General features: G+C 41.8%; 40 protein-coding genes and 2 riboswitches. Of the genes, 30 read left to right on the top strand and 10 right to left on the bottom strand.

Going from position 1 to position 47268, the window contains the following annotated elements:
• Both Q0X72_RS01380 and Q0X72_RS01385 read right to left on the bottom strand, forming a co-directional pair.
• A partial coding sequence (locus Q0X72_RS01380; RefSeq protein WP_297760946.1) for an alpha/beta fold hydrolase occupies positions 1 to 671 on the bottom strand: 671 nt, incomplete at its 3' end.
• Positions 671 to 1384, bottom strand: a complete 714-nt coding sequence (locus Q0X72_RS01385; protein WP_297760949.1) for a pyridoxine 5'-phosphate synthase — start codon at positions 1382 to 1384, stop codon at positions 671 to 673. The genes Q0X72_RS01385 and Q0X72_RS01380, both read right to left, overlap by 1 nt.
• A 93-nt stretch (positions 1385 to 1477) precedes the next feature.
• Between Q0X72_RS01385 and Q0X72_RS01390 the strand changes: the two genes are divergently transcribed.
• The 8 genes from Q0X72_RS01390 (at position 1478) to murI (ending at position 9533) form a co-directional block, all read left to right on the top strand.
• Complete coding sequence (locus tag Q0X72_RS01390) at positions 1478 to 2134, top strand: CBS domain-containing protein (protein WP_297760951.1); 657 nt, start codon at positions 1478 to 1480, stop codon at positions 2132 to 2134.
• Positions 2131 to 3012 (top strand): NAD kinase, encoded by an 882-nt coding sequence (locus tag Q0X72_RS01395; RefSeq protein WP_297760954.1) that lies wholly within the window; start codon positions 2131 to 2133, stop codon positions 3010 to 3012. Before Q0X72_RS01390 ends, Q0X72_RS01395 begins: the two co-directional genes overlap by 4 nt.
• 110 nt (positions 3013 to 3122) lie before the next feature.
• Complete coding sequence (locus Q0X72_RS01400) at positions 3123 to 3809, top strand: DUF6089 family protein (RefSeq protein WP_297760956.1); 687 nt, start codon at positions 3123 to 3125, stop codon at positions 3807 to 3809.
• An 8-nt stretch (positions 3810 to 3817) separates the two neighbouring features.
• Positions 3818 to 4558, top strand: coding sequence for an isoprenyl transferase (locus Q0X72_RS01405; protein ID WP_297760960.1), 741 nt, complete (start codon positions 3818 to 3820; stop codon positions 4556 to 4558).
• A 4-nt stretch (positions 4559 to 4562) separates the two neighbouring features.
• Positions 4563 to 7184 (top strand): outer membrane protein assembly factor BamA, encoded by a 2622-nt coding sequence (gene bamA, locus Q0X72_RS01410; RefSeq protein WP_297760963.1) that lies wholly within the window; start codon positions 4563 to 4565, stop codon positions 7182 to 7184.
• 96 nt (positions 7185 to 7280) lie between these two features.
• On the top strand, positions 7281 to 8117 hold the full coding sequence (locus Q0X72_RS01415) for an OmpH family outer membrane protein (protein ID WP_297760966.1): 837 nt from the start codon (positions 7281 to 7283) through the stop codon (positions 8115 to 8117).
• 37 nt (positions 8118 to 8154) lie between these two features.
• Complete coding sequence (locus Q0X72_RS01420) at positions 8155 to 8664, top strand: OmpH family outer membrane protein (protein ID WP_297760969.1); 510 nt, start codon at positions 8155 to 8157, stop codon at positions 8662 to 8664.
• A gap of 80 nt (positions 8665 to 8744) precedes the next feature.
• The gene (murI, locus tag Q0X72_RS01425) at positions 8745 to 9533 is read left to right on the top strand and encodes a glutamate racemase (protein WP_297760972.1); all 789 of its coding nucleotides are present in this window, start codon (positions 8745 to 8747) and stop codon (positions 9531 to 9533) included.
• Here murI and Q0X72_RS01430 read toward each other — a convergent pair.
• Positions 9530 to 10024, bottom strand: coding sequence for a dihydrofolate reductase (locus Q0X72_RS01430; RefSeq protein WP_297760975.1), 495 nt, complete (start codon positions 10022 to 10024; stop codon positions 9530 to 9532). The two genes, murI and Q0X72_RS01430, sit on opposite strands and share 4 nt — an antisense overlap.
• Entirely contained in the window at positions 10021 to 10410 is a 390-nt protein-coding gene (locus Q0X72_RS01435) for a 2TM domain-containing protein (RefSeq protein ID WP_297760978.1), read from the bottom strand. Before Q0X72_RS01435 ends, Q0X72_RS01430 begins: the two co-directional genes overlap by 4 nt.
• A gap of 141 nt (positions 10411 to 10551) precedes the next feature.
• Between Q0X72_RS01435 and Q0X72_RS01440 the strand changes: the two genes are divergently transcribed.
• A complete protein-coding gene (locus Q0X72_RS01440; protein ID WP_297760981.1) occupies positions 10552 to 11664 on the top strand; it encodes an aminotransferase class V-fold PLP-dependent enzyme in 1113 nt (370 codons plus the stop codon).
• A gap of 129 nt (positions 11665 to 11793) precedes the next feature.
• Positions 11794 to 12090: an isoamylase early set domain-containing protein gene (locus Q0X72_RS01445; protein ID WP_297760984.1), complete on the top strand. Its 297-nt coding sequence runs from the start codon at positions 11794 to 11796 to the stop codon at positions 12088 to 12090.
• Between the two features lie 58 nt (positions 12091 to 12148).
• Here Q0X72_RS01445 and Q0X72_RS01450 read toward each other — a convergent pair whose 3' ends face one another.
• From Q0X72_RS01450 to Q0X72_RS01470, 5 genes are all read right to left on the bottom strand, one after another.
• Positions 12149 to 12973 carry a thymidylate synthase gene (locus tag Q0X72_RS01450; RefSeq protein WP_297760987.1) on the bottom strand — a complete coding sequence of 275 codons (825 nt, stop codon included), beginning with the start codon at positions 12971 to 12973 and terminating at the stop codon, positions 12149 to 12151.
• A gap of 136 nt (positions 12974 to 13109) precedes the next feature.
• The gene (locus Q0X72_RS01455) at positions 13110 to 14585 is read right to left on the bottom strand and encodes a nucleoside transporter C-terminal domain-containing protein (protein ID WP_297760990.1); all 1476 of its coding nucleotides are present in this window, start codon (positions 14583 to 14585) and stop codon (positions 13110 to 13112) included.
• Between the two features lie 16 nt (positions 14586 to 14601).
• A complete protein-coding gene (locus Q0X72_RS01460; protein ID WP_297760993.1) occupies positions 14602 to 15231 on the bottom strand; it encodes a bifunctional nuclease family protein in 630 nt (209 codons plus the stop codon).
• 87 nt (positions 15232 to 15318) lie between these two features.
• A complete protein-coding gene (locus Q0X72_RS01465) occupies positions 15319 to 16287 on the bottom strand; it encodes an electron transfer flavoprotein subunit alpha/FixB family protein (protein WP_297760996.1) in 969 nt (322 codons plus the stop codon).
• A gap of 36 nt (positions 16288 to 16323) precedes the next feature.
• Positions 16324 to 17070 (bottom strand): electron transfer flavoprotein subunit beta/FixA family protein, encoded by a 747-nt coding sequence (locus tag Q0X72_RS01470; RefSeq protein WP_297760999.1) that lies wholly within the window; start codon positions 17068 to 17070, stop codon positions 16324 to 16326.
• Between the two features lie 151 nt (positions 17071 to 17221).
• Between Q0X72_RS01470 and Q0X72_RS01475 the strand changes: the two genes are divergently transcribed.
• The 3 genes from Q0X72_RS01475 (at position 17222) to Q0X72_RS01485 (ending at position 23413) form a co-directional block, all read left to right on the top strand.
• Positions 17222 to 18229: a pyruvate dehydrogenase complex E1 component subunit beta gene (locus Q0X72_RS01475; RefSeq protein WP_297761056.1), complete on the top strand. Its 1008-nt coding sequence runs from the start codon at positions 17222 to 17224 to the stop codon at positions 18227 to 18229.
• A gap of 162 nt (positions 18230 to 18391) precedes the next feature.
• A complete protein-coding gene (locus Q0X72_RS01480; protein WP_297761002.1) occupies positions 18392 to 20887 on the top strand; it encodes a DUF5686 and carboxypeptidase-like regulatory domain-containing protein in 2496 nt (831 codons plus the stop codon).
• 117 nt (positions 20888 to 21004) lie between these two features.
• On the top strand, positions 21005 to 23413 hold the full coding sequence (locus tag Q0X72_RS01485; RefSeq protein WP_297761005.1) for a sodium-translocating pyrophosphatase: 2409 nt from the start codon (positions 21005 to 21007) through the stop codon (positions 23411 to 23413).
• Positions 23414 to 23486: 73 nt separating this feature from the next.
• Here Q0X72_RS01485 and Q0X72_RS01490 read toward each other — a convergent pair whose 3' ends face one another.
• Positions 23487 to 24101, bottom strand: a complete 615-nt coding sequence (locus tag Q0X72_RS01490; protein WP_297761008.1) for a deoxynucleoside kinase — start codon at positions 24099 to 24101, stop codon at positions 23487 to 23489.
• A gap of 285 nt (positions 24102 to 24386) precedes the next feature.
• On the opposite strand from Q0X72_RS01490, the gene metK reads away from it, so the two are divergent.
• The 17 genes from metK (at position 24387) to Q0X72_RS01575 (ending at position 46858) form a co-directional block, all read left to right on the top strand.
• Positions 24387 to 25643 carry a methionine adenosyltransferase gene (gene metK / locus Q0X72_RS01495; RefSeq protein ID WP_297761011.1) on the top strand — a complete coding sequence of 419 codons (1257 nt, stop codon included), beginning with the start codon at positions 24387 to 24389 and terminating at the stop codon, positions 25641 to 25643.
• A gap of 75 nt (positions 25644 to 25718) precedes the next feature.
• A riboswitch (SAM riboswitch) is annotated at positions 25719 to 25829 on the top strand.
• Positions 25830 to 25950: 121 nt separating this feature from the next.
• Positions 25951 to 27243, top strand: coding sequence for an O-acetylhomoserine aminocarboxypropyltransferase/cysteine synthase family protein (locus tag Q0X72_RS01500; protein ID WP_297761014.1), 1293 nt, complete (start codon positions 25951 to 25953; stop codon positions 27241 to 27243).
• A 64-nt stretch (positions 27244 to 27307) separates the two neighbouring features.
• Positions 27308 to 30712 (top strand): bifunctional aspartate kinase/homoserine dehydrogenase I, encoded by a 3405-nt coding sequence (gene thrA, locus Q0X72_RS01505; protein WP_297761017.1) that lies wholly within the window; start codon positions 27308 to 27310, stop codon positions 30710 to 30712.
• Positions 30713 to 30734: 22 nt separating this feature from the next.
• Positions 30735 to 31916, top strand: coding sequence for an aminotransferase class I/II-fold pyridoxal phosphate-dependent enzyme (locus Q0X72_RS01510; RefSeq protein ID WP_297761019.1), 1182 nt, complete (start codon positions 30735 to 30737; stop codon positions 31914 to 31916).
• 35 nt (positions 31917 to 31951) lie between these two features.
• Positions 31952 to 32362, top strand: a complete 411-nt coding sequence (locus Q0X72_RS01515) for an Rrf2 family transcriptional regulator (protein ID WP_297761022.1) — start codon at positions 31952 to 31954, stop codon at positions 32360 to 32362.
• Between the two features lie 206 nt (positions 32363 to 32568).
• On the top strand, positions 32569 to 33192 hold the full coding sequence (locus Q0X72_RS01520; protein WP_297761025.1) for a phosphoadenosine phosphosulfate reductase family protein: 624 nt from the start codon (positions 32569 to 32571) through the stop codon (positions 33190 to 33192).
• A gap of 77 nt (positions 33193 to 33269) precedes the next feature.
• Entirely contained in the window at positions 33270 to 35354 is a 2085-nt protein-coding gene (locus Q0X72_RS01525; RefSeq protein ID WP_297761028.1) for a nitrite/sulfite reductase, read from the top strand.
• Complete coding sequence (cobA, locus tag Q0X72_RS01530) at positions 35347 to 36111, top strand: uroporphyrinogen-III C-methyltransferase (protein WP_297761031.1); 765 nt, start codon at positions 35347 to 35349, stop codon at positions 36109 to 36111. The genes Q0X72_RS01525 and cobA overlap by 8 nt, the downstream gene beginning before the upstream one ends.
• The gene (locus tag Q0X72_RS01535) at positions 36111 to 36692 is read left to right on the top strand and encodes a bifunctional precorrin-2 dehydrogenase/sirohydrochlorin ferrochelatase (protein WP_297761033.1); all 582 of its coding nucleotides are present in this window, start codon (positions 36111 to 36113) and stop codon (positions 36690 to 36692) included. Before cobA ends, Q0X72_RS01535 begins: the two co-directional genes overlap by 1 nt.
• Before the next feature lie 122 nt (positions 36693 to 36814).
• Positions 36815 to 36922, top strand: a riboswitch (SAM riboswitch).
• A 117-nt stretch (positions 36923 to 37039) separates the two neighbouring features.
• A complete protein-coding gene (locus tag Q0X72_RS01540; protein ID WP_297761057.1) occupies positions 37040 to 38041 on the top strand; it encodes a homocysteine S-methyltransferase family protein in 1002 nt (333 codons plus the stop codon).
• Entirely contained in the window at positions 38038 to 40779 is a 2742-nt protein-coding gene (gene metH / locus Q0X72_RS01545) for a methionine synthase (protein ID WP_297761036.1), read from the top strand. The genes Q0X72_RS01540 and metH overlap by 4 nt, the downstream gene beginning before the upstream one ends.
• 15 nt (positions 40780 to 40794) lie before the next feature.
• Positions 40795 to 41748, top strand: a complete 954-nt coding sequence (gene metF, locus Q0X72_RS01550) for a methylenetetrahydrofolate reductase [NAD(P)H] (RefSeq protein ID WP_297761038.1) — start codon at positions 40795 to 40797, stop codon at positions 41746 to 41748.
• A gap of 62 nt (positions 41749 to 41810) precedes the next feature.
• Positions 41811 to 42911, top strand: coding sequence for an acyloxyacyl hydrolase (locus tag Q0X72_RS01555; RefSeq protein ID WP_297761041.1), 1101 nt, complete (start codon positions 41811 to 41813; stop codon positions 42909 to 42911).
• 20 nt (positions 42912 to 42931) lie between these two features.
• Positions 42932 to 43696, top strand: a complete 765-nt coding sequence (locus Q0X72_RS01560; protein ID WP_297761044.1) for a head GIN domain-containing protein — start codon at positions 42932 to 42934, stop codon at positions 43694 to 43696.
• 7 nt (positions 43697 to 43703) lie between these two features.
• On the top strand, positions 43704 to 44783 hold the full coding sequence (locus Q0X72_RS01565) for a serine hydrolase (RefSeq protein WP_297761047.1): 1080 nt from the start codon (positions 43704 to 43706) through the stop codon (positions 44781 to 44783).
• A 115-nt stretch (positions 44784 to 44898) separates the two neighbouring features.
• The gene (locus tag Q0X72_RS01570) at positions 44899 to 46236 is read left to right on the top strand and encodes a Gfo/Idh/MocA family oxidoreductase (protein ID WP_297761050.1); all 1338 of its coding nucleotides are present in this window, start codon (positions 44899 to 44901) and stop codon (positions 46234 to 46236) included.
• 244 nt (positions 46237 to 46480) lie between these two features.
• Positions 46481 to 46858, top strand: coding sequence for a hypothetical protein (locus tag Q0X72_RS01575; protein WP_297761053.1), 378 nt, complete (start codon positions 46481 to 46483; stop codon positions 46856 to 46858).
• Positions 46859 to 47268: the final 410 nt, after the last annotated feature.

A 47268-nucleotide genomic window follows, 5' to 3' on the forward strand; every position in this document is an offset into this window, starting at 1 on the left:
GGAAAGTGCCTTTTTATCTCAGTCAGATCCTCATTAGTAATATATTCCGATCTGCTTCCGCGAAGAAAAAGTGTGGGTCCCACATACGTATCTGAACTGCCTATAGATTCACCAATTTCTTCCATTCTTTCTGATAATACTTTCAGATTAAAACGAAATGCCAGGCGTCCTTTCTCTACCCAATGCAGATTTTTTAATAGAAATTGCCGTATTCCCCAATCGTGCAAATGTTCTGCTAGAAGGAAATCGGCCTGACTTCTGGAAGTTATTTCATCCATTGGAAGCGCCGTTAGCGCCTCACTTATATACTGATGATGTGGCGGATAAAATTTTGGGGCGATATCTGCTACCATTAATTGCGTAAGACGTTCCGGAAATGTGCAGGCAAAGGTCATAGCTGTTTTTCCTCCCATAGAATGTCCAAGAATACTTACCCGGGGTAGCGCATGATGCTCCAAATACCTTTTTAGATCTTCAGCTAAAATACTATAGTTAAAGTCATCGGACCAAAAGCTTCTTCCATGATTCCGCTGGTCTACAAGATGCACCTTGTAGCCATTTTTAGCATATTGGGTTCCCAGTGTTTTCCAATTGTCGGACATTCCAAGAAAACCGTGCAAAATAATTAACGGATCGCCTTCTCCCAGGATGGTTGAATGTAATATGTTCATCACCTTAATCTGTGTATATACATGTTGATCACGTTTTCTAACCCGAGGTAGAGCGACTCACAAATAAGGGCATGGCCTATGGATACCTCCAAAAGTTGGGGAATTCCTTGATTAAAATAAGCGATGTTTTCCAAACTTAGATCGTGTCCCGCATTGATCCCTAAGCCCAGGGAATAAGCTACTTTGGCAGCTTCTGCATAGGGTTGAATCGCCTTTTCCGGAGATTTCGAATACATTTCCGCATATTGCTCTGTATAGAGTTCAATGCGATCTGTCCCTGTTTCGGCAGCACCTTCTATCATTTTTGGATCTGGGTCCACAAAAATGGAGGTACGGATGCCTTTGGCTTTAAAGGTACTGATCATTTCCTTCAACAGTTCCTTATGTGTTACTGTATCCCAACCGGCATTGGAAGTGATAGCATCTACTGCATCGGGCACCAGGGTTACCTGGGTGGGTTGCACCTCCAGAACCATTGTAGTGAAAGCGTCATTGGGATTTCCTTCTATATTAAATTCCGTTTTTAGAATTTTTTTTAGGTCGTAGACGTCAGCATACCTGATATGTCGTTCATCGGGCCTGGGATGTACCGTTATTCCATGGGCTCCAAAATCTTCAATATCTGCGGCTACATTAAGAAGGTTAGGGACATTTCCACCTCTGGCATTCCTTAAGGTGGCTATTTTGTTGATATTTACGCTAAGTTTCGTCATTAGGACAGTATCATCGTTAAACAGCGGCAAAAATACAAATTAGGCATGCCTTTTGATATTTTAAATTACTAATTTGCATTAATTTAAAACGCTATGCTGATAGAATCTCATATTATCCATACCATTCCGGTCTTCGATATCAAGGACAATCTGGAAGAGCCTATTCATTTTTTTAAGAATAGTATCTACTCCCACGTGGCCATTACCGAAGATCAGAAACTCCTGGGATTGCTTTCCGAAAATGACCTGGAGGCCTTCGAGAAAGAGAAAAGCATAGAAACTTTTAAAAGCAATCTGGAGTCTTTCTTTGCACATAAAACAACCTCCTGGCTCGATGTGTTGGAGATCTTCTCCCGTTACGAGGCAAATCTTGTGCCTGTTTTGGATGAAGAGGCCCATGTACTTGGATATTACGACCTGAACGATATCGTTGGTGTGTTTATTGACACTCCCTTTTTTAAAGAACCAGGAGCTATAATAGTAGTGGCCAAAGGGATCAAGGACTATTCCTTTAGTGAGATCGCTCAGATAGTGGAAAGTAATAATACAAAACTGATAGGCGCTTTTATAACAGATTCAAGAAGCGAGGTAATACAGATCACTCTTAAGATCGGGATCGACAATTTTAATGATGTGGTCAATACTTTTCGCCGCTATAACTATACCATCCTTTTTGGGAATAAGGATGATCAGTTCCTTGAGGATCTCAAAGAACGTTCAGATTATTTGGACAAATTTCTCAACGTATGAAGATCGCCATTTATGGACAGTCTTACCAGGACAACGCGCTCAAGTATGTCTTTGAGCTACTGGAAGAACTTGCCAAAATGGAAGCTACGGTCGTTATTGAAGAGGAATTTTATGGGCTTATTTCTGCAAAAAGACCTAATCCTACATACTTAACTTTTGATCATAATACCGGGCTAGATGCTAACTTTGATCTCTTTGTTAGCTTCGGCGGTGATGGTACCATTTTACGCGCTGTGACCTTTGTGGGGGATCTGGGTATACCAATAGTTGGTATCAATACAGGCCGTTTGGGCTTTCTTTCAACCTATAAGAAAGAAGAAGTGCGGAATATGATGCAAGCCTTTATTTCGGGAGACTATACCGTGGTTGAACGAAGCCTGGTCTCTATTCTTGCAAGCCCTGAGATCGAAGAATTTAAAGGACAGAATTTTGCCCTGAACGAAGTAACGGTGAGCCGAAAGGATACTACTTCCATGATCACCGTTGAAACACATTTAAATGACGAATACCTTACCTCTTATTGGGCAGACGGACTGATCATTTCAACGCCCACGGGTTCTACAGGGTATTCTTTGAGTTGCGGTGGTCCTGTGATAACACCAACTGCACAATCTCTGGTCATTACTCCAATTGCACCACATAATCTTAATGCCAGACCACTCGTAATTTCAGATGATACAGTGATTCGGATCAAGGTTTCGGGAAGGGAAGATAAGCATATGGTTTCCCTGGACTCACGCCTGGCCAGTATTGCTAACGGAAAGGAGCTGGTTGTACAAAAGGCCGACTTCACTATTAAAATGATTGAGTACGCTTCAGAAAGTTTTTTGAAGACCATCCGGAACAAATTATTATGGGGGCAAGACAAACGCAATTGATGCCTGAAACAATAAATGCCATAAAAGCTTGTTAATCAAGAAAACGAAAGATCTTGAGTTTACATCCCCTAAAAGTCATAAAGGAGTATATTTGCACACTTTTTAAGTCCATGAAAACTGTAGTACTAATACTCTTAACCCTTATTGTTACGGAGACCTGGGGCCAAACCTATGAGGTTGGTCTTATGGCCGGGGGTATTAATAATATTGGTGATGTAGGCAGCATGAACTTTATTTCTCCAACAGGGCCGGCATTTGGCGGGGTTTTTAAATGGAATAAAAGCAAACGTTATGCCTGGCGGGCAAGTGTTTTGTACGGCAATTTTACGGCAGACGATGCAAAGTCGGGTATTGCTTCAAGACAGCAAAGAGGGTATACACTAGATCATACCATCTTTGAAACCTCAGCAGGGCTTGAGTTTAATTTTGTGGAATACAATTTACATTCTCTTTCACAGGCCTTCACACCCTATCTATATACGGGAATTACGTATTTTCGTTATGATTTTAATTATTTTGATGCTGGTGCATTGCAAGAAACAGGTCAGAAGGAAGGCGCATTTGCTATCCCAATGACTATTGGCGCCAAACTTAGGATCAATCGGTTCTTTATCGTGGGTGCAGAAATAGGAGCGCGGTACACCTTTACAGATAACCTGGATGCTAGTAATCCTGAGGGATCAAATTTTGAACAATTTCGTTTTGGCAATATATTAAGTGACGATTGGTACGTATTTTCAGGCATAACCTTTACCTATACCTTTGGAAGGATAGTCTGCTCCGATTGTTTTGAGTAAGTTATAGAATGGACACTATAGAATCACTAAAATCGGGTTCATTACCCAGACATCTGGCTATCATTATGGATGGCAATGGCAGATGGGCCAAACAACGTGGGAAACTCAGGATTTTTGGACATGAAAATGGGGTTAAGGCGGTAAGGGAAACTGTAGAGAACTCCGCAAAATTAGGTATAGAATTCCTGACCTTGTACGCCTTTTCTACTGAGAATTGGAAACGACCTAAGATAGAAGTAGATACCCTTATGAAATTATTGGTCTCTTCTTTAAAAAAGGAACTCAAGACGCTACACAAGAATAATATTAAGCTCAATGCCATTGGGAACATAGATTCTTTGCCTTCTAAGGCCTATACCGAATTAAAAGAGGTGATCGAAAAGACTTCGAAGAATAATGGAATGGTTCTTACCCTTGCTTTGAGTTATGGAGCTCGTGAAGAAATAAAGCACGCGATTCAGGAAATAAGTCTCAAAGTTAAAAATAATATAATTTCGCCCGAGAATATTGATGATACCATTATAAATAGCCATCTTTACACGCATAATTTGCCAGACGTAGACTTGCTTGTTCGAACCAGTGGTGAACATCGAATAAGCAATTTTTTACTTTGGCAGATAGCCTATGCCGAATTGTATTTTATGGATGTCTTTTGGCCCGATTTCCGGGAGCAGCATCTGGCAGAAGCAATAAAGAATTACCAGAACAGAGAACGACGATTTGGAAAAACAAGCGAACAACTTAACTAGCAGTATGAATCGATTCATATTGCTTAACCTCCTTGCAACCCTCCTTTTATTTATAAGTACCAGTACTGCCTTATCACAGGAAATTCCCTATGATAATGGAAAAAGGTATATCCTAAAGAAATTGGAGGTTTCGGGTTTGCAGAGTTATAATGAACAAACCGTAAAGACCTATACAGGGTTACGTGAAGGACAGGTTATTACCGTTCCTGGCGATCAGATCAGCGATGTTCTTAAGAAATTATGGGGACTGGAATTGTTTAGCGATATCTCCTTTTACATTACCAACATAGAAGGGGAAGACATTTATCTGGAGCTCAACATTAAAGAAAGACCCACCTTATCTAAAGTGACCATCTACGGTGTAAAAAAACGTAAAGTAGATGAGATCATCAAGGATACTGATCTAAAGAAGGGAAAGAAGATAACTGAAAGTCTTATTTCCAATACTAAAAACTACCTCCAGAATAAATACAAGAAGCAAGGCTATCTCAATGCCAAAGCTACGATAGCCACAGCCAGGGATACTTCAGAGACCAATGCAGAAAGCATTGTCATCAACGTAAGTAAAGGCAACAAGGTTAAAATAGATGATATTGTCTTTGATGGAAACACGGAGTTATCGAACTCACAGTTACGAAAGTCCTTAAAAAATACCAAGCGTAAAAAGCTGGGTAGGTTTTGGAAGAAATCAAAATACATTCCGGAAGATTACAAGGAGGATCTAGCTTCTTTGATAGACAAATACGCTGAGAATGGATTTCGTGATGCCCGTGTTCTTTCGGATACTATTACCAAGGTGAATGATGAAAACATCAAGATCACCATTAAAGTTGAGGAAGGCAATAAATACTATTTCGGGGATATCAACTTTGTGGGGAACTCTGTCTATACAGACAGACAGCTTTCGCAGGTCTTAGGGATTAAGAAGGGCGCCACCTACAATGGGGTACTCCTAAGGGAGCGTATTGCTGATAATAGCAAACCAGATGCAGACGATCTAACTAATTTGTATCAGAACAATGGGTATTTGTTTTCACAGATAAATCCGGTTGAGGTCTCAGCAGAGAATGATACGATTAATTTTGAGATCCGCATCATTGAAGGAAAAGAGACCTTTTTAAACCATGTAACAGTTACAGGGAACGATAAGACCAATGATCATGTGATCTTTAGGGAGATCAGAACACGACCCGGCCAAAAATACAGCAAAGAGAATATTATTAGAAGTGTACGAGAACTTGGGCAATTGGGCTTTTTTGATGCAGAACAAATAGCACCGGACATTCAGAACCCGGATCCGAATTCGGGGACCGTAGATCTCGCATACAGCCTGGTTGAATCGGGGTCTAGCCAGATAGAATTGCAGGGAGGTTATGGCGGTGGCGGATTTATTGGTACCCTGGGGCTATCTTTTAGCAATTTCTCTATTCAGAACTTATTTAATGGGAAGGCGTATAAACCGGTTCCCATGGGAGACGGTCAAACCTTTGCCCTCAGGCTACAGGCAAGTAGGACGTTCCGGGTATACAGTTTAAACTTTTCAGAGCCCTGGTTGGGAGGGAAAAAACCGGTGCGGTTTAATCTATCACTATCAAGAACACAACAATTCCTTGCTTCTTTCGGGAGTAATGGAAGGGTAGAAGTAGATAAGAATCAGCAATTTGCTATTACCGGCGTTTCTTTAGGTTTGGCAAAGCGAGTACAATGGCCAGATGATTTCTTTACAATCTCTCACTCCCTGAGTTATCAATTATACGATTTTAAGAATTATAGAACCGGCTTGTTCAATTTTGGAAATGGGCAATCTAATTCTCTTGCATACACTTTTGGGATCTCAAGATCATCGGCCGGACCCGGACGTATATATCCGATCACGGGCTCTATTTTTGAAATAACGGCCAAATTCACTCCTCCGTATTCCTTATTTAGTGATAAGGACTTTGCCTCTTTAAAAGATCGAAGTGAAGAACTCACTGAATTACAAACAGAGAGACGTAGTGCTGGTAGTACCTTAACCACCTCAGAACTCAATGAGCTTGAAAATGTGGATCAGGAACGATTCCGATGGCTGGAGTATTACAAGATTAAATTTAAGGGAGACTGGTATACTAGATTGGTAGAGAAGCTGGTTCTCCGTACCAATGTAGAATTCGGGTTCCTCGGGAATTACAACAGTGATGTAGGGGAAGTTCCTTTTGAGCGATTTTTCTTAGGGGGCGATGGCCTGGGTAGAAACTTTACCCTGGATGGTAGGGAAACCATACAGTTAAGAGGATACGAGAATAATTCACTTACCCCTGTAGACCCAATAACCTTTGCACAAGAAGGGGGAATTGTATACAATAAGTTTTCCCTGGAACTTAGGTATCCGCTTACATTAAAACCATCGGCTTCCATTTATGGACTTACTTTTTTAGAGGCTGGAAACTCTTTTAACAATTTTAATGAGTTTAATCCGTTTCAACTAAAAAGATCGGCCGGAGTGGGCTTGCGCATTTTTATGCCTGCCTTTGGTTTGTTGGGGATAGATTTTGGCTACGGATTTGATGAGGATCTAAGACCGCAATCTGCGGGGAATGGTCCAAGTGGTTGGCAAACACATTTTATCATAGGACAGCAATTCTAGAGACTATAGACTTCCCAAACAAAAAAGGTAAATCGCTCATACTAAAAGTTTTAGTAATTTTGGCACGATATTTTCTATGTACTAAATCGAAGTAGGATGAAAACAAACGTTCTTTTAATTATCATGGCATTTCTGACCACTTTCGCAACTTTTTCACAAAGGGGCGTTCGTATAGGATATGTGGACATGGAATATATCCTGGAAAATGTAGAGGAATACAGAGAGGCCAATGAACAGCTGGAGATTAAAGTACAGCGATGGAAATTGGAAATAGAGGAAAAACAGGGAGTGGTAGATCAGATGAAGAAAGACCTGATGGCTGAAAAAGTATTGCTTACAGACGAATTGATCGCCGAGCGTACTGAAGAGATCCAGATCCTTGAAAAGGAGATGCTAGAATACCAGCAAGACCGGTTTGGTCCCAACGGTGATCTGGTCCTACAAAAGAGAAGGTTGATACAACCAATCCAGGACCAGGTATTCAATGAAGTACAGGCCATTGGAGCGAATAAAAAGTACGATTTTATTTTTGATAAATCGGCGGATGTCGTAATGTTGTACTCCGAAAAAAGGCACGATATCAGTGAATTAGTATTGAGAGGTATTGCCAGGACCCGGAGAGTTAGTAAGCCTTCCAAGGCGGCAGAGAAAGCCAGATTAACGGCCTTTGAAAATGAGGCTGAGGCAGAAGAAGCGGAGATGACGGACGCCTTAAAAGAGCGTTTAGAGAAAGCCCAGGAAGCGGAAGATACGAGACAAAAGACAGTAGAAGAGAAAAGGGCCGAAACATTAAAATTGCGAGAAGAACGCAAGCAGGCTTACGAAGCACGAAGGAAAAAATTACTGGAAGAAAGAGAAGCAAAACGCAAAGAGAAAGAAGACGAAAGAAAAAAGCAAACCGAAAAGAAAAAAGATTCGGTAGATCAAAAATAAAATTCAATAATAACACTCAAATAGTAAATTTAACATCATGAAACACTTGAAGAAAGTAGCAGTAGCTATCGTATTGTTTGTTGCAGCTACAGGGTTTGTAAACGCACAAAGTACACTTGCACACATCAATGTAACAGATCTTTTGTCCGAAATGCCTGAGATGAAATCAGCACAAGCGGAACTTAAGAAATTACAGGAAACTTATAAGGCCGATATTGAAAGCTCTATGACAGAGTTGCGTAATAAGTATACACAATATCAAAGTGAAGCTTCCGCAAAGACAAAAGAGGAAAATGAAAAAAGAGCAGTAGAACTTCAGGGTTTTGAAAGAAATATTGGAGAAGCTCAGCAAGTAGCCCAACAAGAATTGGCTAAGAAACAAGCAGAGCTATTTCAACCTATTTCAGAAAAGGCCATGGCAGCCATTGAAAAGGTTGCAGCTGCACAAGGAATAGCTTACGTGATGGATTCTACCCAGGGTGGTGGAGTTATCGTAGCAAAAGGAAAAGACCTTCTGCCGGAAGTTAAAAAGGAATTAGGGTTTTAATAGTAACTAAACCTTTAAAAAACCGTCCTCAAAAGGGACGGTTTTTTTATTTTTACAAGAACCATATTTAAAACCAGGCGTTGAACAACAAGCCCATAGGTATATTCGATTCAGGAGTTGGCGGTATTTCCATCTGGAAGGAATTACAGCAACGGCTTCCATTGGAAGATACCATCTTCCTAGCCGATAGTAAGAATGCACCCTATGGCGAAAAGTCGGCTGAGACCATAGTTCAACTGAGTATTAAGAATACGGAACTGCTTTTAGATCTTGGCTGCAAACTAATTGTAGTTGCCTGCAACACCGCAACAACCAATGCGATCGATTATTTACGTACACATTATCCTATCCCCTTTATTGGGATAGAACCAGCTATAAAACCGGCCGCACTTCAATCCACGTCTGGGACTGTTGGCGTATTGGCTACAAGGGGGACCCTGAGTAGCGCCCTTTTTCACAGTACTGCAAAAAATCATGCTTCCAATATAAAGATCATAGAACAAGAAGGTACAGGTCTCGTAGAACTCATTGAAGCGGGGAAGGCAAGCTCAGAATCTGCAAGACAGCTATTACGAACATATATACAACCCATGGTAGCATCCGGAATAGATCATCTAGTGCTGGGTTGTACACATTATCCGCATCTTATACCGCTTCTTAAAGAGGAGTTACCTGCCCATGTAAAGATCATTGACTGCGGTGAGGCCGTAGCAAATCAAACTCAACGCATACTTGAAAAACAAGGACTTTTGGCAGGAGAGCATGGCCTTACAAACCACCGCTTTTATACGAATGCAGATACTTCAGTGCTTACTACATTTTTAAACGAGGCCAAAGGAGAGGTAAGCGTATCCTATAGAGATTTCTAACGTCTATTATAAGTGAGGTAACTAAAGGGAACTGCGTGTTTCTCATCCGATGGATGGTTTTCTTCTTTGACCAGTTGCCAAAGCTCAGGATCTATGGGAGGAAAAAAAGTGTCGGCTTCATAGGTTTCATGTACCCTGGTAATTTCCAATACATTGCAAACGGACATGGCCTGTGTATAGATCTCACCACCACCAATGATAAAGACCTGTTTTTGCTTGTCTGCCAAAGCAAGAGCTTCATCTAAAGAATGGACCACAGTACATTCTGAATATGTAGTTGTATAAGACCTGTCTCGGGTAATGATGATGTGGGGTCTGTTAGGAAGGGGTCTGGGGAAACTCTCAAAGGTTTTCCTGCCCATGATGATAGTATGCCCGGTAGTTATGGCCTTAAATCGTTTAAAATCGTCCGGAAGATGCCATAGAAGGGTGTTATCTTTTCCAAGGGCATCATTTTCTGCTACCGCAGCGATCATAGTGATGTTCTTCAAACTTCTTTTTTTTTTAAAGGTTGAGGTTCAGGGATTTTTTCTTCCACTTCTTTTTTTAAAACTGCAATTCGTTCTTGCTGTTTTTGCACAAGCTTTTCGCGTTGTTGGCGTTCCCAGTCGCGCCCCATAAATTCATTCATAATAAATACATTCACCAGATGTATCAGTAAAAAGAACCCCCACAAGATAATGGCCCAATACGACCAATCATAGGTTTCACCATATTTTAGGACCTTATTTAAGATCACTAGAACAACGCTCCCTATCAGAAACCAAACAAAGTGCCGATACAGGTTCTTTTTTTGTCGGATCCGATCCTGGGCATATTCTATCTGCTCATGTTGCTCCAGATCTATGGTAGGTTGTTTTTTGTGCTTAGAGAACATTCGAATGGTTATCTTTAACTACAAAGATACAGGAATTCCGATATTGCCATATGATTCATGATGGTCAAAAAGAGATGTAATTTGGCAGGAATGTAAAGATCTTTTTATGTTTAATTATGATGTTACTTACGCTACTACATTATGTCATTTGAAAAAATAAAATCCCATTTTCCGGTAGCGAATCATTCGCTTTACGCCAATACAGCGGCTATAGGTTTGCTATCTGATGAATTGCTTGAATGGCGGCAGGAGCACGATCTCGATTTTCTGATTGGCGGAAGCCATATGAAAATGGAGAGTTTTCAAATGATCTCCGACGCCAAAGAAACGGTTGGTCAATTTTTAGGATGCAAAAGGGATAGAGTGGCATTGGTGCCAAATTTTTCTCTTGCCCTGAACATCGTCCTCGAAGGGATGCCCAAAGAATACAGGGTCTTGTTACTGGAAACAGATTACCCATCCGTGAACTGGCCTTTTGAGAGCAGGGGATTTCCAATAACCTATGCCAGGATAGATGAACATCTTGAAGAAAATATAGAATCCAAATTAAGCGAGGGCAACATCCAGGTATTTGCATTTAGTATGGTGCAGTGGCAAAACGGGATGAAGATCGATCTGAATTTTATAAAACAACTTCGGGAGAAATATCCTGAGCTTTTGATGATAGCAGACGGCACACAATTTTGCGGTGCCTTCAACATTGAATTCGATTCGTCTGGGTTAGATATCCTGGGCGCTAGTGGTTATAAATGGTTACTTGCTGGGACAGGGAATGGTCTGATGCTTTTCTCAGAGAGGACCTCAGAACACCTAACCTTAAAAACTACGGGCTTTAATGCTGTAAATGGGCAGTTAGAGGCCACGGGTCCAATTCGCCTGGCCAAACACCTGGAGCCCGGCCATTTGGACAGTTTGAGTTTTGGCAGCCTCCATTTTTCAATTAAGAAGCTGATGGAATGGAATATGGAAAAGATCGAGGCTCATAACAGAGGACTGATCCGCAAAGCAATGGAGGCCTTAGGGGACCTGGGGCTTATAAGCGATGCAATGTGCAACCGGAAAGACCACGGAACTATCTTAAATATTTCGGGAGATGATGCCTTATATGCCTATTTGGAAGAAGAAAATGTATGTTGTTCGCAAAGGGGCGGAGGTATCAGGCTCAGTTTTCACCTCTACAACACGGAAGATGAGATAGACGCTATTGTCAAAATCCTGAAAGCGGCCCCCGGAATCATAAAAACTCCTAAATAGTGACCCTTCAAAATTGCCAAAGTTTAATATTTATTAGGCTTTTATTATGAATATGATAATAATTCGTTAAACATTGTAAATGAGGCATTTAATGTTATAATTTTGCACTGAATTTTAAAATCGATTAAGATGGCAATTGCTAAACAATATTTGAAAACTAAACCTGTAGTAAAAGTAACTTTCACTGTTCCTGCAGAAGATGCTAAAAAAGTAGCTGTAGTAGGCGACTTTAACAACTGGAATCCAAAAGGAAGCATGTTGAAGAAATTAAAGAACGGAAACTTCAAAGGAACATTTGATCTTCCTAAGGAGAATTCTTACGAATTCCGTTACTTAGTAGACGGTGACTATGTGAACGAAACAGAAGCAGATCGTTACCAGTGGAACGACTTTGCCGGTACAGAAAATGCTGTATTGGAATTATAAGTCGAGTAAAAAAAAATTTAGATCCGGAACTTTGTAAAAGGTTCCGGATTTTTTGTTTTTATATGGCTACCATTCCTTTAATATGAGGATGCGGATCGTAATTAAGAAGAGTAAAATCTTCAAATTTAAAATTAAAGATATCTGTCACTTCAGGATTCAAGACCATTTTTGGCAAGGGTTTGAGGTCTCTACTTAGTTGTAACTCAATCTGCTCCATATGGTTGTTGTAGATATGGGCATCGCCAAAGGTGTGAATAAATTCTCCGGGCTCATAGCCGCATACTTGGGCTACCATTAGTGTAAACAGGGCATAGGAGGCTATATTAAAAGGAACACCCAAAAAGATATCAGCACTTCGTTGATACAATTGACAAGAAAGCTTGCCGTCTGCTACATAGAATTGAAAAAAAGCATGGCAGGGGGGAAGGGCCGCTTTGCCATTGGCCACGTTCTCCGCAAAGGATTTGGAAGAATCTGGTAAGACACTTGGGTTCCAGGCTGCTACCATCATTCTCCTGCTATCCGGATTATTTTTTAAGGTTGTAATAAGATCTTTGATCTGATCTATACCATCTCCGTTCCAGTTACGCCATTGGTATCCATACACAGGACCCAGATCTCCATCCTCATTGGCCCACTCATTCCATATCCGAACCCCATTCTCCTGCAGATATTGCACATTAGTATCTCCTTTCAGGAACCATAATAATTCATGTACGATAGACTTTAAATGCAATTTTTTGGTGGTCACCATAGGAAAACCTTCACTTAGATCGAAGCGCATCTGGTAGCCAAATACAGAAATGGTGCCCGTTCCTGTGCGGTCATTTTTAATATTGCCTTGTTCCAGCGTATACTTTAGGAGATTGTGGTATTGTTTCATAGTACAATGAGAATAAATCTTTTTTGAGCTAATGTAAAATTAAAAAAATGGCGCTATAGCTACCCCATGGAAGCATCTATCTTTTGAAAACTTATCAACGAAAAGAGGCAAAAGATAAACTAAGTGCAGGAAAAAACTACCCCAGTATCATCCCGGCAATAGTAGCGGATAACAGAGATGCCAAAGTACCCCCCAGAACGGCCTTAAGGCCAAATTCAGAAAGTGTCTTGCGTTGTCCCGGTGCCAGGGAGCCAATACCACCTATTTGAATACCAATAGAGGCAAAATTGGCAAAACCACACAGCATATAGGTTGCCATGATGATCGACTTATTATAGGTAAAGTGGATCCCATTACTAAAGTCCTTTAGTTCTGCTAATTGAATATATCCTACGAATTCGCTGGCTGCCAGTTTTATCCCCAGTAATTGACCCATTAATAATATGTCCTGAGTGTTTACGCCTATAAGCCACATTAACGGAGAAAAGATGACCCCCAAGATTGCCTCCAGGGATAATTGTTCATAAACAGAGTTAGCGCTTATCCAGGTATTTAAGGAAGTAAAATCACCCACCCAGCCCAATATGCCATTCAGCATGGCAATAAAGGCCACAAAGACCAACAACATAGCCCCTACGTTCACCGCTAATTTTAATCCTTCTGTAGTACCATTAGCAATGGCGTCCAGGATATTGGAACCGATCTTCTCGGTAGATATCTGTACATCTTTGTTTACAGGTTCTGTCTGGGGATACAGAATTTTGGAGACCACGATTGCTCCCGGTGCAGCCATAACTGAAGCTGCAATTAGGTGGCGAGCAAATTCTAAGCGTAATTGTTCGTCATTTCCTCCAAGGAATCCTATGTATGCAGCCAATACACCCCCGGCTACTGTGGCCATTCCGCCTATCATGACGAGTAATATCTCGGAACGATTCATTTTTTCCAGATAAGCTTTAATAAGCAGAGGTGCCTCTGTTTGTCCCAGAAAAATATTCCCGGAAACACTTAGGCTTTCAGCTCCGGAGATACCAAGAAATCTCGAAAGTAACCATGCCAGACCTTTTACGATCTTTTGTATGATCCCCATATAATATAATACTGAGGTTAAGGCCGAAAAGAAAATGATGGTGGGTAATATTTGAAAAGCGAAAATGTACCCAATATTGGGATTGTCTAAATTGAGGAGGCCGCCAAAAATAAATTCACTCCCGGCCATAGTATACTTTAAGATCTCATTAAAGAATTGCCCTAATTTATTAAAGAACCACTGAATGGCGGGTACTTTCAGTATCCCAATGGCCAGCACCAATTGAATAGACAGACCGATTCCTGCCGTTTTCCAATTGATGGCCCTTCTATTGACCGAAAAAATATAGGAAATAAAAATTAGGACGAGCATTCCTAAAATACCACGCCAAAGACTATCTATTGAAAATCCCTCGTTAGCTATTATAGGACTATTGCTGTCTGCCTCCGTTATGCCATCAGCGTTGTTAACAGCACTGACAATTGTATCTTGAAGTACCGTATCATTTGGGATAACATCCTGACCAAAACCATGGAAGAAGAGTAACATGAAAAAGAAAAGCATCCAAGATCCTGGCTTCATATAGTTGGCTAGATGATCATTTGCGTTTAGATATTTCATCCCGTAACCTTGCAGCCTTTTCGTAATCTTCACCAGCTACAGCCTTATCTAATTCCTTGTGGAGTTCATCCAGGCTTAATTCCTTATAGGGGGCCGCAGATCCGGGATCTATTTCTACGGTTTCGCCTTCCTGAAGGATCTCATCTACTACAATACTGTCATCTATTTCTTCCTTTTCCTTTTCCTTTGAAGAAAACTTAAGGAAAATACCTGCCTTGTCTAATATGGTCTTATACGTAAATATAGGCGCATTAAAACGCAAGGCCAGTGCAATGGCATCCGAGGTGCGAGCATCTATGATCTCCTCAACTTTATCGCGTTCGCAAATAATACTTGAGTAAAATACCCCATCTACCAGTTTATGGATAATTACTTGCTTGACCGTAATGTCGAACCGATCTGAAAAATTCTTAAAAAGGTCGTGTGTAAGGGGCCGCGGCGGTTTTATTTCCTTTTCCAGAGCAATAGCAATGGATTGAGCCTCAAAGGCACCTATCACAATAGGTAACTTTCTGTCTCCGTCTACCTCATTTAAAATAAGAGCGTAGGCCCCATTTTGTGTTTGGCTGTAAGAGATTCCTTTAATTTTTAATCGAACTAGACTCATAATCACATAAATACCAAAAAAGGCTGTTAAAATATAAGGAATGTCCCAGGTATTTAAACAGCCCCTAGGGGCACAAATTAACAAAAATTAGGCGTTCTGCGCCTTAAATTCCTTTAATTTTTCGATGAGTTTAGGTACTACATCAAAGGCATCACCTACGATTCCATAATCTGCAGCTTTAAAGAAGGGAGCTTCAGGATCTGTATTGATCACCACTTTTACTTTGGATGCACTGACCCCAGCCAGGTGCTGAATGGCGCCAGAGATGCCAATGGCTATATAAAGATTACTTGCTACGGGTTTTCCGGTCTGACCTACATGTTCTCCGTGAGACCGCCATCCCATATCACTCACTGGTTTTGAGCAGGCAGTTGCCGCACCCAAGACGCTAGCTAATTCTTCGATCATACCCCAGTTCTCCGGACCTTTTAATCCCCTGCCTGCAGATACTACAATGTCTGCGTCTGCAATGGTCACTTCGCCTACTACCTTATCTACATTCACAGATTTGGTTGAAAAAGCGGCATCATCAATGGAAGGTTTAAAAACTTCTTCGCTTAAGGTCGCTTTGTTTTCGTGCACTCCATACGCATTGTTGGAAACACCTATGATCTTAATATCTGTTTTGATCTCGGTATGGGCGAATCCTTTATTACTAAAGGCCATTCGTTTTACCACCATAGGGTTTACGCTATCGGGAGCGGCAACCACATTAGGTACATAGCCGGCTTGTAGTTTTCCGGCAAGCAGGGCTCCCAAATATTTAGAATCTGTACTAGAACTTAGGATAATAACTTTGATCCCTTCCTTTTGAGCAGCTTCTGCCAGGGCCATTGCATAGGCATTGGCATTGAATGTCTTGAGGGAATCATTATTGATCTTTAACACCTTGCTTACTCCATAAGTGGCCAGGGAAGTAGTATCAGCAACATTGAAACTCACGGCGGTAACCGTGGTGCCTAATTCCTGCGCTATCTTATGGGCATAAGAAGCGGCTTCCAGGGCATTCTTTTTAAATTTTCCGTTATCGGCTTCGGTATATACAAGTACTGACATAGGTAGATGATTTCTTATTAATATAAGGAGTGAATGTTAAATTACTTTTGCTTCGTTATGCAACAGATCAATGAGTTCCTGAATGTTTTCCGGATCTACTAATTTCACAGCTCCTTTGGGAGCAGGCTTGTCAAAGCTCTTATCTGAGGTAGCATGTGTGGCATTGATCGGTTCTACAACATTGAGTTTTTTCTGTCGGGCCATCATAATGCCTCTCATATTAGGAATTCGAAGATCACTCTCCTCTACTAATCCTTTCTGACCGCCAATAACTAAAGGAAGTGAGGTAGATAAGGTCTCTTTTCCGCCGTCTATTTCCCGGATCGCCGTGACTTTGTCACCCTCAATCTCTAATCCTATGCAGGTATTCACAAAATTCATGTTTAACAAAGCAGCCATGATCCCGGGAACCATTCCGCCATTGTAATCGATAGATTCTCTCCCCGCAATAACCAGGTTATACTCGCCATTTTTGACGACCTCTGCTAGTTGTTGTGCTACAAAAAAGCCATCTGTAGGCTCTGCATTGATTCGTATAGCCTCATCTGCACCTATGGCCAAAGCCTTGCGCATAGTAGGTTCTACAGTTGCGCCACCAACTGTTGCTACATGTACTGCAGCACCTTGTTTTTCTTTAAACCACATGGCGCGGGTTAGACCAAACTCGTCGTTTGGATTGATCACAAATTGCACTCCTGTAGTATCGAACTGGGTTTTATCCGGGCTAAAGTTGATCTTGGAGGTCGTATCCGGAACATTGCTGATGCAAACTAATATTTTCATAAGAGGTCACTATTTTTTAATGGTAATTAAGGCAGTAAAGATAGCTAATAAAAATCAAAAATACTATGCATGCATAATAAAATTTTAAATTGATTTTACCTTTTCCTGCGGTCGTTTTGAAGGATTATTTCCTATTTTTGTTCGCGTTTTGATAAGTACGAACGTTGAGAATAACGAGCATATGAAGACATTACAATTTCGAGAAGCCATTGTAGAGGCCATGTCTGAGGAGATGAGAAGAGATGATTCCATTTATTTAATGGGAGAGGAAGTGGCAGAATACAACGGGGCCTATAAGGCGTCTAAAGGAATGTTAGATGAATTTGGACCTGAACGTGTCATTGACACTCCGATATCCGAATTGGGATTTTCGGGGATAGGAGTAGGGTCTGCCATGGTGGGGAACCGACCTATCATAGAATTTATGACCTTTAATTTTGCGTTGGTTGGAATAGATCAGATCATAAACAATGCAGCAAAGATCAGACAAATGTCGGGCGGGCAATTTAATTGTCCTATCGTTTTCAGGGGTCCAACAGGCTCTGCAGGTCAGCTTGCAGCTACACACTCCCAGGCCTTTGAGAGCTGGTACGCAAATTGCCCCGGTTTAAAAGTGGTAGTACCTTCTAATCCCAATGATGCCAAAGGACTATTGAAATCGGCCATACGCGATGATGATCCGGTGATCTTTATGGAATCTGAACAGATGTACGGAGATAAAGGTGAAGTACCCGAAGGGGAATTCACTATTCCAATAGGTGTAGCCGAGATCAAAAGAGAAGGTACAGATGTTACAATCGTTTCTTTTGGAAAGATCATTAAGGAAGCCTACAAGGCAGCCGATGAATTGGAAAAAGACGGAATTAGTTGTGAGATTATTGATCTGAGAACTGTAAAGCCCCTGGATTATGAGGCTATCCTGAAATCTGTTAAAAAGACAAACCGTTTGGTAGTGCTGGAAGAAGCCTGGCCATTTGGCAACGTGGCAACAGAGATCACCTATATGATACAATCAAAAGCCTTTGACTATTTAGATGCACCCGTAGTAAAGATCAATACTGCAGATACTCCGGCACCCTATTCACCTGTTTTATTTCAGGAATGGTTGCCCAATCATGAAGATGTTATTAAGGCAGTAAAAAAGGTACTGTATAAATAAGAACGAAATTTTTATAAGGTTTAAAGAACTTCGTCGACCAAGCCCTGACGAAGTTTTTTTATTACAGACATCAATGAGATCATAAATGTAACTATTGTTTCAATCAAGGCTTTTCTTATATTCAATATTCATAAGATCTGTCAGATCCCGGAGCAGGGTACTATGAAAAAAATACTCTTTTTACTTCTACTTTTTATTGGTTCCATGAACTACGCCCAGACCAAGGTCAGTGGAATTGTAGTTGATGAAGGGGGTGAACCAGTGGCCTTTGCCAATGTCATCCTCAAGAATTCTTCTGTAGGTTCCATTACTAATGATAATGGCCGGTTCTACCTGGAATCGGACATCAGATATTCTACCCTGGTAGTTTCTTTTATCGGGTATGAAACCCAGGAAATAGAATTGACGAACGCTGTGTCTTTTGATCTTACCATTGTACTACCTGAAGGCGGAGAACAATTAGATGAGGTAGTGATTTATATGGGGAAACGATCCAAAAAAGGCAATCCCGCTATTGACATCCTCAGAAAGATCTGGGCGAAAAAGAGGATCAACGGATTGCGAAAATTCAAACAATACGAATACGATAAATACGAGAAAGTAGAATTCGACCTCAATACCATAGATAGTGCGCTGATGAAAAGCAAGATCTTCAAAGGGCTCGAATTTGTCTTTGCAGACCTGGACACTTCCAGGATCACAGGAAAAACCTATCTACCCATTTTTCTGAACGAGGTTTTTTCTAAAGTATATGGCAATAATATAATTCAGCAAGAGCGCGAAGATGTATTGGGGAATAAGAACTCGGGTTTTAGCAACAATCAGGCAATTACTGCTTTTGTACAAGATCTGTATTCGGATTATGACGTGTATGCCAATTATCTGAAGTTCTTTGACAAAAGCTTTACAAGTCCGCTTTCGCGTACAGGAATAGACGTATATAATTATGTTTTAACGGATAGTGCCTATATAGACAACAAATGGTGCTATCATATTATTTACTACCCCAGACGTAAGAATGAGCTCACATTTAAAGGTGATTTTTGGGTAAATGACACCACTTTTGCCCTGAAAAAGATAAACCTGGAAGTTACCAAGAGTGCTAATATTAACTGGGTGAAGGAGATTTATATTGAGCAAGACTTTGAGGTGGTGAATGATTCCGTCTTCCTTTTGAAGCGAGATTATATGTTGTCTGATTTCAGTTTTAGCAAAAAGGAAAAATCTAAAGGAGTATACGGAAAGCGAACCACGGTCTATGACAATTATACCTTCGATCAACCAAAGACAGATGCTTTCTATAAAACAGCTTCAGATCCTTTCGATCCTTTGGTCTTTGAACGCGATAGTATCTTCTGGGATAATAATAGGTTAGAAGCCCTGAATAAAGATGAGACCGGTATCTACAAGTTGCTGGACACCCTGAAGACGGTACCCAAATTTAAATCCTATTATAATATAGTTAGTATCCTTGGTTCGGGTTATGTTGAGATCGATAAGTGGAATCTGGATATTGGGGACATCTATAGCACCTTTGGCTATAATGATGCCGAAGGAATTAGATTAAGAGGGGGTGCACGGACCTTCTTTGGGCAAAACGATCCCTGGCGGCTTGAAGGATATATGGCCTACGGCTTTTCGGATAAAAAGGTGAAACACGGGTTTTCTGCCAAGTGGTTGCTCGATAGAAAAAGCAGGCTGATCATTTCAGGAGGGAACCGCCGCGATATTGAGCAATTAGGCCTGAGCCTAACAGCTACCAACGACGTCTTAGGAAGAAGCGTGGCCTCATCATCTGTTCTTACTGTAGGGAACAATGATCGTTTAACGAATATCAATCTTACTACCTTGAGTCTGGAAGCAGAACCCTTTACCAATTTCCGTGTTCGCTTTGGAGGATCTTTGCGTAGCTTGAGCTCTGCTTTGCCAGATGCCTTTAGTCTGGAATATATAGATCCCGAATCTCCAACGGGCACATCCGCTGAACTAAAACAATTCGATCTAACCACTACCTTAATATATACCCCTGGCAAACGCACTATTGGGTATGGAGTAGAACGCCGTAATGTTAATGATGAATACGCTACCCTTCTATTTAACTATACCCGTGGGGTGGAGGCTTTTCTTGAAAGCGATTTTAGCTATGCCAAATACCAGTTCTCATATACGCAGCCCTGGCAGATCGGTGGTTTTGGTCGATTGTTGAGCACCGTTGAGATGGGCAAGACCACAGGTGCGGTGCCTCTAAGTTTGTTGAATGTAGTACCGGGGAACCAAACCCTGTTCTCACTTTACAATACCTTTCCTAATCTCGATTTTTATGAATTTGTTACGGATACCTATTTCTCTCTGCATTTAGAACAGAATTTCAATGGACGACTTTTCTCCAGAATACCGATCATCCGAAAATGGAACCTTAGGGAAATAGTAGGTCTGCGCGGCGTTTGGGGCCAATTGTCTGATGAGAATATCGCTTTGAATAGTCCTACTAATATACCCCTGGTAGCCCCTACAGATAAGATCTATTGGGAATATTCGCTGGGAGTAGGAAATATATTTAAGATCTTCAGGATCGATTTTAATTTTCGTGGTAATTACCTGGAAAATCCCGATGCAAGGGCTTTTAGTGTTACAGGTACCTTCGGCTTTAATTTTTAAACAGAGCGCTGCCCCCAATGTGCAAGACCTTGATTTTTATAGTTAATTAGTGCTTTTATATTCTAAACCGTTTTACTACTTTTGCAGCCGTTTAAATTGTATAAATAACAAATCAATATGGAATTAATCGTAACCCTATTACCGGCATTTGGTATACTAGCCTTGCTGTTTGTCTTCTTAAAAAACATGTGGGTCTCCAAACAAGAAGTAGGAGATGCTAAAATGGCGAGGATCGCCAAAAATATCGCCGATGGGGCGATGTCTTTTTTAAAGGCCGAATACAAAATATTAGGAATTTTTGTTGCAGCCGTGGCAGTCCTCCTCTATTTCAAGGGAGAAAATGAGGCCGGATCCAGCGGAATGGTTGCCATTTCATTTATAGTAGGCGCAATTTGTTCTGGTTTAGCTGGTTTCATTGGAATGCGAGTAGCAACTAAAGCCAATGTAAGAACAACACAGGCTGCCAGAACTTCCCTGGGGAAAGCCCTGGAAGTAGCTTTTGCAGGAGGTTCAGTAATGGGATTAGGTGTTGTAGGTTTAGGAGTTTTAGGATTGAGTTCATTGTTTATGCTCTATCAAGATATATGGCCAGGGGCAGACAATGTCTCTTTAGTATTGAATGTATTATCCGGATTTTCATTAGGGGCTTCTTCAATTGCCCTTTTTGCACGTGTGGGTGGAGGTATCTATACCAAAGCAGCTGATGTTGGAGCCGACCTTGTTGGGAAGGTAGAAGCAGGGATACCTGAAGATCACCCTTTAAATCCCGCTACAATTGCAGATAACGTGGGTGATAATGTAGGAGATGTTGCCGGGATGGGAGCCGATCTATTTGAATCTTATGTGGGTTCTATTATTGGTACCATGGTATTAGGAGCATATATCTTTACACCGGAGTTTGAAGGTCTTGGTGCTGTCTATTTACCATTGGTATTAGCAGCGGTTGGTATCCTTATGTCTATAATAGGAACCTTCTTTGTAAAAGTAAAAGAAGGGGGAAATCCACAAACTGCTTTAAATGTTGGTGAATTTGGATCTGCTATTTTAATGGTAGCTGCTTCCTATTTTATTATCCATGCTATGATCCCTGATACTGTAGAAGGCTTGCCATTTGGTGCCATAGGTGTCTTTTGGGCCACTATCGCCGGACTTGTAGCCGGATTAGGAGTAGGGAAGATCACAGAATATTATACAGGGACAGGTACCAAGCCTGTAAGTGCTATTGTTAGACAGTCAGAAACAGGAGCCGCTACTAATATAATTTCAGGTCTGGGTGTTGGGATGATGTCTACGGCCGTTCCAATTTTATTGATTGCCACTGCAATTTTGGTGTCTCATCATTTTGCAGGTTTATACGGTATTGCTATTGCAGCCGTTGGAATGTTAGCAAATACGGGAATTCAGTTGGCAGTAGATGCTTACGGACCTATTTCTGACAACGCCGGTGGTATTGCTGAGATGGCTGAATTGCCAAGTGAAGTACGTGAGCGTACAGATAAATTAGATGCAGTAGGAAATACCACAGCAGCTATAGGTAAAGGGTTTGCGATTGCTTCTGCAGCCTTAACAGCACTTGCCTTATTTGCAGCCTTTATGAAAGTAGCAAACGTAACAACTATTGATGTTTCCAGACCAGATATTATGGCTGGATTGTTAGTAGGTGCCATGTTGCCGTTTGTATTTTCTGCCTTATCAATGAATGCCGTAGGACGTGCAGCAATGGCCATGATAGAAGAAGTTCGTCGCCAGTTCAGGGATATTCCTCAATTGAAAGCGGCTTTGGGAGTGATGCGTAAGTACGATTCGGATATGTCTAAGGCCTCCGCAGCAGACAGAGCTATTTTTGATGCAGCCGATGGCTATGCAGAATATGATAAATGTGTTGATATATCCACAAAAGCATCTATTAAAGAAATGGTATTGCCTGGTCTTTTAGCCATTGCCGTGCCTGTTGCCGTTGGATTTATCGGTGGAGCGGAAATGTTAGGTGGGCTATTGGCCGGCGTAACTTCTGCAGGTGTTCTGATGGCTATCTTCCAGTCTAATGCCGGTGGTGCCTGGGACAACGCCAAGAAAATGATAGAAGCAGATGGTCGTAAAGGAACAGACGCTCATAAAGCTGCTGTGGTTGGAGATACTGTAGGAGATCCATTTAAGGATACTTCCGGTCCTTCACTGAACATCTTGTTAAAGTTAATGTCAGTTGTTGCACTCGTTATCGCACCTAGTATCGCGTTGTCTTCAGATGCAATTTCTTCTTATAATATGGAAAAAGCAGGAAGTGAGATGGTAGAACAATCCATGCAGAAAGAAGTAAAGGTTGAAATGGTAAAGAATGATGATGGAACCGTTACTGCTACTGTAACTACTACCGTGACAGAAAATGGAGAAGAGATGATGGAAGAGAAAGTGTTTTCAGGAACAATGGAAGTATTAGAAGAGAAGATCGAGGCCATGAATCAAATGGAAGAGGGAACTAAGATCAAGATAAAAAAGCTCATTAAAAAAGAAGTAGAAGAGAATTAATAGGTCACTTCTCAAAGTATAAAAAAGACCCGTGAATTTTCACGGGTCTTTTTTTATATGTTTTCTTCATGTTCTAAAACAGGCCGTTGATCTCGCCGTCAATTTTTGTGATGACCTCCCCTAAGTGTTCCGGGTTATCTACAAAGTCGAGATTGTCCACATCTATGACCACTAAATTACCTTTATCATACCCATGAACCCAGGCTTCATAGCGCTCATTCAATCGGCTTAAATAATCTATAGAAATGGAATTCTCATAATCCCTGCCACGCTTGTGGATCTGGTCTACCAGATTGGGAATAGAGCTTCTTAAATAGATCAGAAGGTCTGGTGGTTGTACCAGACTTTCCATCAGATCAAAAAGGCTGGAGTAATTAGTAAAATCACGGTTGGTCATAAGCCCCATAGCATGCAGGTTAGGTGCAAAAATATGGGCGTCCTCATAGATGGTCCGGTCCTGTATCACATTCTTGCCACTTTCACGGATCTTTAAAATTTGTCGATATCTGCTGTTCAGGAAGTATATCTGCAGGTTAAAGCTCCAGCGTTCCATCTGCGTATAGAAATCATCCAGATATGGATTGTCTACCACATCTTCATAATGCGCTTCCCATTTATAGTGTTTAGAGAGTAATTGCGTAAGGGTGGTTTTTCCTGCCCCAATGTTTCCGGCAACTGCGATGTGCATAGGATGGTGGTGTTTGGCTTGTGTTTTTCAATTTTGAAAGGATAGCAATATACAAAGTATATAGTGTACCCAAAAAAATAGTTGATGAAATACTTGAAAGAATTAAGTATGTGTAAAATTTTTATTTTAAACCCAAATATGTACTTTTGACTTTATAAATAAGAGGACGGATTTGACTGATTGCAACCTCTATAAAAATGCTAAAGCAGTTTCTGCCGGGACCTTCCTTTGCAAACTCCTTCTAGCGTTCTTCAAATCCTTTCTCTGTATAATTAAAAGAAAGGTATGCCTTATTTATTTACCTCAGAGTCCGTAAGTGAAGGACACCCAGATAAGATCGCAGATCAGATCAGCGATGCGTTACTGGATAATTTTCTGGCTTTCGATCCGGAAAGTAAAGTAGCCTGTGAAACACTGGTTACCACCGGGCAGGTAGTTCTTGCCGGGGAAGTGAAAAGTCATACCTATGTAGATCTGCAGCAGATCACCAGGGAGGTGATCAACCAAATTGGCTATACCAAAGGGGAGTATCAGTTCAGTGGGGATTCTTGCGGGATCATCTCCCTGATTCACGAACAATCCAAAGACATTAATCAGGGAGTAGACCGGGGAAGCAAAGAAGAGCAGGGTGCCGGCGACCAGGGAATGATGTTTGGCTATGCCACCAAAGAAACAGAGAACTACATGCCCTTAGCTTTGGACATTTCCCATAAGATCCTGGAGGAATTGGCTGCTTTGCGTAAGGAGAATGATGATATCACTTATCTGCGTCCGGATGCAAAAGCACAGGTAACCATTGAATATTCTGATGAAAATGTGCCCCAGCGTATAGATACCATAGTGATCTCTACCCAACACGATCCGTTTGATGAGGATGATGTGAAGATGTTGAATACGATAAAGAAACACCTGCTGGCCCTTTTGATACCAAGAGTTAAAGACAGGTTACCCGAAGCAACGCAGTTACTTTTTAATAAGGATATTATCTATCACATCAATCCAACGGGAAAATTTGTTATCGGTGGTCCACATGGAGATACAGGTCTCACAGGGCGTAAGATCATCGTAGACACCTATGGCGGTAAAGGAGCCCACGGAGGTGGAGCATTTAGCGGAAAGGACCCGAGCAAGGTAGATCGCAGCGCCGCTTATGCAGCCCGTCATGCAGCCAAGAATTTGGTAGCAGCCGGAGTGGCCGATGAGATCCTGGTACAGATAAGTTATGCCATTGGAGTGGCGCAGCCTACATCGGTTTATGTAGATACCTATGGAACCTCAAAAATAAAAATGAGCGATGGGGAGATCGCCAGAATTGTGGCCAGTCTTTTCGATTTCAGACCCTTTGCTATTGAAGAGCGGTTGAAATTGAGAAATCCCATCTATTTGGAAACTGCGGCATATGGACATATGGGCAAAGAACCCCGGAAAGTAACCAAGGTCTTTGAATCGCCATATAACGGGAGGATCAAACGAGAAGTAGAGTTATTTACCTGGGAAAAATTAGACATGGTAGACCTGGTACAAGAGGCCTTTAATATATAATTTTTGTAGGATTACTAGGAATTTTAAAAATTCCATCATTATATTTGTTTCACCAAAGTTCAAACTCTTATTGAATAGTTATCAAGAAAGGTGGAGGGATTAGACCCTTTGAAGCCTTAGCAACCCTTTGTGTCAGAACAAAGAAGGTGCTACATTCTATCACGCATTTAGCGCGACAGATAACACAAACCTATTACTTCGGTAATATTCTTTCTTTATAACTTTTTTGATTTTCATGGCAGATAAAACGTCTGTTATGCTGTTTGGCTTTTTTATTTCAACTATTAATAATAAAAAAACTGAAATCATGAGCGATCAAAAATTTTCGACCAAAGCACTGCATGCTGGTCATGACACTAAATTACACGGAGGTACACGAGCTGTGCCTATCTATCAGAGCACAGCCTATGTCTTTAACGATTCGGACCATGCGGCCAATTTATTTTCCCTGGCTGAGTTTGGGAACATCTACACCAGGATCAACAACCCAACCAATGACATTCTTGAGCAGCGCTTAGCGGCACTGGAGGGCGGAATTGCCTCGGTGGTAACCGCCTCAGGGACAGGAGCCATCAATACTGCTTTGTTGGTACTGTTAAAAGCCGGGGATCATATCGTTGCCTCCAATAGTTTATATGGAGGCACTTATAACTTGCTAAGCGTAACATTACCACGTTTGGGGATCACAACTACCTTTGTAGACCCTGCAGATCCTTCAAACTTTGGAAAAGCGGTCAAGGAAAATACCAGAGCTATCTTTGTTGAATCACTCGGAAATCCAAAACTGGATGTACTCGATCTCAAAGCCATTTCTGCAGAAGCAAGAAAGGCCAAGATCCCATTTATTGTGGATAATACGGTGGCTACACCGGCATTATTGAATCCTATTGAACATGGTGCCAACATAGTGATCCATTCCTTAACAAAATATATCAATGGTAATGGAACGGCCCTGGGTGGTGCCATTATAGATGCGGGTACTTTTGATTGGTCTAGTGGGAAGTTTCCGGAGTTTACGGAACCCTCTCCCGGTTATCATGGCTTAGTATACCACGATGCGCTGGGTCCTGCCGCTTTTATCGCCAAGGTGAGGATAGAAGGGCTACGCGATCACGGAGCCTGCCTGAGTCCGTTTAATGCCTTTCAGATAATACAAGGTCTGGAAACCCTGCAAGTGAGGATGAAGAAACACAGTGAGAACGCCCTGGCCCTGGCCAGTTGGTTGGAAAATCGCAAAGAAGTGACCTGGGTCAACTATCCGGGATTAAAGAGTAGCAAATACTATGCTCACGCAGAGGCGTATTTGCCAAAAGGCCAGAGTAGTATTGTTACCTTTGGAGTAAAAGGAGGGTATGAATCCGCGAAGAAGATCGCAGACGAGACCAAGCTCTTTTCGCTCTTAGCCAATATTGGAGATACCAAGTCCCTTATCATTCATCCTGCGAGCACCACACACCAGCAACTAGATGATGAGGCGCAGCTAACTACAGGGGTTACCAAAGACCTTATTAGGTTGTCTGTTGGGTTGGAGGATCTGGAGGATCTTACGGCAGATCTGGAGCAGGCCTTTACAACCATTGATTCATCCGTATCGGTTTAAATGAGGTGTAATAGAAAGAATCAGTGTTTACGAAAGCAGGGATGATTCCTATAAATAATTGCATATGAAAACAGCGGTTTCGGACATAGAACAAATAAAAATTTCCGGTTTTACTACCCTTAGCGGAGTAACACAGGATATTCTATTGTCTTATCAGGTATTTGGCCTGCCGCTGAACACCGCCCCGATCGTATTGGTCAATCATGCCCTGACCGGAAATTCGGATGTTGCGGGGGAAAATGGTTGGTGGACTTCCCTTGTCGGGAAAGACAAGTGTATAGACACTCAAAAATATACCGTCCTGGCCTTTAATATTCCGGGTAATGGCTATGACGGTTTTATAATTGATAATTACAAGGATTTTGTGGCGGGTGATATAGCGAGGATCTTCCTGGGGGCACTGGCTATATTAAAGGTTAAAAAACTATATGCCATTATTGGAGGATCTCTTGGAGGGGGCATTGCCTGGGAGATGGCGGCGCTAGATACTGAGATCACTACACACTTGATCCCTGTGGCGTCTGACTGGAAGTCGACAGACTGGTTGATCGCCAATTGTCAGATCCAGGAACAATTCCTGATCAATTCCAAACAACCGGTCCATGATGCGAGGATGCATGCCATGTTGTGCTACCGTACCCCGGAATCATTCAAGGAACGTTTTCAAAGAAGTACCAATGAAGATCTCAATGTTTTTAATGTGGAGAGTTGGCTCTTACATCACGGTAGGAAACTGCAGGAGCGTTTTCAATTATCTGCCTATAAGCTAACCAATCAGTTGCTGAAGACCATTGATATTAACCGGAATGGGAAAGAGGCCTTTGAAAAATTGCAACGTAGCCAAACCAACATTCATATCATTGGGGTAGATTCGGATCTGTTTTTTTCTGCAAGGGAGAATAAGGAGACCCATAAGCAAATGGCTCAAGCCAGAAGCAATGTCACATATGGAGAGATAAAGTCGCTTCACGGTCACGACGCATTTTTGATCGAATTCAGACAATTGGAGCAATTGCTAGAGGGGATCTTTGATCCGGAGAAGGCGGCCAAACGTTATAAGATCCTCAAATTTGGAGGCACGTCTCTTGCCAATGGGGAAGGGATAGAAAGAGTGCTGGAGATCATAACCAACAAAGTGAAACAAGGCGAAAAAATTGTGGTGGTGGTTTCTGCGAGGGAAATGGCAACAGATCAGCTAGATACCATTTTGGAAAAGGCTGCTCAGGGAAAGGACTATATAAAAGAATTCGAAGACTTTGAAAAATACCAGCGGCATAGTTATAAGAATGTAGATCTCTCCAACGAATTCCGGGAATTAGTACATCTCCTGGAAGGTGTAGCTCTGTTAGGGGATTATAGTCCCAAGATCAGGGATCAGGTATTGGCAATTGGCGAATTAGTCTCAACAAAACTCATTACCAAGCTTTTAATTGGTAAAGGGATACAGGCTCAACATGCAGATTCTAGACAACTCATCATTACGGATAATACTTTTGGTGATGCCAAATTGCTGGAGGAAATATCAAGGGAACGGTCCAATAATTTTTTCAGGAAGTTAGATGCTTCGGTGATCCCCGTTATCCCCGGATTTATTGGAGCTACCGAGTCCGGGGAAACTACCACTTTGGGAAGGAATGGCAGTAATTATACCGCTTCTCTCCTGGCTAATTTTCTGGATGCGGAAGAGTTATTAAATTATACCCATGTAGATGGTATCTATACAGCCGATCCTAAATGGGTGCCGGAGGCCAGGCGTATAGCGCAACTTTCGTATAGCGAGGCCAATGAACTGGCTAATTTTGGTGCTACTATTCTCCACGCAAAGACAATTATTCCATTGTTAGAGAAGAACATTCCTCTGCGGATCCTGAATACATTCAACAAGGAAAATGAAGGAACCTTAATTAGTGCCAAAACTACTGAAGAAGGCATCCGTTCACTCTCGGTCCTGGGAGATGAAGCACTGATCAACCTGGAGGGAAGAGGTTTATTGGGAAAGGTTGGAGTAGATGCCAGAATTTTTAGGGCATTGAGCCAACGAAATGTTAGTGTGAGTATTATTTCACAGGGATCCTCAGAACGAGGTATCGGACTCCTCGTATCGGCAAAAAAGGCACAGGCTGCAAAGAAAGCTCTTGAGGAGGAATTTGAGAATGATTTTCGATCCAAGGACATTAATGCGATCACTATTGTGGAAGACGTGTCCGTGATCTCCATCGTGGGTCAGGATCTCAGTACGTTTCACAAACCCTACAATGCGCTGATCAAAAATCAAGTCATCCCATTACTTTTCAATAACACAGTTACAGGGAAGAACATTAGCCTGGTAGTAAAGAAAGCGGATCTCCACAAGGCATTAAATGTAATGCACGGACAGATCTTTGGCATTAGTAAAAAGGTGAATCTGGCTATTTTTGGACATGGGAATGTTGGGGGAACCCTGCTGGATCAGGTATTGGGAGCCAGCAAAAACATTGAAAAAAGAAAAGGGACACAACTCAGGGTATTTGCCCTTGGAAATTCTAAGAAATTACTGCTTAATAAGGATGGGATCACCGGGAACTGGAGATCATCCATAAAAGAGAAAGGAAAGTCCTATACACTCAATGATATTTTTGACTATGCCAAGGCCCATCATTTGGAGAATTTGATTGCAGTAGATAATACGGCCAGCGAAGAATTTGTGGCCCATTATTTTGATTTTGTAGAAAATGGATTCGATCTGATCTCTTCAAACAAAATTGCCAATACCCTGGGTATAGACTTTTATCATCTCCTGCGCGAAGAATTAGAACATTTTCAAAAACAGTATTTGTATGAGACAAATGTGGGGGCCGGATTACCGTTAATAGATACAATTAAACTGCTTCATCTGTCCGGGGAGAATATTACGGGGAACAAAGGAGTATTTTCAGGATCCCTGAGTTATATCTTTAATACCTTTTCGGAAAAAGATGTGCCTTTCTCTGAAGTTTTGCTGGAAGCCGTGAGTCTTGGGTATACCGAGCCAGATCCGCGTGAGGATCTTTCAGGGATGGATGTGGGCAGGAAGCTATTGATCCTTGCCAGGGAGCTTGAGTTACAAAATGAAATTGATGATGTGAAGATAGAGAACTTGATCCCAAAGAATTTACAAAAGCTTAGCATTGAAGGTTTTATTGAACAGATAGAAACCCTGGACCCTCTCATGGAGGAAGTTAAGAAGAAGCAAGCCTCAGGGCATGTTCTAAGATATGTGGGAGAATTACATGGTGATCTGCAAAAAGAGAAAGGAAAACTGGATGTAAAATTGATCTCGGTTCCAAAAGAAAGTAGCCTTGGACAAGTGCGAGGTTCAGACTCCATCGTAGAGATCTATACAGAATCTTACGGTGAGAATCCCCTGGTAATACAGGGAGCAGGAGCAGGTGCCGCAGTGACAGCAAGAGGTGTTTTTGGAGATATTTTGCGCATAGCAGAAAAGATGTAAATTGTCTTAAATTGGAGATGTCATGAAAAAAACAAGCCGTCACTTTGAGACCGAAGCGATCCGAACACAAATGGAGCGCTCTTCTTTTTTGGAACACTCGAGTCCCATCTATATGAGCTCAAGTTTTGTGTTTGAGGATGCAGAGGACATGCGCGCTTCTTTTGCCGAGGAAAAGGATAGGAATATCTACTCCAGATACGCTAACCCAAACGGAACAGAGTTTATTGATAAGGTGTGTAAAATGGAAGGAGCGGAAGCAGGATTCGCTTTTGCTTCGGGTATGGCAGCTGTATTTTCAACCTTTGCAGCACTCCTGGAAAGTGGGGATCATATTTTGTCTGCCCGCAACATCTTTGGATCTACTCATAGCCTGTTTACCCAGTTCTTTCCAAAATGGCAAATTTCACATACCTATTTCAAGATCGATGATTTAGAGAAAGTAGAAGAGCTTATAACCCCAAACACCAAAGTGATCTATGCAGAATCGCCAACGAATCCGGGAGTAGATCTTGTTGATCTGGAACGGCTTGGGGCCATTGCAAAGAAACACGGATTGTTACTTATCGTGGATAATTGTTTTGCATCGCCTTATTTACAGCAACCTATCAAATTTGGTGCCCACCTGGTGATCCATTCCGGAACCAAACTTATGGACGGTCAGGGTAGGGTCTTAGCGGGGATTACTGTAGGTCGTGCAGATTTAATTGACAAGATCTACAGGTTCGCCAGAATATCCGGCCCGTCGCTCTCGCCATTTAACGCCTGGGTGCTTTCAAAAAGTTTGGAAACCCTGGCCGTACGGGTAGACAGGCATTGCAGTAATGCTCTAGGGGTAGCCCAATTTTTGGAGGCTCATCCGAAGGTGGTGTGGGTAAAATACCCTTACTTGCCGTCACATCCTCAGTACCAATTAGCCAAAAAACAAATGACTGCTGGCGGTTGTGTGGTCTCTTTTGAAATAAAGGGAGGAGTACAGGCTGGCCAGAAGTTTTTTGATGCCATCAAACTGTTATCGCTTTCGGCTAATCTGGGCGATTCAAGGAGTATTGTGACTCACCCGGCTTCAACTACTCATAGTAAACTTTCCGAAAAAGAGCGAAAGGAAAGCGGAATTACCGATGGTATGGTTCGGATCTCGGTTGGTCTGGAGCATATTGAAGATATTATTGGCGATGTATCACAGGCGTTAGATACTATTTCCTGAGGAATTGATTCCCTGCTTTTAGTTATATTAGCTGCATGCTTTCCAAAAAGACCAAATACGGCCTAAAGGCCTTAACATTTCTGGGAAATCAGAAAGACCGTAATCCTATTGCTATTGCTGAGATTGCAAATCATGAAAATATATCACAAAAATTCCTGGAAAGTATACTACTCACCTTACGCCGAACAGGATATCTGGGGTCCAAAAAAGGCAAGGGCGGGGGCTATTACCTGATAAAAGATCCTTCTGAAATACCTATGACCACGGTAATGCGAGTCCTCGAGGGCCCAATTGCCATGGTATCTTGCGTAAGCCTTAATTTTTACGAGAAATGTGAGGATTGCCCGGATGAGCAAAGTTGTTCAGTTCATAAACTAATGCTTAAGGTACGGGATAGTGCCCTGGATGTTTATCGGAATACTACCCTTGCAGATCTCCTAAACTAGGTGCCATATTCCTAATAGGTCTATATTTCTACTGAAAATATCCAAGTGAATCAATAATATTTTTATTAATCTACTAAAACTATAGGGTGAATTGTTAAAAGATCAAATATTTTAGCAACTGCATCAATAATAAATGCTACTTTTGATTAACCTAGTAAAACTATAGGGTATATAATATAAGTAATTATAGTAAAAGAGTTTGCTCCATGAAGTTTACAGATCAGCACTTAGAACACTTAAATGCACAATTCAGAGGAATCCCAACGGAAGAGATCATAGGCTGGGCCCTGGATTATGCCAGGAGTCCTATTGTAACTACAAATTTTGGACCTTTTTCTGCTTCTATTTTACGCGCCGTAACGGCTGTAAAAAAGGACGTACCCGTAATATGGTGCGATACCGGATACAATACAGAAGCTACCTATACACATGCCGATGAGGTTATGAAATCTCTCGATCTTAATATGAAGATCTATGTTCCTAAACAAACTAGAGCGAGGAGAGATGTTCTTATGGGGATCCCGGATATTGACGATCCCAGACATACCGAATTTACCAGGCAAGTAAAACTAGAACCGTTTCGAAGGGCCATCAAGGAACACCAACCCGATGTTTGGTTCACCAACATACGCAAAGGGCAGACCGCCTTCCGTGATAGCCTGGACATGCTAAGTATCAGTAAGGAGGGAATATTAAAGGTAAGTCCTTTCTATCATTGGAATGATGCTCAATTAAAGGCCTATCTAAGACAACATCAGCTTCCCAACGAGCAAAACTACTACGATCCTACAAAGGTGCTCCAAAACCGGGAATGTGGAATACACCTGTAGTTAATTAAAATCAGCCACAAACGTAAAGCATTAATTTGCAGTAAAACCTATAAAAAGAATAGGATAAATAGGATACTATGAAAAGCTTTAGATCGGAAATAGAGGATCCACTAGTAGAAAAGGATATCCTGGAATTAGAAGCCAAGATAAGAGCCTATAAGGAGGGCGAACTTCATGAGGAAAAATTCAGAAGCCTTCGTTTGGCTCGCGGTGTATATGGGCAAAGGCAACCAGGAGTACAGATGGTCCGGATCAAGATTCCCTATGGGAAACTCAGCGCTCAGCAATTGCATCGTATTGCCGATGTAGCCGATGAATATTCTACTGGCAGGTTGCATATCACTACCAGACAGGATATTCAAATCCATTACGTAGACCTGGATAGAACTCCTCAACTTTGGGCAGAGCTAGAGAAGGATAAGGTTACCTTACGGGAAGCATGTGGTAATGCCGTACGAAATGTCACTGCAAGTGAGCTGGCCGGAATTGACCCCGCCGAACCTTTCGATGTATCCCCTTACGCCCAGGCACTATTCGAGTACTTTTTAAGAAACCCCGTTGGGCAGGAACTGGGTCGTAAGTTTAAGGTTTCTTTTTCTTCTTCCGAATCAGATACCGGACTTTCCTATATGCATGATCTTGGTTTTATTGCTAAAATTCAAAATGGTGTTTCGGGATTTAAGGTTATGATCGGTGGTGGTCTTGGCTCTCAACCAAGGCATGCCGATGTACTCTTCGATTTTTTGGAGTCAGAGCGAATCATCCCTATCATGGAAGCAGTCCTTCGTGTTTTTGATCGTCATGGTGAACGCAAGAGCAGGGCCAGGGCGCGTATGAAGTTTCTGATGAAAGATCTGGGGCTTGAAAAGTTCCGCGAATTACTGGAACTGGAGGAGAATGCAGTTCCCATTGACACTCTATTTATAGATCCAAATCCTTCCAACCCAAAGGAAGCAAAAAAAGCACCTGCAGTTCATTTGGAAAACAAGATACTTTTTGAAGAATGGAAATCGGCCAATATAATTGCTCAGAAACAACCAGGTTTTGTTGCTATTGGTATAAAAGTATTCCTGGGTGATTTCTATACGAATCAGGCCAGGCAACTTGCCGATCTGGTGGAGACATATGCCGCCGGGGAAATGAGATTAACCTTACGCCAAAATATCCTTATCCCTTTTGTGCCAATAACTTCCCTTCCTTTCTTTTTTAACGAATTACAACGCCTTGGATTATCTGATATAGGGTATAATAAAGCCATAGATATTACTGCTTGCCCCGGAACAGATACCTGTAATCTCGGAATTGCCAGCAGTACCGGAATAGCTGCTGAATTGGAAAGGATCCTAAGGTTAGAGTATCCACACTATGCGGGTAATTCTGATGTTGTGATAAAAATTAGTGGGTGTATGAACGCCTGTGGACAACATACCATGGCTCATATAGGATTCCAGGGCATGTCTATCAGAACTCCAGACAAACGTGTTGCTCCGGCCCTGCAGGTACTTTTAGGAGGAGGTAATCTTGGAAATGGAGAGGGAATTTTTGCCGATAAAGTATGCAAGATCCCTAGTAAAAGAGGTCCTCAGGCCTTAAGATTAATTCTGGATGATTATGAAACGAATGGAAAAGGTGAACCGTACCACTCCTACTATGCAGAAAAGGGACAAATGTATTTCTATGAGCTATTAAAACCTTTGATAAATACAGATCATTTGACCAATTCCGATTTTGTGGATTGGGGAGCAGATCAGAAATACAAGAAAGCTATTGGTATTGGAGAATGTGCAGGGGTTGTGATCGATCTGGTGGCCACTTTACTCCTGGAATGCGACGAAAAGTTGGAAGAATCATGTGAGGCCCTCAAAGAAGAAAAGTGGGCAGCCAGTATATATTATTCATACAGCGCAATGATCAATGCGGCTAAAGCTTTATTGACATCAGAGGATACAAGCACAAATACCCATGCCAGTATTATAAAGGATTTTGATATATATCTAACTTCAACTCAAAAGTTACAGTTAGATACTAGCTTTGAAGCAAAGGTATTGCAACTAAACAGCAACGCTCCAACTTCTATATTTGCCCATTCCTATTGGGTGGAAGCCAAAGATTTTATTAGCAAGGCAAAAGCCTACCGAAAACTGGAATTGGAACATGCGTAGTGACAACAAACTTACAGTAGTAGGTGCCGGACCAGGAGATCTGGATCTTATAACCTTAAAAGGAATAAAAGCCTTAGAAACGGCAGATGTTGTTTTATATGATGCCCTGGTACACCCTGGCCTATTAAAATATGCTACAAAAGCAGAACATATTTTTGTTGGTAAGCGACGCGGTTGTTATACCTATCAGCAGGAACAGATCAATGAACTAATCGTTAGTAGAGCGAACACCCATGGCCATGTTGTAAGATTAAAAGGGGGTGATCCGTTTGTTTTTGGCAGAGGAGCAGAAGAGATAGAATACGCCGCTGCCAGAGGTGTGGAAGTATCTGCTGTTCCTGGTATATCCTCTTGTATAGCTGTTCCTGCTTCTCAAAATATCCCGGTAACCAAACGTGGATCATCCGAAAGTTTTTGGGTAATTACAGGTACCACAAGAAGTCATCAATTGTCCGATGATATAGCTTTGGCCGCGAAGTCAACTGCCACAGTGGTCATCCTAATGGGGATGGGCAAATTAGCAGAGATCGTTCATATTTTTGAATCGGAAGGAAAATCAGCACTACCGGTAGCAATCATCCAGAACGGTACCAGAGAAGATGAAAAAATAGGTGTGGGTGCTGTAGGGAATATCCTGGGAATAGTAGAAAAAGAGCAATTAAGCAATCCGGCCATTATAGTCATTGGTGAAGTAGTTAGACACAGAACACAACTTTTGCAAATACAACAAGAAGTAATCTCAGAAATAGCCATTTAATGGAACGAAATAATTTATATCCCATATTCTTAAAAACCAGGCAATTAGAGATTCTTATTGTCGGCGGAGGATTTGTTGCTGAAGAAAAATTGCGCTTTTTGCTAAAATCGAGTCCCGATTCACAAGTAACCATGGTAGCTCCTTTTTACAGACCGGAAACTACCAAACTTGCTAAGCAATATCCGGTACTAAGATTAAAGGATGAGTATCATCCCAAACAATTAGAAGGGAAACATATTGTGATCGCTACCACAGATGATAAAGAGGTCAATCAGCGTATTTATCGAGATTGCCGTCAACGCAACATATTAGTAAATGTAGCAGATAACCCTCCTTTGTGCGATTTTTATATGGGAGGTATTGTTACAAAAGGTCATGTAAAAGTGGCCATTTCTACAAATGGTAAATCACCAACAACTGCCAAGCGTCTAAGACAATTTTTTGAGGATATTCTTCCAGATGATATTAGCATCCTGGTTCAAAACCTTAATATCTACAGAAAAACACTTCGAGGTTCCTTTGAATACAAGATGGAAAAGATGAATGAGCTTACACAAACCTTGGTTGAAGATGAAAATTAGGTAAAACCTACGACTATTACTGACGATCGCGCTCAATGCCATCGAGGTAAAAATAATCCCATTTACTTGTTTTTATTGCCATTGTGGTGTTTCTTTGTGACAGTTCATATACACAATGAAATTTGTTATCAAGAAAGGTGGAGGGACTAGACCCGGTGAAACCTTAGCAACCCTTTAGCTACTAAAGAAGGTGCTACATTCTATTACGCACTGGGCGTGACAGATAACGTACAATTAAGCATTTCTGCTTATTTCCATTCTTGATACAAAATACTTTCGAGCCTGAAACATATTTACCTAAGCGGTTGTGTATGTTTCACAGTATATGTATTTGATAAATAACGATGATGAAAAGAATTGAAGAACTTTTAGAGGAACGTATCCTTGTGTTAGACGGCGCCATGGGTACAATGCTTCAGCAATATAAATTTACGGAGACTGATTTTCGGGGAGTTCGATTCAAAGACTGGCCCCATCCATTACAGGGGAATAATGATCTGTTGTCTCTTACCCAGCCACAGGCAATAGCCGAAATTCATCAGAAATATTTTGAAGCAGGTGCAGATATCGTGGAAACTAATACCTTCTCAGGAACCTCCATAGCCATGGCCGATTATCATATGGAAGACTTGGTCTATGAATTGAATTTTGAGTCGGCCAGGATCGCAAAAGAAGTAGCTGTAAAATGCACTGCCAGGGAACCCCAAAAGCCACGCTTTGTAGCTGGCAGCATAGGCCCAACGAATAAAACGGCCAGTATGTCCCCGGATGTTAACGACCCCGGTTTTCGGGCAGTTTCTTTTGAGGATCTACGCCTTGCTTATCGGGAACAAGTGGAGGCCCTGCTAGATGGAGGAGTTGATCTTTTATTAGTAGAAACTGTATTTGATACGCTGAACGCGAAAGCTGCCTTGTTCGCAATTGAAGAAGTTAAGGAGGAAAGAGGTATTTCAGTACCAATTATGATCAGTGGAACCATAACAGATGCTTCGGGCCGAACCTTATCTGGTCAGACAGCCGAATCTTTCCTAATATCTGTATCACATATCCCTTTTTTATCCGTCGGTTTTAACTGTGCACTCGGGGCAAGTCAACTCGTTCCCCATCTGGAAATATTATCGGCTAAAACGCCTTTGGCAGTATCTGCCCATCCCAATGCGGGCTTGCCAAATGCCTTTGGGGAATACGATCAGAGTCCGGAGGAGATGGCCTTTCAGATAAATGAGTATTTGGAGAAAAGCCTTGTAAATATTGTGGGAGGATGCTGCGGAACAACGCCTGCTCATATTAAGGCCATCGCTAAATTGGTCCAAGAATTTGCACCCAGAAAATGTTTGATCTCCGTATGAATCCAAAGAAGCAACATATCGTGCAAGATCCACCCTCTTTTCTGTCTTCAGAAGACAGGAATGTGGATAAAAAGCACCTAAAACTTGCGGGCCTGGAACCTCTGATTGTTACACCGGAAAGCAATTTTATAAATGTAGGAGAACGTACCAATGTAGCCGGATCCCGTAAATTCCTCCGACTCATCAAAGAAGGAAAATTCGATGAAGCCGTTGATATTGCCAGACACCAGGTAGAGGGTGGGGCACAGATCATTGATGTGAATATGGATGATGGCCTTATTGATGGGAAGGAAGCCATGGTGAAATATTTAAATCTAATCCTCGCAGAACCCGATATTGCCAGGGTTCCCATCATGATAGACAGTTCTAAGTGGGAGATCATTGAAGCTGGTTTGCGCGTGGTACAAGGAAAATGCGTCGTTAATTCTATCAGCCTAAAAGAAGGGGAGCAGGAATTCATCAGACAGGCTCAACTAATTCGTCGCTACGGAGCTGCGGTGATTGTTATGGCTTTTGATGAGAAAGGACAGGCAGATAATTACGATCGCCGACTTGAGATTGCCAGCAGATCTTATGACATTCTGGTGAACAAAGTGAAATTTCCACCGGAAGATATCATTTTCGACCTAAATATTTTTCCTGTGGCAACAGGTATGGATGAACACAATCGCAACGCGGTAGATTTTATTGAGGCTACCAAATGGGTAAGGGAGAATCTTCCTCATTGTAGCGTAAGTGGCGGCGTAAGTAATGTTTCCTTTAGTTTCAGGGGGAATGATACGGTACGCGAAGCCATGCATTCGGTCTTTTTGTACCATGCCATAAAGGCCGGGATGAATATCGGTATTGTAAACCCTGCCTTGCTTGAAGTCTACGATGACATTCCTAAAGATCTCCTGGAACAGGTAGAAGATGTAATACTAAACAGAAGGCCCGATGCTACAGAACGCTTATTGGAATTTGCGGAAAAAGTTGTAGGTAAGACCCGTGAGAACAAACAAGATCTTTCGTGGCGAGAAGAAGGGCTGCAAGACAGAATAACCAGGGCTCTTGTAAAGGGAATAGACCAATATATTGTGGCCGATGTGGAGGAGGCTCGTCAATTGGCAACCAAACCCATTGAAGTGATCGAGGGTCATTTGATGAATGGGATGAATGTCGTAGGCGATCTGTTTGGAAGCGGCAAAATGTTTCTTCCCCAGGTGGTGAAGTCGGCCCGGGTGATGAAAAAGGCCGTTGCCCATCTCACTCCTTTTATTGAGGCCTCTAAGGATGCCACTTCGCGAGGGGCAGCAGGAAAGATTCTGATGGCGACGGTAAAAGGCGATGTGCACGATATTGGGAAGAACATTGTGAGTGTGGTCCTGGCCTGCAACAACTATGAGATCATAGACCTTGGGGTGATGGTGCCTCCGGAAAAGATCATTCAGAAAGCGATAGAAGAACAGGTAGATATCATTGGTTTGAGTGGCTTAATTACACCCTCCCTCGATGAAATGGTATTTTTGGCTAAGGAAATGCAACGCAAAAATATTACAGTGCCCTTGTTGATAGGGGGCGCTACTACAAGTAAGGCACACACCGCTGTTAAGATAGATCCACAGTATGGGGCGGCAGTTGTACATGTAAATGATGCCTCCAGAGCAGTGACTGTTGTTGGCGACCTGCTGCAAAAGGAGCGCTCTCAGGGATATAAAGAGCAACTAAAATCAGAGTACGAATCTTTTCGTAATAAATTCCTGGAACGAGGGAAACGGAAGGAATACATTTCTATCCATGATGCCCGTAAGAACAAGAAGTTCCTCTCATGGAAGACTTCTAAAATTGTAAAGCCGAAGAAGTTAGGGACTCAGATTATAGAAGAATTGGATCTGAAGCTATTGCGACCTTTTATAGATTGGTCACCCTTCTTCCGAAGTTGGGAACTTCATGGTAAATATCCCGAAATACTAGCGGATGCTGTGGTTGGGGAACAAGCAACTGAACTTTTTAAGGATGCTCAAAAGATGCTCGATGAGATCATCGAAAAAAAATTACTGCAAGCAAAGGCTGTTTTTGGAATTTACAGTGCAAATACGATCAACGAAGATGATATTGAAGTAATAGATCCCGTTTCGGGCAAGAAATTCATCTTCCATACACTGAGACAGCAACTTAAAAAGAAGAAAGGGGTTCCACATCTAGCTCTGGCCGATTTTATGGCACCAAAAAAAGATGGAGCTAAGGATTATATAGGTTGTTTCTGTGTAACAGCCGGGTTTGGAACTCAGGAATTGGCACAGGAGTATGAGAAGGCAATGGATGATTATAATGCTATCATGATAAAGGCCCTGGCGGACCGATTGGCGGAGGCATTTGCAGAATATTTGCACCTCGAAGTTAGAACAAATCACTGGGGATATGCGGCAGAAGAAACACTCAGTAATGAAGAGTTGATCAAAGAAGCGTACAAAGGAATCCGACCTGCACCTGGCTACCCTGCCTGTCCGGATCACCTGGAAAAAGAGACTATTTGGGAGCTGCTGAAGGTAAAGCAATCTATAGGAGTAAAACTTACAGAAAGCCTCGCTATGTGGCCTGCCGCAAGTGTAAGCGGATATTATTTTGCTCATCCTGAAGCGCGGTATTTCGGCCTAGGGAAAATAGGGCAGGATCAGTTGAAGGACTATGCCAAAAGAAAGGGTATTTCCCTTGAAATGGCCCAAAAATGGCTTGCTCCTAATTTAGTGGAAGAATAAAAGAATGTAAAAAGCATGAAAGTAACCGAACATATAGAAAAATCGAAAGGAAGCACTCTCTTTTCCTTTGAGATCATACCCCCCGTAAAAGGTAGAAGCATACAGGAATTGTATGACAATATTGATCCACTCATGGAGTTCAATCCGCCTTTTGTGGATGTAACAACCTCCAGAGAAGAATATGTATATATAGACAGAGCCGGCCTGCTCGATAAGAAATTAACCAGAATGCGTCCCGGCACTGTTGGTATTTGTGCCTCTATAAAACACAAATACGATGTGGATACTATACCCCACGTGTTATGTGGTGGATTTACAAAGGAGGAAACAGAGTATCTTTTGGTAGATTGCCATTATCTGGGAATTGAAAATGTGATGGCGCTGCGAGGTGATGCCATGAAAGAGGAGACCTATTTTGAACCAACCAAAGGGGGGCATAATTTTGCATCAGATCTGGTTGTTCAAATCCATGATCTCAATGACGGTAAATATTTGCATGAGGTGATAGAGACTGATAATTGTTCAGATTTCTGTATTGGAGTAGCCGGGTACCCCGAAAAACACATGGAGGCTCCCTCTTTGCAAACAGATCTTAAATGGTTGAAGAAGAAAGTTGAACTGGGCGCTCACTACATTGTAACCCAAATGTTCTTTGACAATCAAAAATTCTTCGATTTTGTGAAAGCGGCAAGGGCAATAGGGATTACCGTTCCCATCATCCCGGGAATTAAACCCATTGCGGTAAAAAGACATTTACAGCTTCTTCCCCAGGTTTTCCGGATAGATCTTCCACAAGACCTTATTGATGGAGTAGAGAAATGTAAGAACAATAAGGAAGTACGTGAGCTTGGGATCGAATGGGCCATTACTCAATCTAATGAACTCAAAGCTGCCGGAGTTCCTGTGTTGCATTATTATTCTATGGGTAAGAGCGATAATATTCAGGAGATCGCAAAAGCTGTTTTCTAAAGGAAAATAGTTTCCCGCTAAGGCTAGATCCATCGTCCGAATAATTCCTATTTTTACACCCCATGAATATCAGAACCCTAATTTTCTGCCTGCTTTATTGTTGGGGATGCTTTTCGCAGGAGGCGGATATACCTCATAAATGGACGGTTGACCTTAGCTCTTTCTACGGCTCCATACTTTTACACAATACAGACATTTCCCATTTGATAAGTGAACATCCCTCAGGGGTTATTTTGGGGTTCAGTAAACAAACCTTTGGTTACGAAGGCTGGGAAGAAAAATTCAATTATCCGGATACAGGTTTTTCCATGGTGTATCAGGATATGAACAACCCTACTTTGGGTCATAATCTTGGGATCTATGCCCATTACAATTTTTATCTACTAAAGAGAAACCTGCAGTTTAGAATAGGACAAGGAGTGGCCTATAATACCAATCCTTATGATAAGACGGAGAATTTTAGGAATAACGCCTATGGCACTCATCTGTTGAGCTCTACTTATCTCATGATGAATTATCAAAAAGAAAAAATATTCGAGAGATTAGGAATAAAAGCAGGGATTTCTGTTGTGCATTACTCCAATGCCAATGTAAAGGCGCCCAATACTTCTACGAACACATTTGCCTTTAATGCCGGACTGGTTTATGATCTGCAAGGCGGAGAGACTCTAGAGTTTGTCAAACAAGGAGAACAAGAGTTTGTAAAGGAGCCAATAAAAGCCAATCTGGTCTTCAGAACGGGGATCAATGAGAGCGATGTAATTAATTCCGGGCAGTACCCTTTTTATATTCTATCTGCTTATGCGGACAAACGAATAGGAAGGTTAAGTTCCATACAGCTGGGAACAGACATCTTTTTTTCTAACTTTCTTAAGGACCTGATTAGATATCAGGCTGTTTCATTTCCTGAACTCAATGTAGATCCAAATGATGATTTTAAGCGGGTAGGGATCTTTTTAGGACATGAGTTTTTTATTAACAAGATGAGCATTATTACTCAATTGGGGTATTATGTGTATTACCCGTTCGATTTTGAAGGAAAGGTTTATAATCGCGTTGGGCTTAAGCGATATTTTGGAGAAAAATGGTTTGCAGCAGTCACTCTTAAATCGCATGCTGCCAAAGCCGAAGCGGTGGAAATTGGTGTGGGAATCCGCTTGTGAAACATGAGGAGTCAATTAATATGAACAAGCTTACATTTATAACTTTTTTTGGTTTCTTTGCGCTTCTAATCACGGGGTGCAATGGAGACAATGTACCCGATTGCTTCCAGAACGCCGGAGATTTGGTACGAGAAGAGGTGAGCCTGCCCAACTTTGAGAAGATCACTGTTTTTGAGAATATAGAACTCGTCTTGAGTGAAGGTCTGGTGCAGGAAGTGGTCATTGAAACCGGGGAGTTTTTGCGTTCGGAAGTAACTGCTGAAGTTGAGGGCGGCAGGCTGGTTGTTCGCAATACCAACAACTGTAACCTTTTCCGGGAATACGGGATCACAAAGATCTTTGTAACCTCTCCTAACATTAATGAGATACGAAGCAGTACAGGTTGGCCCGTCAGGAGTGAAGGCACACTTACATTTCCTGAATTGCAATTGATCTCCGAAAGTTTTAGCAATACGGAATCTGAAACAACTGATGGGTCTTTTGATCTCGACCTTGCCACACAGAATCTGACACTCGTAGCCAACGGAATTGCTTATTTTAAATTAAGAGGCAGTACGCAGCGCTTTAATGCTAATATATGGGCAGGAGATTCCAGGATAGAGGCGGAGGAACTAATTGTACAAGAGATGATCATCAACCATAGAGGAAGCAATGATATGCTGGTAAATCCGCAACTAATACTTCGGGGGGTGATCAGAGGAACAGGAGATGTGCTGAGCTTTAATCGGCCAGATTCTGTAGCAGTGGAAGAATTGTACAGAGGGCGATTGATCTTTAAGGAGTAGTACCAAAATGGGACTTATATCATACATAAGGCAACTTTTCTTTTCTGATGCTACAGGCGAGATCCCAGGGAATAAGGGAAACATAAAACTTTTTGATGCCCTGATGCAAGAATTCGTCGATACCGGCAAGGTTCCCGGCATGTCTATAACTGTACTTAAAAAAGGAGAGAAGCTCTTCCAAAAAGGGTATGGGTATGCTGATTTAGATAAAAAAATAGAGGTTGATCCTGGGAAGACTCTTTTTAGGATAGCCAGTGCCTCCAAACCTATTGCTGCCATCGCGCTGGCCAAAATGGTAGCAGATAAGAAGATCGATCTGGATACTTCCTTCTACAAATATGTACCTTATTTCCCCAAAAAAGAATTTGATTTTACGATTCGGCAACTCGCCTCTCATACTGCCGGAATACGCGGGTATCGCGGCAAGGAATACGCCTTGAACCAACCCTATTCCATAAAGGAAAGTTTAAAGATTTTTCAGGATGATCCTTTAGAATTTCCACCAGGGACGGATTATTTATACACGAGCTTTGATTGGGTTATGATCTCGCTTGCCATGGAGGAGGTGAGCGGAATACCCTTTTCGGAATATGTCAAAAAGGAAGTTTTAGATCCTTTGGGAATGCATTCCACTCATGTAGAATATCCGGAGGTTTCCAGAAGGAACAAGGCTACACCCTATACAAGGAGAAGATCTGGCTTTCGGTTGGCTATTCCGGTAGATAATCAATATAAATTGGCCGGGGGAGGCTATCTTTCTACCTCAGAAGATCTGGCAAAACTGGGGCAAGCTAGTCTGGAAAATGCCTTGATCCCTGCAGAGATCATGACACAATTCCTTACTCCTCAATGGATAAATGGAAATTCAACCTACTATGGCTTGGGATGGCAGGTAAGTGAAGATTCCAAGGGTCGACCGTTCATAGGCCATGTGGGCAATGGGATAGGCGGCTATAGCAATTTCTTTGTATATCCCCATGAGGAGGTGGTCATAGCCTTGCTGATCAATTGTACAGACCCCAGGATACAGATAGTCCTGGAAGAAGAAATATATCCCTTATTTTTTACGGAGGCTACTCATGCCTAATAGTCCATTTGAGTTCATTCGAATTAGTTATCTTTAAAGCGCTATGCAAGAGTATTTTGATCTATCACCTTTGGCTTTTTTTTGCTTTTAAAATATTTAACTAACTACACTTACCATGAAAAGAAGAGATTTTTTAAAGAATACGGCGGTGGCCTCTTCGGTCTCCTTGTTACCTTCCTCCATGTGGGGAATAAATCAGGATAAAAAATTGCGAACCGCCCATATCGGCGTAGGGGGAATGGGAGCGGAAGATCTGAAATCTGTTTCCTCGCATAAAATGGTTGAGGTAGTAGCGCTTTGTGATGTGGACACCAAGAATCTGGAAGCCGCTAAACTTCTTCATCCAAAAGCAAGGGTTTTTGCAGATTATCGTATGCTCTTTTCGGATATGGCGAATGATATAGATGCTGTGATCGTCTCTACTCCAGATCATACACACGCCCCTGCTTCAATGCTGGCCATGCAATTAGATAAACCCGTCTATTGTCAAAAACCACTAGCTCATCATGTCGCAGAAGTTAGGGCGATGCGTAAACTGGCAGAAGAAAAGAATCTAATAACCCAGATGGGTATTCAGGTGCATTCTTTTTACGATTATAAATTAGCCACCCTTCTGATCCAATCAGGGATCATTGGGAAGGTTTCTTGTGTCCGTGCCTGGTCACCCAAGAATTGGGGATATGATGGTCCGGCACCAACAGGTACGGATCCTATACCACCTAATCTGAATTGGAATTTATGGTTGGGAACCTCTGCAACCAGGCCTTATAAAGATCAGGTATACCATCCTGCCAATTGGCGGAAGCTGGTAGACTTTGGTTGCGGTACCTTAGGGGATATGGGAGTGCATATTTTTGACACCCCTTATAACGCGCTACAGTTAGATGTGCCTTTTACCGTAAAGAACCAATGCCGCAGACCTAATGATTTTGGATACCCTGAACGAAATACCGTAACCTATGAATTTCCCGGGACACCGTATACTGCCGAAACCTTGAAATGGGTATGGTATGACGGGAAAGGTGCCCCTGCCATGCATAAGGATCTTAAATTACCCAACAAAGAAAAACTTCCACTACAGGGGGCCATGTTCATTGGAGAAAAAGGAAGATTGCTCTTACCTCATTTTATGGAATTACCAAGGCATATTGTGGATGGGGAATATCAGGATATAGACGTAACCCCTTTTGAACTGTCAGGTCAGATAGGTGAACCCGTGCGAGACTACGGCCTGGAAGGTCATAAGCACTATCATCAGTTCGTGGATGCCTGTTTAGGGACAGATACCTGCACGGCTCCATTTTCATACTCTGCCCGACTAACGGAAACCATTTTGCTGGGAGTTATCGCCGGACAATTTCCAAATCGAAAATTACATTGGGATAATAAAACAGCCCGGTTTAAGGAAGCCAAGGCCAATAAATATTTAGCCGGTAATTATCGGGACTTTTAGCGAAAATTACCTATCCTTCTTGAGGAATAGATCACTGATTTCTTTGAACTTTTGGGTCTTTTTGAGTATCTTTAAGTGTAGGATAGTTGAGGGCAAATTTTCGGCTTCAATGATTGTACTTTTGTACTAAATGGATCAAACCATAAATTTTGGCTGGTCTATTTTTTATTTAAACAATGTCATAAAGTATGACTTGCTAAAAACCATGCACCTATATTTTAGTCTATATTAAATTTATTAGCTTATGCCTTTTCGAACTATTTGGGAAAAAGAAGGAATTAAATGGGAGTTCTACGACTTTGTGACCTCACGAGAAATTTGGGAAGCCAATGAGATATTTTTTGGCGATCCCAGGTCTAAAACTGCAAAATATCAGCTAGTTCATACCCTCGAAACTACAAGTGTCGAATGGAAACCAATAGACATAGTAGAAGTTTCGGTAAATGATGTGGCTGCCAGTAGGGTAATACGAAGGCTTAAGATGGCCTATATAGCCAGGGATGTTAAGATCAGGAACAAGATAGAAAAGTATGTGGAAATCTCCAGGAACTTAAATTCAGACTGGCATTTCAGGGGGTTTGAAGACGAAGCAGCAGCCCGCCACTGGATCTCTGGCAAGTAACCGATTATTTTGCCTTAATACAGAACTACAATTTGCTGCTATGGCAGAGGATGAAGTAATACCTCAAATCAAAAAAACTGCCAGATTTTAACAAACTTGATAGTAATCTTATGAGGTATTATTACCTTCAATATCTTATTGAAGAGTTTAAAGTAGAAACCGTAAGTGAGAAATGGTCTGCCCTTTGGCTTGTCATTATATTAAAGAACCGTGTAAAAGAGTGTTGAAATTAGATTTGATAGTTCAATATGTACAGAGAAGTAGAAGAATCACAAACATTACTTATAAATACCCAAACCAAAAGAATGGCGGCCCAAAACCGAAACTTATTCCAATTTGGATTTGGGCAATCGCCCTTTATGCCGCCTACCAGCGTTCAGCAAGCTTTAAAAAATGCAGTTAAGCATAAA

Source organism: uncultured Muriicola sp. (assembly GCF_947258935.1).
GTDB lineage: Bacteria > Bacteroidota > Bacteroidia > Flavobacteriales > Flavobacteriaceae > Muriicola.

Coding starts and splice junctions, on each gene's coding strand:
- Q0X72_RS01565 (WP_297761047.1), top strand. CDS start 43,704: ATGGGACTTATATCATACATAAGGCAACTTTTCTTTTCTGATGCTACA.
- bamA (WP_297760963.1), top strand. CDS start 4,563: ATGAATCGATTCATATTGCTTAACCTCCTTGCAACCCTCCTTTTATTT.
- Q0X72_RS01555 (WP_297761041.1), top strand. CDS start 41,811: ATGAATATCAGAACCCTAATTTTCTGCCTGCTTTATTGTTGGGGATGC.
- Q0X72_RS01400 (WP_297760956.1), top strand. CDS start 3,123: ATGAAAACTGTAGTACTAATACTCTTAACCCTTATTGTTACGGAGACC.
- Q0X72_RS01415 (WP_297760966.1), top strand. CDS start 7,281: ATGAAAACAAACGTTCTTTTAATTATCATGGCATTTCTGACCACTTTC.
- Q0X72_RS01455 (WP_297760990.1), bottom strand. CDS start 14,585: ATGAAGCCAGGATCTTGGATGCTTTTCTTTTTCATGTTACTCTTCTTC.
- metH (WP_297761036.1), top strand. CDS start 38,038: ATGAATCCAAAGAAGCAACATATCGTGCAAGATCCACCCTCTTTTCTG.
- metF (WP_297761038.1), top strand. CDS start 40,795: ATGAAAGTAACCGAACATATAGAAAAATCGAAAGGAAGCACTCTCTTT.
- Q0X72_RS01510 (WP_297761019.1), top strand. CDS start 30,735: ATGAAAAAAACAAGCCGTCACTTTGAGACCGAAGCGATCCGAACACAA.
- metK (WP_297761011.1), top strand. CDS start 24,387: ATGCCTTATTTATTTACCTCAGAGTCCGTAAGTGAAGGACACCCAGAT.
- Q0X72_RS01470 (WP_297760999.1), bottom strand. CDS start 17,070: ATGAAAATATTAGTTTGCATCAGCAATGTTCCGGATACGACCTCCAAG.
- Q0X72_RS01390 (WP_297760951.1), top strand. CDS start 1,478: ATGCTGATAGAATCTCATATTATCCATACCATTCCGGTCTTCGATATC.
- Q0X72_RS01480 (WP_297761002.1), top strand. CDS start 18,392: ATGAAAAAAATACTCTTTTTACTTCTACTTTTTATTGGTTCCATGAAC.
- Q0X72_RS01440 (WP_297760981.1), top strand. CDS start 10,552: ATGTCATTTGAAAAAATAAAATCCCATTTTCCGGTAGCGAATCATTCG.
- Q0X72_RS01535 (WP_297761033.1), top strand. CDS start 36,111: ATGGAACGAAATAATTTATATCCCATATTCTTAAAAACCAGGCAATTA.
- Q0X72_RS01450 (WP_297760987.1), bottom strand. CDS start 12,973: ATGAAACAATACCACAATCTCCTAAAGTATACGCTGGAACAAGGCAAT.
- cobA (WP_297761031.1), top strand. CDS start 35,347: ATGCGTAGTGACAACAAACTTACAGTAGTAGGTGCCGGACCAGGAGAT.
- Q0X72_RS01465 (WP_297760996.1), bottom strand. CDS start 16,287: ATGTCAGTACTTGTATATACCGAAGCCGATAACGGAAAATTTAAAAAG.
- Q0X72_RS01525 (WP_297761028.1), top strand. CDS start 33,270: ATGAAAAGCTTTAGATCGGAAATAGAGGATCCACTAGTAGAAAAGGAT.
- Q0X72_RS01385 (WP_297760949.1), bottom strand. CDS start 1,384: ATGACGAAACTTAGCGTAAATATCAACAAAATAGCCACCTTAAGGAAT.
- Q0X72_RS01520 (WP_297761025.1), top strand. CDS start 32,569: ATGAAGTTTACAGATCAGCACTTAGAACACTTAAATGCACAATTCAGA.
- Q0X72_RS01485 (WP_297761005.1), top strand. CDS start 21,005: ATGGAATTAATCGTAACCCTATTACCGGCATTTGGTATACTAGCCTTG.
- Q0X72_RS01515 (WP_297761022.1), top strand. CDS start 31,952: ATGCTTTCCAAAAAGACCAAATACGGCCTAAAGGCCTTAACATTTCTG.
- Q0X72_RS01570 (WP_297761050.1), top strand. CDS start 44,899: ATGAAAAGAAGAGATTTTTTAAAGAATACGGCGGTGGCCTCTTCGGTC.
- Q0X72_RS01540 (WP_297761057.1), top strand. CDS start 37,040: ATGAAAAGAATTGAAGAACTTTTAGAGGAACGTATCCTTGTGTTAGAC.
- Q0X72_RS01500 (WP_297761014.1), top strand. CDS start 25,951: ATGAGCGATCAAAAATTTTCGACCAAAGCACTGCATGCTGGTCATGAC.
- Q0X72_RS01420 (WP_297760969.1), top strand. CDS start 8,155: ATGAAACACTTGAAGAAAGTAGCAGTAGCTATCGTATTGTTTGTTGCA.
- Q0X72_RS01435 (WP_297760978.1), bottom strand. CDS start 10,410: ATGTTCTCTAAGCACAAAAAACAACCTACCATAGATCTGGAGCAACAT.
- Q0X72_RS01560 (WP_297761044.1), top strand. CDS start 42,932: ATGAACAAGCTTACATTTATAACTTTTTTTGGTTTCTTTGCGCTTCTA.
- Q0X72_RS01395 (WP_297760954.1), top strand. CDS start 2,131: ATGAAGATCGCCATTTATGGACAGTCTTACCAGGACAACGCGCTCAAG.
- Q0X72_RS01405 (WP_297760960.1), top strand. CDS start 3,818: ATGGACACTATAGAATCACTAAAATCGGGTTCATTACCCAGACATCTG.
- Q0X72_RS01490 (WP_297761008.1), bottom strand. CDS start 24,101: ATGCACATCGCAGTTGCCGGAAACATTGGGGCAGGAAAAACCACCCTT.
- Q0X72_RS01575 (WP_297761053.1), top strand. CDS start 46,481: ATGCCTTTTCGAACTATTTGGGAAAAAGAAGGAATTAAATGGGAGTTC.
- thrA (WP_297761017.1), top strand. CDS start 27,308: ATGAAAACAGCGGTTTCGGACATAGAACAAATAAAAATTTCCGGTTTT.
- Q0X72_RS01445 (WP_297760984.1), top strand. CDS start 11,794: ATGGCAATTGCTAAACAATATTTGAAAACTAAACCTGTAGTAAAAGTA.
- Q0X72_RS01460 (WP_297760993.1), bottom strand. CDS start 15,231: ATGAGTCTAGTTCGATTAAAAATTAAAGGAATCTCTTACAGCCAAACA.